Consider the following 56681-nt stretch of genomic DNA (forward strand, 5'->3'; position numbering starts at 1 on the left):
AGTGATTTTGTTCTAAACGAGCCTGCATTGCATCATGCAAAACAGTGATCGAAATAAGTTCGGTAAATTGAGCTGTTAGGCCACTATTAATTAATTGTTCCCATTCATCTTCTATCATTAATAAAAGAGCATCGCGTTGCTCATTATGCTTAAAAAAGTCATTAATTAGTTCAAGGCAATAACCTTGCCATTCAGATAATGGTTTGGCTTCATTTAGTATCATAAACCATTTACGAACAACTTTAATGAACTGAGCCAATTGACCGATAAGCTCAGCATCTAATCCTGTGGCACCATCATAAGGTAAAATTTGTTGCCAACCCCCTTGTTCACTATTCATGGTATAACCAAGCAATAATCGCTCAAGTCCGAATAGCCAACTGTGTGCACTTTCCAGACCAAAACGGATACCAGATTCGATAATCCATGTTCGCAATAAAATTAATTGTGATTCATTAATAGCAAAATTTTCAGCAATGGCGGGAATTTCCAGTAAATTAAATAGCTCTTCTGCAGTGAATCGACTATTGGGAAAGTTTAAAATAGCAAAAAATCCCTGAACGATTGGATCGATATTACGAGCCTTTTGGTCAGAAATCGTAAATGGTAAATAACGATCACCACTGGCATTACCGAATACGGCACGAATATAAGGTACATAGCGATCAATATCTGAAACCATCACAATACAATCGCGAAGTTCAATGTCAGGATTTGCATCAAAAACCGATAACAGATAATCGTATAATATTTCGACTTCACGTTGTTCGCTATGACAAATATGGAACGAAATGGATTTATCGGACATAGCGAGGTGTTTATTATTCGAATTATTATGATAAAGTTCTAAAATATCTTGCTGAATAGCGTGTAACAAGCAAGAGCGTTCTTGATCGACGAAGGCTTCAATATCTTGTTTACTATTAAATTCTTGTAATAAAAATAAATTGTCGCGACCTAATTTTCCCCACGAGGTTAATAATGGATTTGGGATCTTATCCGGTGTATTTAAAATGTCGGATAGCTGTTTTTCGACAATATCGCCCCAGTACCATTTACAAGGATTATTAAACATTAAATGTACATCAATATGTAGCCCTAGTGCTGATAGCAAGGAAAGATAAATAGGTGGTAGCGAGGTGATACCAAAAATAAAAATACGTTCGGGAAGCTGATTTAGTCGAGTGCTATCGAAATTATCATCTAACAAAATTTCTAGCATTTGTTGATAAATATTCGCACGGTGATAGGGCTGGCTAATTGCAATCAGTTGTCGCCATAATTCTGCTTGCCAAATTTCATCGGCATGATGATTGAGTTCGTCAACAGTTTGATTTGCTTCCCATTTTGCTAGCCAATCAGGACGATAAACCAAATATTGGTCAAATAAGCGGGCAATGCGGGTTGCTAACTGATAAAGCTTTCGATCTTGCTTATCAATATTAAGATAATGTTTAAGTGTGTTAAATTCGCCTTGCTCAATAATTTGTGGAAGTAAATAATACAAACGCCAAGTCATTGTCTCAATACTATAACTGTTTTCAACTGGCGCATCAGGCAATAAACTTTGATAAAGTTGCCAAATAAACTGGGTCGGAAAAAGAAAATCAACATTTGCTACTATACCCAGTTCATCTGCTAAAGCAATTTGCAACCATTGTCCCATACCTTGACTTTGCACCATCACAACATCGGGTGTAAAGATATCTTCTAATGGCTGTCTGCGCATCAATTCACTTAACAGTGTCTTGAGTAAATCAACTTGATTGGAATGGTAAATGGTAAACATGATCACATTAATGTTATATAAATTGACTCAAATTATCGCCGATAGCGACTAATAAATCTAGCACAGTAATTTTAAACAATTAGATTATAAATATCACATAGTATGATAGATTTTTGTCAAAACGTTTTAGCAAGAAAATAAAGAAAGATATTAATAATATATAATGAGTTATATTAATCAAACGTTTGTGTATAACATTTCATTTTATATTAAATTATATAAGGGCTTTAACAAAAATGGCAATATTCTCTTAAGCCTCTTAAGCAAATACACTATGGCTCATGCCAATTTATGCTTTTACTAAGTGTTTAAGCTGGTTATCATAGCTTAACATGATATTTTTGGGTGCCAAATCGCACTAAAAGCTTCAACTCTTCTATTAACATATAGACAAATCAAGACTATTGCCGATTCGTTTTGATTGTATTTAGCGAAATAACGATTATTCAAATAAATATAAATGTATCCTTGAAAAATATTTGCAGAATCTGGCATAGACATTTGCTGTAGTGTATTAGACAGGGGGGGATAAGCGAATAAAAGTTTTAATATAATGGGTCTCTTTTGGATCGTTTATCAATCGCATAATAGCGTAGAATCATCCTGAGGTTTGCGGTATATTTGATATTTAATCAATAAATTTATATGGTTATATATGGGTAGTCATGATTTGTTAAAGAGATAAAAATTGGTAATACAAGTAGCGAATGATAATAAACTGATTTTCAGTGATTGTTATTTTGACTGGGTTAATTTTATTGCTTTAAAAAGTGTAATAAAATAGAAGGTTACATCAATAAGATGTAACCTTCTATTTTATGCTAACACAGTAAAAAGCTAATTATTGCCCTATGCGGCGTGTTAATTCGATAACGCGAATTTTTGCCAAAGCTTTTGATAACTCTGCTGATGCTTGAGCAAATGACATATCATCACTTGGATGATTAATATGTTCTTGCGCTTGTCTTACTGCTTCTTGTGCTCTTGCTTCATCTAAGTCTTCACCGCGGATTGCGGTATCAGCTAAGATTGTCACAATATTCGGTTGAACTTCTAATACGCCACCAGAAAGGTAGATAAACTCTTCTTCACCATTTGCTTTGACAATACCTACCATACCCGGTTTAATCATGGTAAGTAGGGGAGTGTGACCAGGGTAGATCCCAAGTTCACCTTCTTGACCTGTGACTCTGATTCGCTGAACATCACCTGAAAATAGGTGAGATTCAGCACTAACAACTTCTAATTGATAGGAAGTTAGTGCCATAATACTATCTCCGTTCAATGAATCTCTTAGAGAGATTTCGCTTTCTCAATTACTTCGTCGATTGAACCAACCATATAGAATGCTTGTTCCGGAATGTGATCATAATCGCCATTCATAATTCCTTTAAAGGCACTGATGGTATCTTTCAATGGTACATATTTACCTGGTGAGCCTGTAAATACTTCCGCCACGAAAAATGGTTGAGATAAGAAGCGTTGAATTTTACGTGCACGAGCAACGGTTAATTTATCGTCTTCTGATAATTCGTCCATACCAAGAATTGCAATGATATCTTTTAATTCTTGGTAGCGTTGTAAAATTGACTGAACGCCACGAGCACAATCATAGTGTTCTTGACCAACAACTAATGGATCTAACTGACGACTGGTTGAATCTAATGGATCCACCGCAGGGTAGATACCTAATGAGGCAATTTGACGACTCAATACGATCGTTGCATCCAAGTGAGCAAAAGTTGTTGCTGGTGATGGGTCAGTCAGGTCATCGGCTGGCACGTATACCGCTTGAATTGAAGTGATTGAACCGGTTTTAGTTGAAGTAATGCGCTCTTGTAGCAAGCCCATCTCTTCTGCTAATGTTGGTTGGTAACCTACCGCTGAAGGCATACGACCTAATAGCGCAGATACTTCAGTACCAGCTAAGGTATAACGGTAAATATTATCGATGAATAGAAGAACATCTTTCCCTTCATCACGGAATTTCTCAGCCATGGTTAAGCCCGTTAACGCTACACGTAAACGGTTTCCAGGTGGCTCATTCATTTGACCATATACTAACGATACTTTATCAAGTACGTTTGATTCTTTCATTTCGTGATAGAAGTCATTACCTTCACGAGTACGTTCACCTACCCCGGTAAATACTGAGTAGCCTGAATGTTCGATAGCGATGTTACGGATTAATTCCATCATGTTAACAGTTTTACCAACACCTGCACCACCGAACAGACCAACTTTACCACCTTTAGCAAATGGACAAATTAAGTCGATAACTTTGATACCCGTTTCCAGTAATTCAGTCGAGTTAGCTAGTTCTTCATAAGTTGGTGCTGCTCGGTGAATTGCCCAACGCTCTTCTTCACCAATTGGACCTGCTTTATCAACAGGATCACCTAGTACGTTCATTATACGACCAAGTGTTTTAGTACCGACGGGTACTTCGATGCCGTGACCTGTATTTACTACTTTAAGTCCACGTCTTAAACCATCAGATGATCCCATTGCGATACAACAAACAACACCACCACCTAATTGTTGTTGAACTTCCAGAACTAATTTTTCAGCGCCGGTTTCTACTTCTAATGCATCATATACCTTTGGTACTGCATCTTCTGGGAATTCGACATCAACCACCGCACCGATGATCTGGACAATCTTTCCAGTAGCCATTTTTAATCCTCTACGTCTTTTTCTTAACTATAAGCCAATATTTAGCACTAACCTGAAACAGCGGCTGCACCGGATACAATATCAATCAATTCATTTGTGATCGCACCTTGACGTGCTTTATTGTACACAATTTGTAATTCATTAATTAAGTTTGCACCGTTATCTGTTGCTGCTTTCATGGCCACCATTCTTGCCGCTTGTTCACTCGCTAGATTGTCAACCACAGCTTGATAGACTTGTGATTCAATATAACGACGTAAAATCACATCTAATAGTGATTTAGCATCAGGCTCATAAATATAATCCCATGATGAAGCTTTGAGCGCTTTATCTTCTGATTGCGGTAATGGTAATAATTGCTGTATTGTTGGTTTTTGTGACATGGTATTAATAAATTTATTCGTAACAATATATAATTTATCAATTTTGCCATTGTCATATGCCTCAAGCATTGTTTTTACCGGTCCAATTAAATCGGATAAAGTTGGTTCGTCACCCAAATTCGTGACTTGCGTTAAGATGTTTGTTTTTACTGATGAAAAAAATGAAACACCTCGAGAACCAATCAAAGCAACATCAGCTTCAACATTTTTTTCCTGCCATGCTGACATATCAGCAATGACAGTTTTGAAAAGATTGATATTTAAACCACCGCATAAACCACGATCAGTTGAAATGATAAGATAGCCAACTCGCTTTACATCTCTTTCTTCTAAATAAGGATGTTTGGCGCCTATCTGAGCTAACGCTAAATGTCCAATTACTTCTCGAATCATCTCAGCATATGGACGACTTGCGGCCATTCTATCTTGTGTTTTACGCATTTTAGAATTGGCAACCATTTCCATTGCTTTAGTAATCTTTTGCGTACTTTGGATACTGGCAATTTTTGTTCTAATTTCTTTTGCATTAGCCATTTTTTACCTCACCCTTACCAAGTTTGAGTTGATTTAAAGCTTTCAAGTATTGCTTTTAATTTACTTTCAATCTCATCATTGTAATTACCCGTTTCGTCGATTTGTGTGACAAAATCCGCATATTGACTGTGGGCATAAGCAAGCAGTGCTGCTTCAAAAGGTAATACTTTAGCAAGTTCTACATCTTCAAGGTAACCACGCTCAGCAGCGTAAAGTACAATTGATTGCTCTGCAACAGTCATAGGCGAATATTGCTTTTGTTTCAATAGTTCAGTTACTTTTTCACCATGACTTAATTGGTTTCTTGTTGCTTCATCTAAGTCAGAAGCAAACTGTGAGAACGCAGCCAGTTCACGATATTGTGCAAGTGCTGTACGAATACCGCCTGATAATTTTTTCATTATCTTAGTTTGTGCAGCACCACCAACACGAGAAACCGAAATACCTGGGTTAACTGCAGGACGAATACCTGAGTTAAATAGGCTGGTTTCAAGGAATATCTGACCATCTGTAATCGAAATTACGTTAGTTGGTACGAATGCAGAAACGTCACCCGCTTGAGTTTCGATAATTGGTAAAGCAGTTAATGAACCGGTTTTACCTTTTACTTCGCCTTTAGTGAACTCTTCAACATAAGCCTCGTTAACACGAGCTGCACGTTCAAGTAAACGTGAATGAAGATAGAACACATCACCAGGATACGCTTCACGTCCAGGTGGGCGACGAAGTAGTAATGAAATTTGACGATAAGCAACGGCTTGTTTAGATAAATCATCATAAACAATTAATGCGTCTTGTCCACGGTCACGGAAGTATTCTCCCATAGCACAACCAGCGTAAGGCGCTAAATATTGTAATGCGGCTGATTCAGACGCTGAAGCGACAACAACGATTGTATTTTTAAGTGCACCATGTTCTTCAAGTTTACGTACTACGTTTGCAATAGTTGACTGTTTTTGACCTATTGCGACATAGATACATTTTACACCTGAATCACGCTGGTTAATAATTGCATCGATTGCTAATGCTGTTTTACCTGTTTGACGGTCACCGATAATAAGTTCACGCTGACCACGACCAATTGGAATCATTGAGTCAACCGCTTTATAACCAGTTTGTAACGCTTGGTCAACAGATTGACGATCGATAACGCCTGGAGCAACAACTTCTACAGGTGAGAAACCGTCATGTTGAATAGAACCTTTTCCATCAATTGGTTCACCAAGTGTATTGATAACACGACCTAATAAGCCATCACCCACTGGTACCTGTAAAATGCGACCAGTACATTGCACTTTCATCCCTTCCGATAAGTCTTCGTATGGTCCCATAACCACCGCACCGACTGAATCTCGTTCTAGGTTTAATGCCATTGCATATCGATTACCAGGTAATGCAATCATTTCGCCTTGCATTACATTGGTTAATCCGTGAATTCGAAGAATACCATCACTAACTGAGATGATCGTTCCTTCATTGTGAGCATCACTCACAATATTGAACTGAGCTATCCGCTCTTTAATTAGTTCACTTATTTCAGTTGAATTTAGCTGCATTATCAGTCCCCTTAAGACTGTAGAGCGTCATTTAAACGATTTAAACGCCCTCTGATACTACTATCAATAACCATATCGCCCGTACGAATAATAAAACCAGAAATGAGCGATTTATCAATATGACATTTTAGTTTTACTTTTCGTGATAAACGTTTTTCGACAGCGATAGAAATTTTATTAAGTTGTTCACTAGTTAATTCACTAGCTGAAATGACATCCACATCTGCTTGAGCTTCTTTATCTAAACAATATTGTTCAAATAAAGTTAACACTTCAGGAAGAAGCGATAATCGTTTGTTTTCAGCCATCACTTTAATAAAATTAGTGCTAAACTCATCCAATACATCTTTACAGATGTTGATGAGTAAATTAGCCACCAAATCAGTTTTCATATCAGATGTTAGAATACTTCTTATTTGTGCATTTTTGCTTACTTGAGAAGTTAATACCAACATTTTATGCCATGATTCGATGCTGTTTTTTTCTACCGCAAAATCAAAAGCGGCTTTAGCATAAGGGCGAGCAATTGTAATTAAGTCAGTCATTGCTCTGTTCTCCTTACAGTTCAGCTACGAGTTTATCAATGATGTCGCTATTTGCGGCTTCATTAACAGAACGTTCAATAATTTTTTCTGCACCGGCAATAGCGAGTGTAGCGACTTGTTGTTTAAGCTCTTCTCTAGCGCGTTTGCGTTCAGCTTCTACTTCGGCAAGTCCTTGAGCAACAATACGTTCTTTCTCGCGAATCGCTTCTTGTTGAGCTTCTTCAAGAATGATAGCTTTACGTTTATTTGCTTGCTCAATAATTGCATTAGCCTCTACCTTAGCCTGTTGCATTATGTCAGATGTATTTGCTTTGGCTAATTCCAAATCTTTTTTTGCTGTTTCTGCTGAAGCAAGACCTTCTGCTATTTCTTTTTGGCGTTTTTCAATCGCATTAATAACAGGTGGCCAAATAAACTTCATGCAGAACCAAACAAACAATACAAATGTAATTGCTTGGCCGAGGAGAGTTGCGTTCATATTCATGAGACGATTCCTCTTAAAAGTTTATTAACCGGCAACAGCAAAAATAACATAAAGTGCAATACCCACACAGATCATTGGGATCGCATCAACTAAGCCCATAACGATAAAGAATTGGGTACGTAACATAGGCATTAATTCAGGTTGACGAGCAGCACCTTCAAGGAATTTACCACCTAGTAATCCAATACCAACTGCACCACCAATTGCAGCTAATCCCATCATTATGCCTGCGGCTACAAATAACATACTATCCATTATATACTCCAGTTTATTATCAAAAAAATAGTGAAATTAGTGATCTTCCGTTGCCGATGCCATTGCTAAATAGACGATCGTCAACACCATAAAAATAAAAGCTTGTAACGTAATAATTAAAATATGGAATATGGCCCAAGGTAATGACAATATCCATTGTGACCACCAAGGTAATAGTGCAGCAATTAAGATAAAAATAAGTTCACCTGCATACATATTACCGAAAAGTCGAAGTCCTAGAGAAACAGGTTTAGCTAATAAGCTAACAAGTTCAAGGATTAAATTGATTGGTGCAAATGCCCAATGATTAAAAGGATGAAGTGTATATTCTTTAATAAATCCAGAAATACCTTTGTATTTAATTGAATAGATTATAATAAGAATAAATACGCCTAATGACATTGACATTGTGATACTAACATCTGCAGAAGGAACGACTCTTAAATGAGAAATACCTAAATATTGCGCTGCGTAAGGTAAAAAATCTACTGGAATGAGATCCATTAAATTCATCAAGAACACCCAAGTAAACACTGTTAGGGCTAACGGTGCAATGAGTTTATTTTGACCAGTGAACATGTCTTTGACAGTGTTATTAACAAATTCGAAGAGTATTTCTACTGCACATTGCAATTTACTCGGTACACCACTGGTCGCTTTTTTAGCTACACAATGGAATATCCATAAAAAGATAATACCTAGTACAATTGAAAAGAACAACGAATCCAGATTAAAGGTCCAAAAACCAGAACCTACTTGCAAGTTCTCAAGATGATGCTTGATATAAGCTTGTGGTGAAGCTGGAGAGGAAACTGACATAAAACCCTCTTACCTTATTTCTAAAATTTAAAAATACTGCCTATATTCTTTTTTGATAAAGGTATAAGCAATCGCTTGTAATAATCCGAAGCTTCTATTTTAAACCTAATTGCCTATAATAAGTCAACCTTTGATTAACAAAATTAAGAATTTAGACACTTTTTACTAAATTTGTGTAAAGAATAGCAACTTCTCGTGTTACTTTATTAGAAATAATCCCCTATTAATTGTCACATTAATGGGGATTAATTAACCTAATTTGATGCTTTAACTGCTTCAGAAATTTGTTCTGCTAGTTTCTGTACTTCCGCAGAATTACTACCTTCTACCATGACGCGAATGAGTGGTTCTGTTCCTGATTTTCGAATCAAAACACGCCCATGAATACCAAGTTGTTTTTCGGCTTGTTTAATGGCTAATTTGACATTAGAATTTGTTAATGGATCGTGTTTGCCAGAAAATCGTACATTAATTAATATTTGTGGCAACATAGTCATACCACTACATAAATCCGCCAATGACATGTCATTACGCACCATAGCAGCTAAAACTTGTAGACCAGCAATGATACCATCACCAGTGGTGGTTTTATCTAACAATAAAACATGACCAGAATTTTCAGCACCTAAACGCCAATTTTTTTCAAGCATTTTTTCAAGTACATAACGGTCACCAACTTTAGCGCGAACAAATTGAATGCCCAAATTTTTAAGCGCGATTTCAAGTCCTATATTACTCATTAATGTGCCAACAACACCTCCTTTTAGTTGACCTTGTCTTAAGGCTTCACGGGCAATAATGTAAATAATTAAATCACCATCAATTTTATTGCCTTTATGATCGACCATAATAATGCGATCACCATCTCCATCAAGAGCAAAGCCTAAGTCAGCTTTTTCTTCAAGAACACTTTTGGTTAATGCCTTTACATCAGTAGCACCACAGTTTTCATTAATATTGACACCATCGGGTTCACAGCCAATCTTTATCACATTTGCACCAAGTTCACGTAAAACTTTAGGGGCGATATGATAAGTGGCACCGTTAGCACAATCGACGACTATTTTTAATCCAGCTAAACTTAAATCATGATCAAAGGTGCTTTTACAAAATTCGATATAACGGCCTGCTGCATCGGTAATGCGGCTTGCACGTCCGAGTTGTTTGGATTCAACGCAGTCGATCTCTTTTTCAAGTTGAGCTTCAATTTCTGATTCGATTGCATCATCAAGTTTCTTCCCCTCGGTTGAAAAAAATTTAATACCATTATCATAAAAGGGGTTATGCGATGCCGAAATCACTACACCAGCATCAGCTCGAAATGTTCGTGTTAAATAGGCAATAGCTGGGGTTGGCATGGGACCAGTAAATGCAGTAGCAACACCAGCCGAAGCAAATCCTGCTTCAAGAGCTGATTCAAGCATGTAACCCGAAATACGCGTATCTTTACCAATTAATACTTTTTTAACCCCATCTTTGGCAAGTATACGACCTGCAGCCCACCCTAGCTTAAGCGCAAAATCCGGTGTGATGGGGTATTCTCCAACTTTTCCTCGAATCCCATCTGTTCCAAAATATTTTCGATTAGACATTTTATTCCCTCACACTAAATTTTATTTTGGTCTGCTTTTAACTATAAGATTATTATTTATAAATCATTTTAACTAGACGCAGTATGTATGAACTTTTTGTAAAAAAGTTTGAGGTTGACTATACGTTTTAGTATAAAATCATTCCCGATTATCATTAGCAAATTTAAGTAAAACCTGACTTTCTTTAATAAAGCGTTGGGCGTAATTACCAAACCACTCAGTGACGTTATTAAAATTCTCAATAAATTTTTCTTTGTTACGTTGCTCAATTAATTCAACCATTTCTCCGAAACATTGGTAATAATGTTTGATCAACTCAATATTTTCGTCAGATGCCATAATAATATCGGCATAAAGTACTGGATCTTGCGCAAACAATCGACCAACCATCATTAATTCTAGGCGATAAATAGGAGAAGATAGAGCAATCAATTGTTCTAAATCGGCTTGTTCCCGCTGCATATTCACGCCATATGAAAAAGAGGTAAAATGGCGTAAAGCTTGAATAAATGACATGCATTTATCATGCTCTTTAGCATCAATTGCACATAAATTGGCTCCCCAAATACGCATTTGTTCAATTAACCATTCATATTTAGCTGGTTCACGCCCTTCACAATAGACAATAATCTGTTTTGCTAAATTCGGCACATCAGGACCAAACATCGGATGCAGCCCAACAACAGGACCGGAATGCTTTTTGAGCATAGCCTCCAGGGGTTTAACTTTTATAGACGTGAAATCGGTTAAAATACAATCCTTAGGCAGTTGCGGTAATTGATCGATGATTTCGCATGTTTTGTTAATTGGTACTGTCACAATCACTGCTGCGGCATCAGCAACCACTTCAGCTGCTTGATGCATGGTTTTAGAACCTAAGGTTTTAACATGGTAACCAGATAAAGTGAATAGACGGGTAAACAATCTACCCATTTGTCCATTACCTCCAACGATAACAATAGAACCTTGACCGGTATAGACCTTTTTAAAACCTTTGTTATTTTCACTGATGTATGATTCACGCATTAAACGGCGTAATATATCTTCAATTAAAGAAGGTGAAACGCCAATATTTTCAGCCTCTTGTCTTCTTTGGGCTAACATTTCTGCTTCACGCTTGGGATCGTAAATCGGAATACCGTGTTTGCTTTTTACATCGCCAACTTTGGCAACTAATGATAATCTTTTATTAATTAGAGATAAAATTGATTGATCGATTTCATCGATTTTATCGCGTAAGGCAAGTAATTCCGTAGACATATTCGGTTATTCCTTTTCTCACAAATGATAACTGTTACTATAATAGCTTAACAGTATAACGTATTTTTGGTAGGATGGGACTATTGCAACCTTAATTCCAATATAATAAATTTATCATGAAAGTTATTTCTTTTAATATTAATAGCCTTCGGGCTCGAATACATCAATTAGCCGCCATTATCGACCAGCATCAACCGGATGTGATAGGTTTGCAAGAAACCAAAGTTCATAATGATCAGTTTCCAGTTGAAGAACTGGAACAGTTTGGTTATTACTTAAATTATCATGGGCAAAAAGGGCATTATGGTGTGGCACTGTTAACTAAGCAAAAGCCCCTTTCGGTTCAATGTGGTTTTTCAACGGATAGCGATGATGCACAATGCCGATTAATTATGGCTCAGTTAGCAACCAGACAAGGTAATTTAACGGTGATTAATGGTTATTTTCCGCAAGGAGAAAGTCTGCATCATGAAATCAAATACCCTGCAAAACGTAAATTTTATCAAGATCTGATTCATCATTTAAAGCAACAGCAATTGAGTGATCAGCTCTGCTTAATTATGGGCGATATGAATATTAGCCCAACCGATTTGGATATCGGCATTTCAGACGATAGCCGTAAACGTTGGTTACGTACTGGTAAATGTTCATTTTTACCTGAAGAGCGGGATTGGATGAACAATTTACTGTCGCTTGGGTTTACAGATACTTATCGTAATGAACATCCAACAAAGCAGGAATATTCGTGGTTTGATTATCGTTCTAAGGGATTTGATACCCATACTGGATTAAGAATTGATTTGATTTTAGCAAGTGAAAAGCTGATGGCATATTGTCAACAAACAGGCATTGATTACAATATTCGCGCCATGGAAAAACCGTCTGATCATGCGCCAATTTGGGCACAATTTGATTTAGCTTAAAATAGGTAACTGTATCATAACAACAGAGGAAGACTATGCAGCACAATAGTTCGATTTTATCGGTTAAAGATCTTAATCAAATGGTGAAAGATCTTCTTTCTGATGCGATTGGTCAAATTTGGCTGATGGGCGAAATTTCTAATTTTTCTCGTCCAGCTTCTGGGCATTGGTATTTCACGTTAAAAGATGATACAGCTCAAGTTCGTTGTGCCATGTTTCGCAATAGCAATTTCCGTGCTGGCTTTACACCACAAAATGGTCAGCAGGTATTGGTTAGAGCTACAGTTACACTCTATGAGGCACGCGGTGAATATCAACTTGTTATTGATAAAATCCAACCCGCTGGCGCAGGATTGTTACAACAAAAGTTTGAACAATTAAAACAAAAATTATTTGAAGAAGGTTTATTTGATTTTATTTATAAACAGTCATTGCCTGAAAATATTCGTACTGTTGGCATTGTTACCTCTTCAACTGGAGCGGCATTACATGATATTTGTCAGATCTTAAAACGTCGTGATCCAAGTTTGCATTTAATTATTTATCCAACGCAAGTACAAGGTACAGAAGCTGCTGCGCAAATCGCTAAAATGATTCAAATTGCCAATGTTCGTCAAGAATGTGATGTGTTAATTGTCGGTCGAGGTGGTGGTTCACTCGAAGATTTATGGTCATTTAATGAAGAAGTGGTCGCAAGAGCAATTTTTGCCAGCCAATTGCCAATTGTCAGTGCCGTTGGACATGAAATTGATTTCACCATTGCCGATTTTGTTGCAGATGTCAGAGCAGCAACTCCCTCAGCTGCAGCTGAATTGGTCAGTCGCGATAATTTGGAGCAAATTAGGCGTATTCAAGTTCAAGAGCAGCATTTATCTATGGCAATGGATTATTATTTAACACGACGCCGTGAAATGCTCAATAAGTGGCGTCACCAATTACATACCCAACATCCACAAGCTAAACTAGCAAAAAAGTTAAATCGATTACTTTCTTACCAGCATGCTTTATATGAAAATATGCAGCAATATTTACTCAAACAGTCAAATTGCCATAATTTTTTAGATAAACAACTATTACGGCTATCACCACAAAATAATATTATCTACTTGAGTCAGCTAATTCGCCAAAAACGTCAGCAAATTGTTAATTTAATTCATCAAAAAATAACTCAGTCACGACATCAATTTATTTTGCAAACTTCACAACTTAATAGTGTCAGTCCACTTGGGACATTAGAAAGAGGATACTCTATAACGACCAATCAACAAAATACCGTTGTGCGTCATGTTGAACAAGTAAACGAAGGTGAGCTTATCACAACCCGATTAGTTAGTGGTCACTTAACTAGTAAAATTGTTGATATACAAAAATAAAGATAATTATTAGTGCAATTTTTAAATGACGATTGATTTAATGGTCATTTATTGAAAATAATAAATACAAATGGAAATGATTATTTTTATTGGTCTCATTTCGAGATATGAATTATATAATAAGTTAAATTAAATTTGAATATTCAAACGTTTGATAGAATTGTACCCCAAGCAGTATTAACTATATAATATTGTTGATATTAACTTTAAAAATATAAAGAGAAAAAACCAATTATGCATCACCCCATAGGAATTGATTTAGGTACTACCAATAGTTTAATTTGTGTCTGGCAAGATGGTAAGCCAATACTTATTCCCAATTCAATAGGAGAAATTATCACTCCATCAGTTGTAAGTATTGATGAAGATGATTCTATTTTAGTTGGGCGTGCAGCTTTATCCCGTTTAACTACTCATCCAAATAGAACGGCAGCAGCATTCAAACGTTTTCTAGGCTCTAATAAAGTATTTGAATTGGATGACAAGAAATTTACACCAACTGAACTTTCTGCCATGGTGCTAAAATCACTTAAAGCCGATGCCGAAGCTTATTTAAACCAAGAAATACACGATGTCGTGATTTCTGTTCCTGCTTATTTTAATGATGAACAACGCAAACAAACACGTTTTGCCGCAGAATTAGCGGGTTTAAATGCAGTACGTTTAATCAATGAGCCAACCGCAGCAGCTATGGCGTATGGGTTACATGAAGAGCAATCAGGTAATACTCTCGTTTTTGACTTAGGTGGTGGTACCTTTGATGTGACTGTACTGGAGTATGCTTTGCCAATTATTGAAGTACATGCATCTGCTGGAGACAACTATTTAGGTGGTGAAGATTTTACTGATGAACTGGTTAAGGCCTGCTTAAATGAGTGGAATCTTAAACAGAAAGATATTCCTGTTGATGACTATGCACGTTTATTGGATTTAGCGGAGCAACTAAAATGTAAATTAAACAGAGATGAATTGCACAAATTAACTTGGTTTTGGCAAGATAAGCAGTGGCAATTTTCCTTAAATGAAAACCGAGCCAAAACGCTATGGTTACCACTTCTTAATCGTTTGCGTGCGCCTATTGAACAAGCTTTAAATGATGCGCGTTTAAAGACTAATCAGCTTGAGCATATTGTGTTGGTAGGTGGCTCATCGCAACTCGGTATAGTGCGTGAATTGGTAACGAAGTTGTTTGGAAAATTACCTTATCGCCATATTAATCCTACCACGATTGTGGCCCAAGGCGCTGCTGTTCAAGCTGCTTGTCGATTACGTAATGCAGATATTGAAGAGGTTATTTTAACGGATGTATGTCCTTATACATTAGGTATTGAAAGTAGTTCAGGTAATGTGGACGGATTATTTGCACCAATTATAGAACGCAATACCATTGTTCCAACCTCGAAAGTAAAAACTTTTTACACGGTGCACCCGCAACAGAAAATTATTGGTATTTCGGTTTATCAAGGCGAAAGCCCACGCGTAGAAAATAATGTATTGATTGATCAGTTTGATGTGTTGGTAACCCCGATGGAGAAAACACAAGGTATTGATGTGCGTTTTAGTTATGATTTGAATGGTTTGTTAGAAGTTGATGTAGTTGAACTTGAAACAGGCATTCAACATGGAAAAGTTATTGATCATAGCCCAATAGGATTAACTGATGAACAAAGACAAGAGAGCCATGAACGACTAAAATCGCTCAAAGTTCATCCCCGTGATGAGATGCCAAATCGGACTTTATTAGCAAGGTTAGAACGAGCATGGGCGCAATCATTAGGTGATGAAAGAGCATTAATTGGGTCGTATATTGAAGCTTTTATTGAGGTGTTAAATCAGCAAAATTCAGAAGAAATTAGTGAAATGCGCTATGAAATTGAAGTAAATCTAAAAGAGCTCAATCGATAACCACTATAGATTTTTATCAGACGATTTTCCCCTTTTTATACGAACTAAAAAAGGGGATTTTATACCGCTTACTTTTCCTTAATGGTTTTTTTTATTGGTGGTCCAAAGCGATTGGTTTTTTTGAATTCTGGAAACCAACATGGTAATAATAATAGTGGTAGCTTAAGTGTTGTTGTAACAAAATATAAAGGTTGTCCTTTATCAGTATCATTGATACGTCGTTTGATAGCAAAAATAGTATTCATTGCTATCAATGTCAAAATGACACAACTTGTTATATTGTCTAAATCATTTTTACTTAAAAACGTAACCATTTTAATAGATAAGATTAATTGCACGATAAAGCCTATTATATTTGTGCGCCCATTCCAACGCCAAAACTGCCACCATCTATTTGAGGGTAGGGATTGTGAATCAAGCCATTTTTTATTTTCAGTATCTTTTGCCAAAAGTAATGCTGCACAGAGTCGTAAAACTAAATCGTTATCGCTATCATTTTTAAATTCATCTAACAATTTTAGTTCATCATCATCACATACGCCGTATTGATTGGATAAGCGTTTAGCAAGTGATGCGAACTCGTTAAATTGCTTGGTATTGTGATATCTGTTTTTATTAATCGTAAAAGGATATCTCCAATTATCTTTTAAAGAGTTAGCTACCTTTTGTAGATCTTTATTGTTACCAACCAGTTTTTGTAACGTGTGATCTAATTTGGTTTTTTGTTCAGGTTTGTTTAATACAATCAGGTATAGCAATATCAAATAAGCTGGATTTTTTTTAGCTAATTTCTGTGCCCATAATTGTTCTATTTTTTGTTCTATATCATTAAAATCGATATAGTCTGGATCATCAATAAACCATTCTATTGAATCTGGATAATTGTTTAAAATACAATTAACTAGATCACTATCATTATCAATTAGGTTGTAAAGTTCAGATTGATTGTGCCAATTGCCATGTTTAAATATCTCTATTAATGGTTTAAGTTTATCATCCTCCTCCATAGTAAAATGATCATTTTTTTGTCGAATATAAATAGCGACATTTGTCGGATCGTTAACAATAGCATAAACTAATAAACAATGATAAAACCATTGCCAATACGCATTTTTGTTATTCATTCTTGTTGATGCATCTGGCGGTTCGGGTAGCAAATAATATTCCATGAATTCTAAAAATATAGCCCAATCAAACATTTCCATATTTGAATAATGAAAGCTATGATATAAATGTAATTTAGCAATATCGGGGATCGCTTGGAATCTATCTAGCCATAAGCGACCATATAAAACCAGCTCACCATTTTCATTTGGATCGAATTTTTTAGGTAACTGGGCATTTTTATCCTTATCAAATAACCATGCTTTAAATTCTTGTATTGGTGAGAGTTGTTTGAGCCATGTTAGATGTTGTCGTGCCTGTCGTTGTAAATGATGCAGAATAAATTGTTCAAAAGGATCATTGCTTTGATCATCTAAAATTTCTTGTAATAATATTTCGTTACCATGGCGCAACATCACAGCATGCCGATATAATCGATATAATCGACTCGAACCGTCATCGCGTAACAATATCGATAGAATTTGTCGATAACTCCAATTTACGCTTAAACTCCAATTAACAAAATCAACAATTTCTTTTGGGTAACTGTCGATATCATCGAGTCCAGCTAATCGTGCTGTTGTGGCAGTAGTTAATTGCGGAATTGTGTGTAAATAAATTTCTGTTTTATCGGTGGCAGCACAATGACTTTTATTTAATGCCATAATTAATAGAGGGAAGTAATCTTTTTTAAAGTAGACGCACCAACCCGCGATCCAACTTTCTGCTTTTTCTCGATAATGCCCAGAATAATACAAGTCTAACCAGAATTGTAAGGCATTGTGTTTGTCTTCAAGCAAAGTATACTGAATAGCGGCTATATATTTCCAATCGATGATGGTTTGTTCATTTTGATCGTTTCCGGCAATACATTTTAAAGCATAATCCAAAATAAATTGATTTTTCATGTTTGCTTCACTATGCCAAAAAGCAAATTCAAGCATTAAATTTTTATCATCAGGAAGATAAATGACAGTATCTTGGGATAAGAACATATAAACATCGTCGGGTCTACGTTCCCAAAAAAACCATTTGATAGAATAAATATAATCAATAGTAGCATTTTGTAATGCTTTATTGGTTGTTGGTAGACAGGTGTAATCAAATAAATCGCCATGATCGATATGATTTAAGTAACTATCATATAGTTGAGATTCATCAGTAAACTGAGTCATTAATTGCTGACGCCAGCGTAAATTATCGGCTAGAATCTTAACACATGACTCTGAAATATTGGTTGTTTCATAGCTTAACGTTAATAATCGCCACTTGACTGAATCAATAACCGACATTGGGTAATCATAAAATGAAGCAATAAATTTTTGCCATTCATCTCTTTTATAACAACGCAGGGGATCTTCTAATAGAGCTTGGTAAGCTTGGTAAATTTCATTTGCTTGAATTTGTTCTTCTGTTAGTTGTAATAAAGACTCTTGTTCGGATTGTTGGGTTGCTGCATCAATAGCTGTTTCAGGTGAATTTGCATAATTTATTGCTGCTTCATAAGCCTCGCGCAATGCTTTAAATCCATTAGGATCCGTTTCTGGATGATATAATGGCAGCTTTGCACGATACGATTGACGAATAATCGCAGTATCCGTAGTGGGTTTGATGCCTAATATTTGCCAAAAATTTGTATTCATGACCAATCATACTCCCTTAAAGATTCTGGTTTTTCGCGTTCTTTAATATCAATGTACCAAGGTAGACGATTGCAAGGCGAATCTTCGTCGCTAATTAATATTTTCATGGTACGCGTTTGCGATGCTCTGGTTAATTCACAACGTAAAGCTTCAAGATTTTCTTTGTTGTTAAATGATTCCCAAAATTGAAAACCAACGGACCAACCAGCAAAGTAGTTACGCCAGGATTTATAAAAATATTGAGAACGAGCAGCAATTTTTGTAAGAATCCATAGCGCTTCTTCTTCGGTAATATATTTGTTGGTCGTGCCATTTCGTAGTATATATGCCATACGTGCATAATCCCAACTACGAATGCCACCAATACCACATACACAAAAAGTTTGTTCAACAAATTCCAGTAAAACTTTTTGATAATCGTCTTGATTTTGACAGTAATTACGCCAATCGGATTCTGAGGATCGACAGTATATTGAATAATAGTGAGATAATAATGGCGAATGTCCATTATCAACCATATCAAAAACACAATTGAGCAGAGTCTGACGAGATGTGATTCCCCAACTTTCGCTCAAATCTACAAAATTACGTTCGGGAATAAAGTATGCTGAAGTATAACTTGCACCATTATCTTTGTTTAAAGCAACCATTGGCGCGGACAAGCCATATAGCCAATCAATACTATCTTTATTCATGTGTTAATTCCAATAATTCCAAATGTTACATCATATTATTGACATTAGATTGTAACAAAAAAAGTAACTGTGATTAGTAATAAAATAGAACAATTTTTAAATCATTTATGTTCTTATATTTTTAATCGTTTTTATCATAACGTAATACACAAAATTGTTTTGCAAATCATTATCAACAAGGCATAATAACAGCGATTTTAGTATTTGATTATTACAATATGATAAATTGTAAGGAGTAATAATGAAGAGAGCTGCCTTAATTGCTGTGTTAATAACCGGTGCATTAATGTTACAAGGCTGTATTACTGCCGCTGTAATTGGCGCTGGCGCTACAGCTACTGCAAAAGTTGCTGCCGATCCTCGTACTACTGGTACACAAGTTGATGATACCACTTTAAATTCACGTATGGGGATAAAACTTAAAAATAATAGTCCTCAATTTATTGGAGCACGAATCGTTACCAGTACTTATGGCGGTGATATCCTTTTAACGGGTCAAGCTAACAGTGGACAAATCGAAAAGGCGGAAAGCTTGGCTTATGAAGTTGAAGGCGTAAAAAAAGTCTACAATCAAATTCGACTAGGTAAGCCTGTAAGTGCAGGGACAATCACCAATGATGCATGGATAACAACGAAAGTTAAATCTCAGCTAATAATGAATGCTAAAACTAAAGCACGCAATATTAAAGTTGTAACTGAAAATAGCGAAGTATTTTTGATTGGTATTGTGACATCAGAAGATGGTAAAGCTGCTGCACAACTTGCTAGTAAAGTCAATGGTGTTAAAAAAGTGATCACACTTTTTACTTATAGCCAAAATTAATGAGCATTTTTATAAATTAGTAACAATTTTTAGCAAAAAGGGGGAAAAGCTAGTTTTCCCCTCCTTTTTTATACAACAGATTGAATACGTTCAATGAGTTTAGTCATACCTTGTAATCGCGATTGACTTAGTTCATCAGTAATTTTCAACTCGCTTAATAAAGATTGAAAATCAATTTTGGCAATTTTTTCTGCCGTTTTGTGGTTAGCAATAATAATTAGAATGGTCAGTAAACCTTTAACAATACGCCCTTCACTGTCACCTTGAAATATAAAGGTATTATCCTTTTGCTTTTGATAAGTTAGCCAAACTCGATTTTCACAACCATTGACTTGGTTTTTATCAGTTTTTAAATTTTCAGGCATTGTTGGTAATTGTTTCGCTAATACAATTAATTGTCGATATCGGTCTTGCCAATTGTGTTGCTGTAAAAATAATTTGGTTAAGTCTTGCTGTGATAGCATAATATTGACCTATAAATGATTGACTGTTTGTAAAAAAGTTTCAGGTTAACTATACGTTTCAGTATAAAATTAGGCTAAGATTTCAATTGCATTTTGTAATGCTTGGATAAAAGTATCCACATCTTGCTGATTATTATATGGCATTAATGATAGACGAATAACCCCATGACAACCCAATTTCTTCATTAAGGGCTGAGCACATAGCTCGCCAGTACGAATCGCAATGTTCTGCTCGCTCAGTAAAATTGCTACATCATTAGGATGAATATCGTTAATATTAAATGTGATAATTGGGCTATTTTCAACATTGTAAAATTGTAAATTGGGCAGTTTGCTTAGCTGTGATTTAGCATAATGAGCTAATTGTTCCGTGTAATTTTCTGCTTTTTTAAGATCCCAATGGTTTAACCAATCAAGTGTTGCACTAAAGCCTACAATGCCTGCTATATTGGGTGTGCCTGCTTCAAATTTATAAGGAATCTCTTCTTGTATAAAGTCATCAAATGAGGCACTTTTTAGCATTTTACCTCCGCCATGCCAAACAGACATTTGCTCTAGTAAGGTTTGTTTACCATATAAAACCCCAAGCCCTGTTGGACCATACAATTTATGAGCCGAAAAAGCATAAAAATCAATATTAAGGGTTGTTACATCAATATCATGATGGACAATTCCTTGGGCACCATCTACTACTAAGATAGCATTATGTTGATGAACGATATGGCTAATTGTCGCTAAATTTGGGCAAAATCCAGTGACATTTGACATATGAGTTATTGCTACAATTTTAGTTCTTGATGATATTATAGATGATAATTCATCCACATCGGCGGACCATTCAATGACTTTTGCTCCAGTTTGTTGAGCGACCATTAACCAAGGTATTAAATTACTGTGATGCTCTAATTGACTGACAATAATTTCGTCCTCAGGTTGTAATACACAGCGAGCATAACTTTGGGCAATTAAATTAATTGATTCAGTAGCGCCGCGAGTCCAGATAATTTCAGTATTTTTGTTAGCATGAAGCAAATTAGCAACATTCTGACGTGCTTTATCAATAGCAAGGGTTACTTGCAACGCATCATGATGTAAACTTCGTTTGGCTGTTGCGGTGTTATGTGCATAATAGGTTACGGTGGCATCCACCATTACCTGAGGTTTAAGGGCCGTCGCGGCGGAATCAAGATACACACTATTACCGTTTAGTGCTGGAAAATCAGCCCTAAATTGCTTTGGTGTAAAATGTTTATTGACTAAGTTCGAGTCCAGCAATACCATTCCAGTAACCATTACAGTCTCGTTTATGTTCAATGTGCAGCGGATTAGAGCCATCTTCATTAGCTTTAAATTGTTTTACAATATCAAGTGTTTCGATTCCTAATGGCGATATTCGTACAATATCGACTAATCCTTTCATCTCTTTTAAATTATTACCTAAGTTATAACAATAACCGCTTTGTGTTTGGATGCCGTTTAGTACAAAAACTTTTTGTTGTTCTTGCGAAAATACTTCACGACCAACCGGATAGTTAATGCAGCAAGTTTCACATTTATCTTTTGGTCTATCCTCTGAACGAGCGGTAAAACAACGTGCGGAATAAGCTAAAGGTAAGTAACCATAACTAAAGACTTCCACTTCGAAGTTTTTTTCAATATTTAGACTTTCAAACTGTGTAAGAACATTACTGAGCCAATCGCGTGAAAGTTCAACAGGCATACACCAACGTACCATACCTCGGTTTTGTAATAATTTTAAAGTCAAGGCGTTATAACAGTTGATAGCGGGACCTGCAACGAAAGGTAATTTATTTTCTTGAGCAATATTGATGGCAGCTAAATCATTGGCCTCCACCAAAAAGTCTCCATTATTGACTAGCTGTCGTAAATCATTTAATTCGGAGGGAGCTTCAAGCAAAGCCAATGTTGAAAGTACTACTTGCTTGCCTGATTTGGCGATTTCCTTAGCTAATTCTAGCCAATTGGGGACTTTCATTTCTCGACGTTTGGTACAAACTGTTTCGCCCATATAAATAATATCAGCTTCACTCTCTTTTGCAGCGTGATAAAAGGCTTCGGTTTCAGTTTTAGGCCAATAATAAAGCACTGGTCCTAATGCATATTTCATGGTTTTGCTCACTATAATTTATTTATCTTAAATCTGGTTTCAATTAATAAAATGACATAACGTAAGTTGTTAAGTACATAAAAAATCAAGAACTGATAAGTTTGATAATCAATATTTCTTGATAATTAATAAAGCAGTATACTCACTATGGTGCTATTGCCATTTCCGGTGGTAAGCACCTAATGTAGTTTGGGTTCCTTCAGATACAGAACCTAGTGTATCCATCCAGCTTTTTTCTGCCTGGAATGATTGTGGATTTGCTTTATAGCGATCAATTGCTTGACGCCATACTTTAGTTACTTGTTCAACGTAGGCAGGGCTACGTTGACGACCTTCAATTTTGACTGACGCAATATTGGCTGCAAACAGCTCAGGTAATAGTTCAATTGTGTTTAAACTGGTTGGTTCCTCAATAGGATGATAAAGTTCATCTCCTACAAAATAACGACCTTTACATAAGGTTGGATAACCAGCATTTTCACCTTTTTTATGGCAATCAATTAATACATTATTTAAGCGCGACTCAAGACCCTTTTCGGTTTCTTCCCAGCGAACAAATTTTGCTGGTGAACAAGCACCGACAGTGTTGGGGGATTCGCCTGTAAGATAAGAAGATAAATAACAACGTCCTTCTGCCATAATACATAAACTACCAAAGGCAAATACTTCAAGTGGAACTGGCGAAACTTGTGAAAGTTGCTTTACTTGATGCATAGAAAGTACACGCGGTAACACAATACGATGTACGTGAAAATTGTTATAGTAGAACTTAATTGATTCTTCATTGGTTGATGATGCTTGTACTGAGACATGACGCTCAAGGTTTGGATATTTTTCAGCAGCATAATCTAGCATTGCTAAATCCGCAATAATAAGTGCATCGGCACCAATATTGGCGGCTGTATCAACTGCATATTGCCAACGCTGGAAATTTTCAGGATGCGCAAAGGTGTTAATTGCAATATGGAGTTTTTTACCATGTCTATGCACATAGTCAGAGGCTTCAATTAAGCGCTTCTCATTAAAATTCAAACCAGCAAAATGACGGGCATTAGTATCATCTTTTAAACCAATATAAACCGCATCAGCACCATTATCAATGGCTACTTTAAGTGATGGTAAAGATCCTGCTGGACAAAGAAGTTCCATAATTATTCCTAACTTAAGTTCGCTTTTTTATACGCTAAGTATTATGCAATAATTCTTAATTTATTGCGAATAGAAAGCCAATTATGCGGTGAAAAAAGTTACGATAGAATGATTTAACCATTTTTATTAACTCTAATTAATCTTGGTGAGCTAACTTAATAGTTATCAATAAAGTTCTTACTGATTAGCTAGATATAAATAAAGCAAATTAAGTAACAAGGTGATAGAGGATCAGCGTTACGAGAATAAGGCTATTTTAGCCATCAATCCTAACATAATCTGGCAATGAAGCGGTAAAACCTTTATACTATACTGTAAATTTTAGTATGACTATGTGAGTTTTACTAAAACCATCCGTTCTTTAACATCATCAATTGGAAGAAATTTATGCATCCGATGCTTAATATTGCTATTCGCGCTGCTCGTAAAGCAGGTAATGTGGCCATAAAGGCTTATGAAAACCCTAGTTCAATCGAAATTGATACTAAAGGCGCTAACGATTTTGCTACTAATGCTGATCGCGCTGCTGAAGCTTTGATTATTGAAACAATCAAAAAAGCGTATCCTGATCATACTATAATCGCCGAAGAAAGTGGTTTGGCTAAAGGTAATGATGCTGAAACTCAGTGGATAATTGATCCAATTGATGGTACGACCAATTTTATTAAGAATATTCCGCATTTTGCTGTTTCTATTGCCGCTCGTGTTAAGGGCAAAACCGAAGTTGCTGTGGTTTATAATCCAATGAGTAATGAATTGTTTACTGCTGCGCGTGGTAAAGGTGCTCAGCTTAATGGTTACCGTATTCGTGTCAGTAACGCTAAAGATTTAGATGGTAGTGTGCTAGCAACGGCATTTCCATTCAAGGCTAAACAATATAGCGATAGCTATTTTACGGTTCTACAAAAGTTATTTACTCGATGTGGCGATTTTCGTCGTAGCGGTTCGGCAGCTTTAGATTTGGCTTATGTTGCAACAGGTCGTCTAGACGGCTTTTTTGAAATTGGTTTAAAACCATGGGATATCGCTGGCGGTGAATTGATTTTGCGTGAAGCTGGCGGTGTGATGACCGATTTTGCTGGTGGTAATAATTATATGGTTTCTGGTAATGTTGTCGCTGGAAATCCTAGAATTGTTAAAGATCTATTGGTTTCCACTCAAAACGATTGGCCAGAAAAATTACGTAATTAATTTTTTAGATTAAAATACAGGGTTATCAAGATCCTGTATTTTTCGTATACAGATTTTTAATCTTATCTAACTGATTAAATTAAATTATTATAGTTAGTCTGCTAGTTTAACAATTGAACAATTAACTTCTGATCCTAGGCTATTTAAGCAAGGGTATCCCCATTTATACATTGCTTTTAATATGAGTTTAACCGTTTTACCAAAATAAGTTTATGAATATTCGACTTTCGGTGGAATAACTGGGAATACTTTACAATTAATAAGCCATTTGTTTCAAGATCACCTAGTTGTTGAGTGAGCATTTTAGGTGTGCATATGGGCTTTCTTTACGTAACTAAGAATATCTTAATGTTTTTTCTTCCATTAATTTTAATAAAATTAGATAGTTGTATTCTTATCCAATGATATTTGTTGTTGTCTCAACTGGCAGCAAATAGTAGGTTGATAATCTTCATTAGGATCGGATTTATACGTCATGTTAATGACCCAATAGTTTCTTTTGGGGAAGTATAGATCAAAAAAGTTCATTCTTGCTATAAGAATAATAAACATTAGAATGGTTATTAAATAGGTTATTAATAGAATCGTTACTAAAACATTTTTGATGTTGTTATAGTATTATAATCATTGAGATTATTGCTATCTTGATTGAGTATTAAAAAAGACTTGTTTTATAGGTGGCTATCAGTTATTTGATGTCATTTAATAGGACAGGCTCATTTTAATCAAGATAAGAAATAGTCTTTCTCTATCTGTTAAAACAATAATAGATTTAGTTGGAAAATAGTTTGTTAACATTCAGCCAATACTGAACCCAAACAACATCAACACTTAAGGGATGCAGCAAATGAAAACAGTTGAATACAATTTTTTTGTTGAAGATATGAGCTGCGCATCATGTGTTAGCCGTGTAGAAAAAGCATTAAGAAAGATTGATGGTGTGATTGATGTTAGTGTAAACCTTGCAACTGAAAAGGCCACCGTTAAGGCTAATGCTGATGTTAAATTAGAAACTTTAATGGCAGCAGTTGATAAAGCTGGTTACCATGCAGTGAAGATTTCCGAGCCGGAAATTCACGCTAAAGACGTGAGTAAGCAAGCATCAGTTTGGCCGATTATTATTTCGGTTATATTAGCACTTCCTTTTGTTTTGCCGATGTTATTTGAATTATTTGGAATTCATTGGATGATGCCCGCTTGGCTGCAATTAGTGATTGCTTCGATTGTACAATTTGGACTTGGCGCTAAATTTTATCGTAGTGGTTTTAATGCAGCTAAAGCATTGTCTGGGAATATGGATTTACTTGTTGCTATTGGTACCAGCGCTGCTTATGGACTTTCTCTTTATCAGCTTATTATTGGTCATGCCGATCACCTCTATTTTGAGTCATCAGTGGTTATTATTACCTTGATCTTGATTGGTAAATGGTTAGAGTCAAGGGCCAAACATCAAACGACCCAAGCGATTGAGGCACTTTCTGCGCTTCGCCCTGAAGTAGCATTAGTTCGACAAGGGGAGCAAGAGGTGAGTTTGCCAATAAGTCAGGTTAAGGTTAATGATGTGGTGGTTATTAAACCCGGTGAGCGAATACCCGTTGATGGTATTGTTCTTGAAGGCGCATCAAGTTGTGATGAGTCTATGTTGACTGGGGAAAGTTTTCCGGTTACTAAAACACTCAATAGTACCGTAACCGGTGGAACTATAAATGGTGAAGGACTATTAATTGTAAAAACAACCGCTATTCAAGCTGATTCTATGTTGTCTAAGATTATTGCTATGGTTGAGTCAGCCCAAGCGAAAAAAGCACCAATTCAGCGTATTGTGGATCGGATTAGTGCTATTTTTGTACCCGTCATTTTATTGATTGCTTTAATTACATTGCTTGCTTGGGGCTTTATTTCTCATGATTGGCAGCAAGCTTTACTTCATGCGGTTGCCGTGTTAGTGATTGCTTGCCCATGTGCGCTAGGGTTAGCAACGCCAACAGCTATAATGGTTGGTACGGGGGTTGCTGCTCGTCATGGTATTTTGATTAAAGATGCCGAAGCACTTGAGACCTTACACAATATTAATACTGTAGCATTTGATAAAACTGGCACATTAACAATCGGTAAACCAGAGTTAGTTGAACTAGATGTGCTGGGCATGGAAACAGCCGATCAAATTCTTTCTGTTGCAGCATCTATGCAAGCAGGTAGTGAACACCCACTAGCTAAAGCAATATTAGCTAAGGCTAAATCCTACAGTTATGCACAAAATATTACATCAATCGCGGGTTCAGGAGTGATGGCAACGATTGATAGCCATGAATATTATTTAGGCAGTTTGCGTTGGATGAAAACGTTAAATGCCTATTTTGTAGATATGCAGGATAAAGTTAATGAGCTTACGCAAAAAGGTTACACAATCTCATTTTTAGCCAAACAGCAATCAGAAAATAGTATTGTGATATTAGCCATATTCGGTTTTTCTGATGTTATTAAGCCTGAAGCGAAAAGTGCTATTGATGCATTACATCAATTAAAGGTAAATACGGTTATGTTAACCGGTGACAATCAACAAGCTGCTAATTATGTAGGACAGCAATTAAATTTGGATAAAGTTATTGCTGAAGTTTTGCCTCAAGATAAAGCGAACTATATTTATCAATTACAAAAAGATAGCCAAAGTAATAATAAAGTTGCCATGGTTGGTGATGGTATCAATGACGCACCGGCTTTAGCTGCCGCTGATATTGGTATTGCAATGGGGACGGGAACTGATGTCGCAATGCATACAGCCAGTATTACTTTAATGCGTGGCAATCTATTTTTAATTGCCGATGCTATCGATATTTCTCGAAGAACTTATAATAAAATTAAACAAAACCTATTTTGGGCGTTTATCTACAATTTAATTGGCATACCTCTCGCTGCTTTAGGTTTTTTAAATCCAATGATAGCTGGTGCAGCAATGGCACTGAGCAGTGTGAGTGTGTTGACAAATGCGTTGTTGTTGAAACGATGGAAAGCTCGTTCTGAAACAAAATAATTTGATATTTTGTAAATTGAGGAGACGGATTGTCTCCTTATTGTTTATTTATAAGGTTAAACCCAACTTGTGATCCTTTACCTTGCTCAGTAACAAATACCCCAACTGCGGTAATGAGTTGTTCATTATAATAAATTAAGGGAATACGGGTGCGCATCCACGGTGGAATATGATGCTCTTGCCACAATTTTTTTATCGATCGCGATCCCTGGCGTTGAACAATTTGAAATTGCCCTTGAGCATGAAATCGGACTGATACGGTTTCATCATTTTGTGGTAAACGACAAGTTAAATTGGTTTGGTAATTGGGCTGCAATATACCTAAATTATCCGGCAAAGTTAGCGAAGCGGTTAAATCCCAAGGTAAAATTTGTTGCTCAATATCTTGATACAAAGGCAACAAATAGAGCTGGTTTTGATATCGGCGAATTTGCCAATTATGCAATATGAATTTCGGATTAGCATCTTCTTGTGCCAAAGCCACTGTTTGCCATATCAACGATAACTGTTTTTGGCTTGGCATATTGATTTGTTGAGATCGAAACCACATTCGTAGTATGGCATTACGTTTATAGTCCGAATAGCCATGTAACGCTGTTAAACATAACTGCCCTTTTGATGTTGTAACTTGTTTAAAATCAGCTAACAGTAGTTCGTTAAGTAGCGCTTCTTGTTGTTGGCATAATTTTGCACTGCGAGCAACCATTTGTGAAAAATGAGGCCAACGATGATTAAGTGTTGGTAGAACATTTAAACGTAAAAAGTTGCGATCGTAATGGTCATCTTGATTACTTTCATCTTCTATCCAACTTAATTGGTGTAGATTGGCATACTGTTCAATCTCTTGACGAGATATCGTTAATAATGGTCGAAGATGTTGTCCATTTTCAATCGGCATAGCGGATAAGCCAGTTGGTCCACTTCCACGCTTTAACGCTAAAAAGAAAGTTTCACATTGATCGTCAAGGTGCTGGGCAGTACATAAAAACTCATTATTTTCTAAATGTCGATAAATTGCTTGATAACGGGCTTCTCTGGCTTGTTCTTCAATATTGCCAGCTGTTCTATCAAGTTTTACTTTTTCAATAATCAAAGGGACTTGCCAAACTAGGCATTGTTGTTTGCAATGTTCAGCCCAATTATCGGCATTTTGACTCAAACCATGATGGATATAAATTGCTCTGAGTTGCAAATTTTGTAACTGTCGCTTTAAATTGACTAATGCTTGCATTAATACGGTTGAATCAACTCCACCACTGAAGGCAACAAGTAGCGATTGCCGACCGTTTAGGTGTTGTAAAATAGTTTGTTCAATCACATTGTCGCTCTTTGTTTGATGACCCATCTGCTATCCATTTATACTAAACTTTGTAATGCATTAACCTTGTTTGTATGTAGTTTGATTCTATCCAAACCAGCAGCCAAATCGGCAATTAAATCATCAGGATCTTCAAGACCGATATGTAATCGGATTAATGTACCAGTGAAATCAATGCCGGATATTGGTCGTATTTTTGCTAGATCTTCGGGTTGGTTGGCCAATATTAGTGATTCGAATCCACCCCATGAATATGCCATTGAGAAGTGAGTCATATTATCTAAGAAATCAGATAATTGCACTTCGCTTAAATGATCGTTAAGTACAAATGAAAATAGACCACTAGCGCCACTAAAATCACGTTTAAAAAACTCATGTCCTTTACAACTTTCGAGTGCTGGATGATTAACGGTTGCCACTTTAGGGTGATTAGCTAACCAATTTGCCACTTTTATACTGCTTTCATGATGTTGTTTTAATCTAACGGCTAAAGTTCGCAATCCTCGTGCTGCCATATAAGCGGTATCTGCGTCACACATTTGCCCCATTAAATAAGAACGTTCACGTAATTTATCCCAACAGCGTTGATTGGCAACAGCCGTTCCTAACATGGCATCTGAGTGACCAATTAAATACTTAGTACCGGCTTGAATTGAGATATCAACATCGTGCTCTAATGCTTTAAATAAAACACCTGCTCCCCATGTATTATCCATCATAATCACAATTTCTGGATTCACGCTACGGATTGCTTTAACAATTGCAGGCACATCATGCAGTTCCATGGTAATTGAGCTTGGTGATTCAAGAAATACCACTTTAGTATTCGGTTTTATATATTTAGTAATATATCGACTAATGAGTGGCGGGAAATAATCGGTTTCCACTCCAAAATCTTTAAGTATATGCTCACAAAATTCTTGGGTAGGTTCGTAACTGGCTTCCGATACCAGAATATGATCTCCTGCTTTTACAAAAGCTAAAATGGCATTTGCAATTGCTGCTGCTCCACAAGGATATAGGTAACAGCCTGCTCCTCCCTCTATTTCTATCATGGCATCTTGCAAAGCAAAATGAGTTAAAGTGCCACGACGACCGTAAAATAGAGCCCCTTTAGTACGATTTTCCATTGCTTCTTTTTTTGCTTTGATTGAATCAAAAACTAGCGATGAAGCTCGCTGAATAACGGAATTGACTGCACCTTGGGTATAGCGTTTTTTTCGACCCGCATGAACTAATTTTGTTTGTAATGACATGATGCATCCTTAGTGATCTGATAAATTTTGGTAACAGTTAGCATAGCATGCTGTTAAAATAGTAAAAAATAAATTTTGTTTAAAATGGCTATACAAAATGTTAATTGTCCAACTTGCCCATTTAGACACGGCAGAAGTGAACTATTCGCTATTATCAACACAAATCATTAACGATGCTGAATTATTCAATGGAAGACGAAAAAAACAGTTTTTAGTCTGTCGTTCAATCTTAGCGAGTTTACTTAATCAGTATTGTCAAATTGATATTTTACCAACTATGGTCATAGGTGATAATCACCGACCTTGTTTTTTAAATACTAATCTTCCTGATTTTAATATCAGTCATAGTCAAGATTGGGTAGCTGTTGCAATATCGTTAAATGGTAGCATCGGTCTTGATATTGAAGTCGATCGCCCCCGAAAAAATTATTTGGATGTTGCCAAAAACTTTTTTTCCGATGCGGAGTGTCAATGGATGATGAAGCAAGCGGATACTTTAAAAGCCTTTTGGCAGCTTTGGACATTAAAAGAATCAGCACTTAAATTATATGCTAAAGGCGTTTGGCAAATAAAATCAGTAAAAGTCGATATTGATAAAAAGTTGATTAGTGCACCATTTGGACAGCATTTTTATTATCAATATCAGCAAGTAGCATCGGTTCATCTTGCTGTTAACCATAATAAACCTATTACAGAATTGATACTACAATCTTAATGAATAAATATGCTGTTACATATTTAACCTGTAATAGGATCTGTGGAATGAGTTTATTGTGTACTTATTATAAATAATTTTGATTCGCTTCTAATAAAGATAAAATGATTGTTAATAAGGGGATAGTGAATCCCCCCTTATTTTAGTTAAATAAGGTAAATATCTTGAAGAATTTTTCTGTTTTTATAATCTAATTGATATTCTTTAGTTAACCAATTGTCGATTGTGTTATATCGTTTTTTGATTTCATCAATAGCTGCACTTAAAAACTCTTCTTTCGCTGCAAAAATGGTTTTTTGTTTTTCAAATTCTTTTGGTGATAATTTACTTTTATTTTGACTCAATATGGCTTCGCGATATTCATTTAAATAACGTTCGGTAAGTAAGTAATCTTGCATAACAACATCTTCACTCACACCCAATGCAAATAGGGTTAAGGCGACACCGACACCTGTTCTATCTTTTCCTACAGCGCAGTGTTGTACTAATGGTTTTCCGTTGGCATTGAATAGCAGCGATATTAGCTTTTTATATGCTGGATTATTGAATGGTAATAATTGATAAAGTTGAACCATAAAATCAAACGGTGAGTATTTTTTCATAATGAAAATATCATTACTGGTTAGGCTTGCTGTAATTTCATCATCTAATGGGTTTGCTGGCACATTAATATATTGGCTATTATTCCAAAGATTATCGGGACTACGATTGATTTCATGTTGATCTCGATAATCTAATACATAATGCAAATTAAGCTCATCAGATAAAAAGTTTTTTTCACCCTCATTAATACGTGAAAATTCACCTGAACGATACAACATTCCTGAACGAATCTGACGTCCATCATTGGTTTTAATGCCACCTAAATCACGAAAATTGATTCCATTTTTGATTGGTACAACTGATGTCATTATAGGTCCTTATTTTGGTTAACTTTGCTTGCTATATTAACATGTTTCTGATTAGAATTGATTCATCGTTTTTGCATTAATATTGCTTGAGGAAATTATTATGTCGACGTTATCTATTTTACTTTCGGAAAAACCCGCACCATCAAAGTGGGGTAAAGATGGATTGCTCAGTTTTTCAGAAGATGCTGTGACCATTCATTATCAATTCGAGCATCGATATGATGCCATTCAGCGAGCTGCACGAAAGTTAGATAATCAAGGTATTAAGTCAGTTAAACTTAGTGGTGACAATTGGGATTTAGAGTCATGTTGGCATTTTTGGATGGGTTATCGTAATGCTAAGAATCATAATAAAGTCAGTTGGGCAAAGTTAAATAATAAAGATAAGCAAGAATTAAAAAATCGCTTAGCCATTATTGATTGGTGTCGTGACATTGTTAATCAACAAGCAGAAACATTAAGCCCTTTAGAACTGGCAACACAAAGTGCAAAATTAATTAGTCATTATTCCTCTGATATTACCTATAACATTATTTCAGGTAACGCATTAAAAGAACAAGATTATATGGGAATCTACACGGTTGGCAAAGGTTCTGATAGGCCGGCAGCCTTGCTTGAGCTTGATTATAATCCTACTAAAAATCCAAAAGCGCCTATCGTTGCTTGCTTAGTTGGGAAAGGTATTACTTTTGATTCAGGAGGATATAGCCTAAAACCAAGCAATTTTATGGAATCAATGCGATCGGATATGGGGGGAGCTGCATTGGTAACAGGTGCTCTGACCCTTGCTATTGCTCGAGGAGTTAATCATCGTATCAAACTTTATTTATGCTGTGCAGATAATTTGGTAAGTGGTAATGCTTTCAAATTGGGTGATATTATTCGTTATCGTAATGGTAAAACAGTGGAAGTTGATAATACCGATGCTGAGGGTCGCTTGGTTTTAGCTGACGGATTAATTAGTGCTGATAATGATAACCCAGATTATATCATTGATTGTGCAACCCTTACTGGTGCAGCAAAAATTGCTGTAGGTAATGATTATCAATCATTGCTCTCATTTGATGATAAATTTGCTCATCAGTTATTAGCAAGTAGTCAAGCTGAACATGAGAATTTCTGGCGACTACCATTAGCTGATTTTCATCGCTCTCAATTTCCATCTTCTTTTGCTGATATGGCAAATTCCGGATTACCGAATACCGCTGGCGCAAGTACGGCAGCTGCTTTTTTATCCTATTTTATTAAGAATTATAAACAAAATTGGCTACACATTGATTGTTCAGCAACCTTTCGTAAAAGTGCAACCGCATTATGGGCAACAGGTGCTACAGGTGTTGGTATAAGAACGCTTGCTAATTTATTAAGTAACCTAAAATAAAATATCTGTATTGGCAATAAAAGAAGAAAGCCATCTTAAATTATTAAGATGGTTTTTTTAGGAGCGCATCGTTTTAAAAAATTATTCCATCTATTCAATAATGGTTACCTTTTTAATATAGACCGGATCAACTGGCACATTTTGGTGAGGTCCAACACGGTGAGTTGCTACATTCACAATTTTATCAACAGTATCCATCCCTTTAATCACTTTACCAAAAACAGCATAACCGTAATTTTCAGGTGATTGGTAATTGAGAAATTCGTTGTTAACAGTATTAATAAAGAATTGGCTAGTTGCACTATCCACATTACTTGTTCTTGCCATGGCTATCGTACCACGATTGTTTTTCAAACCATTGTTTGCTTCATTTTTTATCGGTGCATTTCCCTCTTTAAATTTCAATTGATCGTCGGCTCCACCACCTTGAATCATAAAGCCAGGCATGACGCGGTGAAAGGTTAAATTTTCATAAAATCCACTCTTAACATAATCAATAAAGTTTTTAGTAGTTATTGGCGCATGTTCGCTATCTAATTCAATTTCAATATCACCCAGACTCGTTTGCAATAACACTTGAGTATCAGCGCCAGCAACACTAGTAAAAAGAGTGAACAACAATGATATAAATAACAATTTGATTTTTTTCATATATTATTTCCTTAATCCGATATAGTTGGCTGATTATACCGAATATTTGATTATTTTAAATAATTATTATGCAACATCAGATGAAATTATGTGTCATAGATCGCAATTTTATTCTTTATTAAGAACACGTTTTTTAAACATTTATTATAAATGAATTTACTGGGTTTCTATTTTGAAGTGGATCCAAATGATAAGTAGATTTTATACTGAAACATTATGTTAACCTCAAACTTTTTTACAAAAAACAAACTTTATGCGCTGTATTTTATGTAATATGTCTTTATCTTTATCTCATCATGGTATTTGCAGCCAATGTGTTAAAAATTTACCTAAATTCAATAAGATTTGTCCCCAATGTTGTTTACCCCATTCGTTATCAACAAATGTATGCTATCGATGTCGAGAGCATAAACCCTATTGGGACGAACTTATTGCTGCTAGTGAATATATTCACCCATTAAAGAATTTAATTCATCACTTAAAATTTTATAAAAAAATTGAATTAAATTTGGCATTAGCCAGATTAATGTTTTTAGCCTGGTATCAACGGCGGGAAATGGAAGGCTTAGCTAAACCAGATTTGGTAACTTGTGTTCCTTTACATCATTTTCGATATTGGTCCCGAGGCTACAATCAAGCTGAATTGTTAGCAAAACCGATTGCTAAATGGTTAAATCGCGATTTTTATCCTCATCTGTTATCAAGAAGGAAAAATGCGACAGATCAAAAGAAGTTATCACTTAAACAACGGATGAGCAATGTTGAAACACTTTTTGTTTGTAACCAAAATGTTGCTAATAAATCGGTAATGCTTATTGATGATATTGTTACTACTGGTAATACTATAAATGTTATTAGTCAACAGTTAAAACAACGCGGGGCTACTCGTGTTGAGATAATTTGTTTATGCCGTACGGTATTGTAAAATCCTAAACAGCCCCTATAATAACCAAGAAAGTTAGTCAACTATTATAAATGATGCTGGGTATTATTTATACCAAATAGTGTTAAAGTGAGGAGTTATGTCTATTATTACTATTTCTGAATCAGCTCAACAGCACTTTAAAAAATTGCTTGCTAATCAACCAGAAGGCACACAAATTAGAGTATTTGTTATGGATCCAGGTACGCCTAGTGCAGAATGTGGCGTTTCATATTGTCCGGCTGATACAGTTGAAGATAATGATATAGAAGAAAAGTATGCCGATTTTTCTGTTTATATCGATGAATTGAGTGCCCCATTTTTGGAAGAAACTGTGATTGATTATGTGACGGATGAATTTGGAGCACAGTTAACTTTAAAAGCACCAAATTCCAAAATGAGAAAAGTTGCGGATGATGCCCCGTTAATTGAACGAGTCAACTATGTTATCCAAGCACAGATTAACCCTCAGTTGGCAAGTCATGGTGGACGTGTAAATCTAGTTGAGTTAACCGACGATAATTATGTCATATTACAATTTGGTGGTGGATGTAATGGTTGCTCAATGGTTGATTATACGTTAAAAGAAGGTATTGAAAAACAATTAATGGTTGAATTTCCTGAACTTGCAGGAGTGAAAGATATTACCGAACATCAAGCGGGCGCACATTCATTTTATTAAAATGCATTGAAAATAATTTTGATTTAGAACTTGCTTATTGCTGGGATTAAGTCATAATCAGGGGCTATGTGTCTGTTCATTTTATGATGGCGTTTTATGAATCAAGTTAGTATTATTTCAGATCTTATTATTTGGATTGAAAAAAATTTGGAACAGCCATTGTCTATTGATAATGTATCGCAAAAGTCTGGTTATTCAAAGTGGCATTTACAACGAATGTTTAAAGAAGTAACGGGTCAAGTTCTTGGTACGTATATTCGCCATCGTCGCTTAACTTATGCGGCGCTCGCTTTGCGTATGACAAGCAAGCCGATTTTAGACATTGCTATGCAATATCGTTTTGATTCGCAACAAACATTTACTCGATCTTTTAAAAAACAGTTTAATGAAACTCCAGCAAGTTATCGTCGAGGTGAATTTTGGGATCCTGTAGGATTAACACCAGCAATTGATCTTAATAAAAATCAGCTTTCACTACCTGATCCCAAATTTGTTGATATGCCGAAACAGACTTTTTGGGGGATTTCATTTAAGAATAATTGTAATTTAGGGCAATTATTAGACGAAGAAAATAGACTTCGGACGCAGTTTTTTCATAATTATTTATCTCGTTGTACAAATAATAATGAAGATTTGCCTGATAAAATTTATGCGTTTAGTCGTATATTAAAAAGTAAAGATAACACCAATGAGCAAGAATTACTTTATACCATTGCGTTAGATCATAATAATAATCTTGAACATATTGAAGAAGTTGTCAGTGAAGGTGGATTATATTTGTGCTTTAAATATATTGGTTCGCCAGATAATTTTAGTGATTTTATCTCTCAAGTACATTTAGCTGCAATGCCAACCCTAAAAGTACGGTTGCGTAGTTCCAGTTGTTTAATCGAAATTCATCATAATCATCAAAATGATACAGTCTGCTCTGTGAAAGATATTAAAACTATGGAGTGTGATTACTGCGTGCCAGTTGTTACAGAAACTGAAGTTAATATCCAACAAAATTTATAACGATACTTTTTACAAGTATCGCTCATTGTTATTAGCCATGTTTTAGTTATCTGAGCTTAATAGAGTGTTTTCTAACCATTTTTTAAACTCAGGTGTTGCCTCTTTAAGACTATTAGAACCTCGAGTTACTGTTGCAATGCCTATTTTTAGTTGATCTTTTAACTGCCGTTGGTTGATAGAACCGTCAAGCAATGAATGTACAATTTTCATTCTGGTTATCAGGGCATCTCGCTCATCGGCTGTCATTAATAATTTTAATATATCAAGTGAATAACCGTCATTAAAAGCTTGGTGTAATAGCTTAACGGTTTGTTGCCATTCGTTATTTTTCATTATAATCACCATTAATATTGTTTATTAAATTCATGCTGAGTTAAAATTTGTGGATTTTTTTTACCTAAGATCATTTGATAGATATAGTCATAAACTAATACATTTTTCACGTAATTACGCGTTTCAGTAAATGGAATGCTATCAATAAAAGCAACAGCATCAAGTTTTCCACCACTCTCTTTTAACCAGCCTTTGACACGATTAGGTCCTGCATTATAAGCTGCTGAAGATAATATCCGGTTATTATCATTTTGTAGATAAACTGAATTTAAATAGTAGCTACCCAATTGTATGTTGATTTTAGGATCGAACAGCTGTGTTGATGAAACATAAGTAATAGAGCCCATTTTTTTAGCCGTTTCTTTTGCGGTGGCTGGCATCAATTGCATTAATCCTCTGGCTCCAGCTGAAGACTGTACTGTAGTATCAAGCGCACTTTCTTGACGAGAGATAGCTAAAGCATAAGAAAATGGGATAGCTTTATCTTTTAAGGCATTATGATATAAGTCACGGTACATGATAGGTAGGCGTTCGGTCCAATTATTCCATAGTTTGCCTGCAATGGTTGCTTGAATACTTAGATCTCCCCAACCTTTATGTAAAGCATATTGAGCTAATTTCGGGTATTCATTATTATCCATTTGACTATTGAGCATATATCGCCATTCTCGGCTTGATTCTGATAACATACCTAAACTACGTAATTCATTAATTCTTTTGATAAAAGGTTTATTATCAAACTTAGATTTTAATGTTGAAATTTCGGTATGGGTAATTTTTTGTGATTGATTATTAAGAGAGTAATATTGATTCAGTGCTTGTGCACTAATCATACCATAAAAGCCACGTTTCGTTGTGAGTGTTTGTAAAATCCCATGCGCTTCTTTTTTTTGATTATTTTTTAATAACACACGTGCTTTCCAATATTGCCAATCCTCTTTTAATTGATCTTCTGGTGTTAGTTGTGCTAGCCAATAATCAATATCTTTGTAATTATTTTCATCAATAGCTATACGGATACGTTTTTCAACCAACGATGAATCATGACTTTTGGCAATATAATTGTCTCTCCATTTAATTTGTTCATCAGTAGCAGAATCATTAAAATAAACACTAGCTAAACTTTTTTGCAATAAACTTTGTTCGTTTTCATTTAATTTTTGCTGATTAATTAATTGCGGTAATAAAGTCTCAGCTAATTTCATATCGACTTTGGTTAAACGAGAGAATGATGCTAAAATAATTTTTTTAGTAAAAGAGCTTGCTTTAATATTTTTTGAGAAATCTTCCAATTTTCTTGGATTATCAAATAAGTCTAGTAAATGGCTTTTAGTCGTTGTATAACGTTCATCTAATAAGTTTGCAAGATGTCGAGCTAATTTTAAATTATTTGCTTCGACTGCCAATTCAATACGTAATAATATTAAATTATTTGTTCGTTTACCGATTTTAGTCCAGGCATCAAGTAATGGATCACATGCAGAAGAAAGCTCTTTACCTGTAAGCCAAAGTGATTTCACATCATTGAAAATGAATTTATCATCGTTTTTCTTGAGTAAAGCATATTGGTAGAGACAATTAGAAGGTATCGAATTATCTTTAGGAAATGAAATTATAGAATCCCAATCTTGGCGATTGGTTAATTCTCTTAAATAAGATTGTGTTAGAGAGTTTGTTAAAGGAAAATCCTGATATTTTTTGACAAATTCTCTGACCATATTTGGGGGAACAACTTTTATATTTTTTTGAAAAAATTGCACGGCAGCATAAGGATATAATGGATAATTTTTTAGGGTTGCAAGTAATGTTTTTTGTTCTTGAAAATTTAACGATTGATAGGAGTTAATCCATTTTTGATAATTTTCTCGTAACATTTTTTGAGAATTATTTGCGAAAGTGTTACTCGTAAATACTAAACTTATTATCAATAAGTAACGTAATACCAATTTCATCCTTTAGCTCCCATATGAATTTACCCAACTAGATTAGCATATTTCATTGTGTTTCGTCGATGATGAACTGAGAGGAGACAATTCCCACTAAAATGGTCAACTAAATACTTGACTAAAATAAAAGGATATATACAATAAATATTATAACACATAGGGGGATGATTAATGAAATTGACATCAAAAGGAAGATACGCGGTAACTGCAATGTTGGATGTAGCATTACATTCTGGTTCAGGGCCTGTATCACTTGCCGATATTTCAGAACGTCAAGAAATCTCACTTTCTTATCTTGAACAATTATTTGCGCGGTTACGAAAAAATGGCTTAGTAACCAGTGTTAGAGGCCCAGGTGGGGGGTATGTGTTGGGTCGAGCAATGGATCAAATTGCGATTAGCTCAATTGTAAAAGCCGTTGATGAAACGGTACATGCAACCAAGTGTCACGGTCAAGATGGCTGTCAAGGTGGTGTTAGATGCTTAACCCATACACTATGGAATGATTTAAGCGAGCGAATAGAGGACTTCTTAACCAGCATTACACTTAGCGAGTTAGTCAATAATAATGAAGTAAAAGCCGTAGCTAATCGACAAAGCAATATACAGCACATCAGCATTAATTAAAAAATAAAATACAGAATTTGTAATTGGGAGTAATTAATGAAATTACCTATTTATATGGATTATGCAGCTACAACGCCGGTTGATCCTAGAGTTGCTGAAAAAATGATACAATATTTAACACCAAATGGTATTTTTGGTAATCCAGCATCCCGTTCTCATAAATTTGGTTGGCAAGCCGAAGAAGCGGTGGATATTGCTCGAAATCAAATTGCCGATCTTATTGGTGCTGATTCCCGAGAAATTGTGTTCACTTCAGGAGCAACGGAGGCTGATAACTTAGCGATTAAAGGGGCAGCTCATTTCAATAAAGCTAAAGGTAAACATATTATTACTTGTAAAACCGAACACAAAGCGGTACTTGATACCTGTCGTCAACTTGAACGTGAAGGCTATGAAGTAACTTATTTGGCCCCTGAATCTAATGGAATATTGGATTTAGATAAACTAGCAGCTGCAATGCGCAGTGATACAACCGTTGTATCAATTATGCATGTCAATAATGAAACTGGCGTCATCCAAGATATCGAAAAAATTGGTGAAATGTGTCGTGAAAGAGGTATTGTTTTTCACGTTGATGCAACCCAAAGTGTCGGTAAATTGCCAATTGACCTTACAAAATTGAAAGTTGATTTAATGTCATTTTCAGGTCACAAAATTTACGGTCCTAAAGGTATCGGTGGGCTTTATGTAAGGCGTAAACCTAGAGTACGTATTGAAGCACAAATGCATGGTGGTGGTCATGAGAGGGGTATGCGCTCTGGAACTTTACCTGTGCATCAAATTGTTGGTATGGGAGAAGCATATCGTATTGCTAAAGAAGAAATGGCAACTGAAATGCCGCGTTTATTAGCTTTAAAAAATCGCTTGTGGAATGGCTTGAAAGATATAGAAGAAGTTTATCTTAATGGTTCTTTAGAACACAGCGTTGCTAATATTTTAAACGTAAGCTTTGCTTACATTGAGGGTGAATCATTGATGATGGCTTTAAAAGATTTGGCTGTATCATCAGGTTCAGCTTGTACTTCTGCTAGTTTAGAACCATCTTATGTGTTACGGGCTCTTGGCCTTAATGATGAACTTGCCCATAGTTCGATACGTTTTTCATTTGGTCGATTTAGTACTGAAGAAGAAGTGGATTATGTGATTAAACTAATCAAAGACTCTATTGGTAAATTAAGAGAATTATCTCCGCTTTGGGAAATGTTTAAAGATGGTGTTGATCTAAGTAAAATCAAATGGTCAGCCCATTAAAAAATAGGAGTAAATTATGGCATACAGCGAAAAAGTAGTTGATCATTATGAAAATCCTCGTAATGTTGGTTCTTTTGATCAAAATGATCCCAACGTTGGCAGTGGCATGGTTGGGGCACCTGCATGTGGTGATGTTATGCGCCTACAAATCAAAGTAAACGATGACGGTATCATTGAAGATGCTAAATTTAAAACTTATGGTTGTGGTAGTGCAATTGCATCAAGTTCTTTAGTTACTGAGTGGATTAAAGGTAAATCTTTGGATGAAGCGCAAGCAATTAAGAATACGGATATTGCTAAAGAGCTTGAGTTACCACCCGTTAAAATTCACTGTTCGCTTTTAGCGGAAGATGCAATTAAAGCGGCAATTGATGACTATAAAACTAAAAAAGGTCAAAGTTAATGGCAATTACACTAACAACGAGTGCGGCTAATCGTGTTCAAGCTTTTCTTGCTAATCGAGGAAAAGGAGTTGGACTGCGATTGGGCGTTAAAACATCAGGTTGTTCCGGTATGGCATACGTTTTAGAATTTGCTGATATTATTAACGATGATGATAGTGTATTTGAAGATAAAAATGTTAAAGTCATTGTTGATAAAAAAAGTTTGGTTTATATTGATGGTACTGAATTGGATTTTGTTAAAGAGGGATTAAACGAAGGTTTTAAATTTAATAATCCCAATTCGCAGAACGAGTGTGGCTGCGGCGAAAGCTTTAATGTGTAATTGAGACAATGAATATGGCTAATTATTTCAAGCTATTTGATTTACCCATTCAGCTACCTGTAGATATGTCGTTATTAACTGCGCATTATCAACAATTACAAAAACAATATCATCCCGATAATTTTGCCATTGCTAGCGATAGCGATAAAATAATGATGGTACAAAAATCAGCAATGATTAATGACGGTTATTATGCATTAAAAAATCCGATTAAAGCTGCTGAACATTTCTTGTCTTTACAAGGTTTTGATGTGGTAACAGAGCAAAATATTATCCATGATGCTGATTTTTTAATGGAACAATTTGCTTTGCGTGAAAAATTAGAAGACATAGAAAGTCAGAATGATTTTGTTATATTAGAAGATTTTCATTCGGAAGTCTTTGCTCGTCAACGTGATGTTTATAAAGAATTATTAGAATATGTGAATAAACAAGATTGGGCAGCTGCTCTTAATCAAATCTTTAAAATCCGCTATTTAACTAGATTGATTGAACAAATCGAAAAGTTACAAGAAAAACAATATGCTTTATAATCTTACTTAAGCATAGATCAATTAGAGACAATTCAAATGGTATTATTACAAATTAGTGAACCGGGACAAACTCCTGAACCTCATCAGCGTCGTTTAGCTGTGGGTATTGATTTAGGTACAACCAATTCACTAGTTGCTACTGTGCGTAGCGGACAAGCCGAAGTGCTGCCAGATTTGGATAATGATTTTTTATTACCGTCAGTAGTTCACTACGGTTTAGGTGTTGATGATAATCTTATTATTACCATTGGTAAGTATGCAAAATCTAATGCTGTGAATGATCCTCAAAATACGGTGAGTTCTGTTAAACGGTTAATGGGTAGAAAGTTATCTGATATTGATACTGCTTATTTTCCTTATAGTTTTTCACAAACTGATAATGGTGTTCCGTTATTGAATTTGCCTAATAATCAAGTTAACCCAATACAAGTATCCGCCGAAATTTTGAATGCCTTAGCTCAACGTGCAAAACAGAGTTTAGGAGGCGAGATGGATGGTGTTGTAATTACAGTGCCAGCCTATTTTGATGACGCGCAACGGCAAGCGACTAAAGATGCTGCTAAATTAGCTGGACTGCATGTTTTAAGATTATTGAATGAACCAACCGCTGCTGCTATCGCTTATGGTTTAGATTCTGGCAAAGAAGGCGTTATTGCAGTTTATGATTTAGGTGGTGGTACGTTTGATATTTCTATTTTGCGTCTACATAAAGGTGTGTTTGAGGTTTTAGCAACGGGGGGGGATTCAGCGCTTGGTGGTGATGATTTTGACCGATTGCTTGCTGATTATTTGAAAAATAAATTAGGTTTAGCAAATAATACTGATCCTTATATAAACCAAAAAATTATTGATGAAACAGTTAAAATAAAAATAGAATTAAGTCAGCAAAACTCCGCTTTAGCCAATATAGAAGGTCGAACCTTAACTATAACGCGTGAACAATTTCAAAACTTAATTGAACCTTTAATTAAACGAACTTTAGTGGTTTGTCGTCGTGCATTAAGAGATGCTGAAATCAATATTGATGAAGTGGTTGAAGTTGTCATGGTTGGTGGATCAACTCGCGTCCCTTTAGTCCGACAATTAGTAGGTGATTTTTTTAGAAACGAGCCTTTAACTTCAATTGATCCTGATAAAGTTGTTGCCATTGGTGCGGCAATACAGGCTGATATTCTGATTGGTAATAAGCCCGATTCAGATATGTTATTGCTCGATGTTATTCCTTTGTCTTTAGGAATAGAAACGATGGGGGAATTAGTGGAAAAAATCATCCCACGTAATAGCACAATACCATGTGCCAGAGCTCAAGAATTTACCACATTCAAAGATGGTCAAACAGCCATGATGATTCATGTGTTACAAGGTGAGCGTGAAAGTGTTGCAGATTGCCGATCGTTGGCTCGATTTACGCTAAGAGGTATTCCCCCAATGCCTGCTGGCGGAGCACATATTCGTGTCACTTTCCAAGTGGATGCGGATGGTTTATTAAATGTTACAGCAATGGAAAAATCAACAGGTGTTGAAGCCGCAATTCAAGTTAAGCCCTCTTATGGTCTAACTGATAATGAAATTGCTAATATGATCCAAGATTCAATCAATCATGCGCAGCAAGATAAACAAGTAAGAATACTTGTCGAACAAAAGGTTGAAGCAGCACGAGTACTTGAAAGTTTACAAAGCGCCTTAGATAAAGATGCGGATCTATTAAATGAGCAACAGCTTAATCAGATTTTAATCGCTAAACATCAATTACAAGCAGTAAGTGAATTAGATGATAGTGATGCTATCAAAAAGCATATTAAAATTGTTGATAATGTGACTCAAGAGTTTGCTGCTAAACGTATGAATAGATCAATTCGTCAAGCCTTAACTGGCCATAAAGTTGATGATATTTAACAAACGAGATTATTATGCCCAAAATTACATTTTTACCTAATGCTGATCTTTGTCCTGAAGGCAAAACAGTTGAAGCTGAAGAAGGTGAATCTATTTTAGAAGTTGCACTTCGTAATGATATTGAAATTGAACATGCATGTGAAATGTCTTGTGCTTGTTCAACATGCCATTGTATTGTCCGCAAAGGTTTTGATTCACTCGAAGAAAGTGATGAGCAAGAGGATGACATGCTTGATAAAGCTTGGGGAGTAGAGCCTCATAGTCGATTAAGTTGTCAAGCGCGAGTTGCTGATGAAGATCTTGAAGTTGAAATTCCAAGATACAGTTTAAATCACGCTAAAGAAGATCATTAAAGAGACCGCCATGATGGCGGTTTTATTTACCATAATTTGTTTTAATTGCTGTAAAGCGTTTTTCTTCCTTATTATCATAATTATTGTCACATTTTTATTGATACCTTATTCGCTTTCGAATCTCATAAAATTAAAGATTGATTATCACAAATTCACATTTTAAAACCTAATCGTTTAGAAACTGAAATTTTAATTGGTATGAAAATTTATTCCAATCAAAATATTTTTAAATTTGTTGACAAGTTTCATCAGTAGGGCGTGAAACGTATCTCTATTACTGTTAGTACTGATGGAGTTTACTATATTGAAATAAATGGCGGGAAGGTTGGTCTGTATTTATGAATAATTTATTTTTAAAAATGATGTGTTGTGATTAAATTCATTTTCAAGCGTCAAAAACCTATAATTATACTTGTTATTTAAAAATGTTGTTCGTTAAATAATTATCTGTATGCTTTATTAATTACTCCTTGCATTCGTTTATAATTTACGTATAATTGACGCACTTTGTTTGTTGATTTTCCAACAGCAAATGCGTATAAAAATATAATTAATATGTAATATATTGAATTATATTAACAATACTCCCGATTTGGGGGTTACGAAAAGAACGGATTACACTCTCCTGTCAATCGAAACAGGGTGAGAGGAGTAATCTTTTGTTATAACTTTTAAATAATGGAGCTCTGGTCTCATGTCGAACCAAAGAATCCGTATCCGGTTAAAAGCGTTTGATCATCGTTTGATTGATCAATCAACTGCTGAAATTGTAGAAACTGCGAAGCGCACTGGTGCGCAAGTTCGTGGTCCTATTCCATTACCGACACGCAAAGAGCGTTTCACTGTATTGATTTCTCCGCACGTAAATAAAGATGCGCGTGATCAATATGAGATTCGTACTCATAAACGTCTAGTTGATATTGTTGAGCCAACTGAAAAAACAGTTGATGCTTTAATGCGTCTAGATCTTGCTGCCGGTGTTGATGTGCAGATCAGTTTAGGTTAATCCTAAGCTGAATGATTGAGAGGTCGAAACAATGATTGGTTTAATCGGTCGTAAAGTAGGAATGACACGAATCTTCACTGAAGAAGGTGTTTCTATTCCTGTCACCGTAGTAGAAGTTCAAAGCAACCGCGTTACTCAAGTTAAAACGCTTGAGAATGATGGTTATCAAGCTATTCAGGTTACTACTGGCAGCAAAAAAGCAAGCCGCGTAAATAAACCTGAAGCAGGTCATTTCGCTAAGGCTGGCGTTGAAGCTGGTCGTGGTCTATGGGAGTTCCGTTTTGAAGAAGGCGAATTTACTGTAGGTCAAAATATTAACGTTGATATTTTCACTGACGTTAAAAAAGTTGATGTTACTGGAACATCTAAAGGTAAAGGTTATGCAGGTGTAACTAAACGCTGGAATTTCCGTACTCAAGATGCAACTCATGGTAACTCTTTGGCACACCGTGGTCATGGCTCTATCGGTCAAAACCAAACTCCAGGTAAAGTGTTCAAAGGTCGTAAAATGGCAGGTCACTTAGGTAATGAGCGTGTAACTGTTCAAAACTTAGATATCGTGCGCGTTGATGCAGAACGTAACCTTTTATTAATAAAAGGTGCTGTTCCAGGCGCAATTAATAGTGACGTAATTGTTAAACCGGCAATCAAGGCTTAACGTCGAGGAGATAGAGATGGAATTAGTAGTAAAAGACGCGCAAGCGCTTTCTGTTTCCGAAACTACCTTCGGACGTGAGTTTAATGAAGCGTTAGTTCATCAAGTAGTTGTTGCTTATGCATCTGCTGCTCGTCAAGGCTCACGCGCACAAAAAACTCGTGCAGAAATCGCTGGTTCAGGTAAAAAACCATGGCGTCAAAAAGGCACAGGTCGTGCTCGTTCAGGTTCTATTAAGAGCCCTATTTGGCGTAGCGGTGGTGTGACATTTGCAGCAAAACCACAAGATCATAGCCAAAAAGTTAACCGTAAAATGTATCGTGGTGCATTAAAGAGTATTTTCTCTGAATTAGTGCGTCAAGAACGTTTAGTTGTGGTTGAAACATTCACTGTTGAAGCACCTAAGACTAAATTATTAACTCAGAAATTAAATGATATGAACCTTAATGATGTTCTTATTATTACTTCTGATGTTGATGAAAATCTTTTCTTAGCAGCACGTAACTTACATAAAGTTGATGTGCGTGATGTGGCAGGTATTGATCCAGTTAGTTTGATTGCATTTGACAAAGTGGTTATCACTGTTGATGCTGTTAAACAAGTAGAGGAGATGTTAGCATGATTCGTGAAGAGCGTCTGCTTAAAGTCCTGCGAGCACCACATATTTCTGAAAAAGCATCTATTTCAATGGAAAAAACGAATACATTAGTATTGAAAGTTACTAAAGATGCTACTAAGAGAGAGATTAAAGCCGCAGTTGAACAACTATTTGAAGTTAAAGTAGATGGCGTTAATACACTTGTTGTTAAAGGCAAAGTTAAACGTCGTGGTCAACAAATCGGTCGCCGTAGCGACTGGAAAAAAGCTTACGTTACTTTAGCAGAAGGTCAAAATTTAGACCTTGCTGGCGTCGCTGAGTAATTCGGAGGAGTAAGAACAATGGCAGTTGTTAAGTGTAAACCTACATCTCCGGGTCGTCGCCACGTTGTTAAAGTGGTTAACCCAGAGTTGCATAAAGGTAAGCCTTATGCACCGTTGCTTGATTCAAAAAGCAAAACTGGTGGTCGCAATAATAATGGTCGTATCACTACCCGTCATATCGGCGGTGGTCATAAACAACATTATCGTATTGTTGACTTTAAGCGTAATAAAGATGGTATTCCAGCAGTTGTTGAACGTTTGGAATATGATCCAAATCGCAGTGCAAATATTGCATTGGTTTTATATAAAGACGGTGAACGTCGTTATATTTTAGCGCCTAAAGGCTTAAAAGCAGGTGATCAGATCCAATCTGGTGTTGATGCATCAATTAAAACAGGTAACTGTTTACCGATGCGTAATATTCCAGTCGGTTCTACCGTGCATAATATTGAAATGAAACCAGGTAAAGGCGGACAACTTGCTCGCTCAGCTGGTAGTTATGTTCAAATCGTTGCTCGTGATGGTGCTTATGTAACATTACGTCTACGTTCAGGTGAAATGCGTAAAGTGTTATCTGATTGCCGCGCCACTATTGGTGAAGTGGGTAATTCAGAACATATGCTTCGTGTATTAGGTAAAGCAGGTGCTTCGCGTTGGCGTGGTATTCGTCCTACTGTTCGTGGTACAGCAATGAACCCGGTAGACCATCCACATGGTGGTGGTGAAGGTCGTAACTTTGGTAAACATCCTGTGTCTCCATGGGGTCAAAAAGCCAAAGGATTGAAAACGCGTAGCAACAAACGTACTGATAAGTATATTGTTCGCCGTCGCAATAAGAAATAATTAATATAGAGGATTAGCTATGCCACGTTCTCTCAAGAAGGGTCCTTTTATTGACCTACACTTGCTGAAGAAGGTAGAGAAAGCGGTGGAAAGCGGGGACAAGAAACCAATTCGTACTTGGTCCCGTCGTTCAACGATCTTTCCTAATATGATCGGTTTGACCATCGCTGTCCATAATGGTCGTCAGCACGTTCCTGTTTATGTTTCCGACGAAATGGTTGGTCATAAATTGGGTGAATTCGCGCCGACTCGTACTTATCGCGGCCACGCGGCTGATAAGAAAGCTAAGAAGAAATAAGTAGGAGAAAGAGATGGAAACAATTGCAAAGTATCGCCACGCTCGTTCTTCTGCGCAAAAAGTTCGCTTAGTTGCAGATCTTATTCGCGGTAAGAATGTGTCTCAGGCACTTGATATTTTAACGTACACCAATAAAAAAGCGGCTGTACTGGTTAAAAAAGTATTAGAGTCTGCTATTGCTAATGCAGAGCATAACGATGGTGCTGATATTGATGATCTAAAAGTTGCGAAAATTTTCGTAGATGAAGGCCCAACCATGAAGCGTATTATGCCTCGTGCGAAAGGTCGTGCAGATCGAATTTTGAAGCGTACGAGTCACATCACCGTGATCGTCTCAGATCGCTAGGCTGGAGAATAGCAATGGGTCAAAAAGTAAATCCAAATGGTATCCGACTAGGCATCGTCAAGCCTTGGACATCTACATGGTATTCGGGTACAAAGACATTCGCTGATAATTTAGAAAGTGATTTTAGAGTGCGTGAATTCTTGAACAAAGAATTAGCACAAGCATCAATCTCTAAGATTGTAATCGATCGTTCAGCAGAAACCAACGTTCGCATTACTATTCACACTGCTCGTCCAGGTATTGTGATTGGTAAAAAAGGTGAGGATGTTGAAAAATTACGTAATGCCGTAGCTTCTATTGTCAATAAATATAAAGACAAAAGAGAAAAACGTGATGTTGCAGTACAAATTAATATTGCCGAAGTTCGTAAACCTGAACTTGATGCTAAATTAGTTGCTGACAGCATTACTTCTCAGTTAGAACGCCGTGTTATGTTCCGTCGTGCTATGAAACGTGCGGTTCAAAACGCAATGAAAGCGGGTGCTAAAGGTATCAAAGTTGAAGTAAGTGGTCGTTTAGGCGGCGCTGAAATCGCTCGTAGTGAATGGTATCGTGAAGGTCGTGTTCCTTTACATACATTACGTGCTGACATCGACTATGGTTTGTCTGAAGCATTAACAACCTATGGTATTATTGGTGTTAAAGTGTGGATCTTCAAAGGTGAGATCCTTGGTGGTATGGCTGCCGTTGAACAAGCAGAAAAACAACCTGCTGCTCAACCGAAAAAGCAGCGCAAAGGCCGAAAACAATAAGGAGCGTCGCTGATGTTACAACCAAAGCGTACAAAATTCCGTAAAGTGCACAAGGGCCGCAATCGTGGTCTTGCTGTAAGTACTGACGTTAGTTTCGGTACATTCGGTCTTAAGGCTGTGGGTCGTGGTCGTTTGACTGCGCGCCAGATCGAAGCGGCACGTCGTGCAATGACTCGTGCAGTTAAGCGTCAAGGTAAAATCTGGATTCGAGTTTTCCCTGATAAACCAATTACTGAAAAACCACTTGAAGTGCGTATGGGTAAAGGTAAGGGTAACGTTGAATACTGGGTTGCTCAGATTCAACCAGGTAAAGTCCTTTATGAAATGGACGGAGTACCGGAAGAAGTTGCTCGTGAAGCATTTGCGTTGGCAGCTGCAAAACTGCCAATTAAAACCACCTTTGTGATTAAGACGGTGATGTAAATGAAAGCAAAAGAGCTACGCGAAAAAAGCGTTGAAGAGTTAAATACTGAACTTCTTAATTTATTACGTGAGCAATTTAACTTACGTATGCAATTAGCTGGGGGTCAGTTAACACAAACTCATATGTTAAAACAAGTGCGTCGTAATATTGCACGAGTTAAAACGTTATTAACTGAGAAGGCGGGTGCGTAATATGACTACTGAAGTAAAAATTCGTACTCAGCAAGGTCGTGTTATTAGCGACAAAATGGATAAATCTATTACTGTAGCTATTGAACGTAAAGTGAAGCATCCGTTATATGGTAAGTTCATTAAACGTACGACTAAATTGCATGTACATGATGAAAACAACGAGTGTGGTATTGGTGATACTGTAGAAATTAAAGAGTGTCGTCCATTATCAAAAACCAAATCATGGACTCTTGTTCGAATCGTTGAAAAAGCGGTTAGTTAATCTTTTTGATTAAAAACTGTACATAATATAATAAACGGCTCGACGGCCGTTTATTTTATGCTATCCATTTTATTTGAGTGGTGTTATACTATGCGCCCTCACGTAAGTGGGTTTTTGGTTGTCTATTCTTATCCATGGAAGTTGAGGTGGATGAAGGTAGATTAGACAATAATTAATTTATACGGAGCATTAAAATGATCCAAGAACAGACTAGGCTAGATGTTGCCGATAACTCTGGCGCACGTAGTGTAATGTGTATCAAGGTTCTCGGTGGATCGCACCGTCGTTATGCAGCGGTAGGTGATATCATCAAAGTTACTATCAAAGAAGCAATTCCACGTGGTAAAGTTAAGAAAGGTGATGTACTTAAAGCTGTGGTTGTGCGCACTAGAAAAGGTGTTCGTCGTCCTGATGGATCTGTCATTCGTTTCGATCGCAATGCGTGTGTTATTTTAAATAATAACAGTGAGCAACCGATTGGTACGCGTATTTTTGGACCGGTCACTCGTGAACTTCGTTCTGAGAAGTTTATGAAGATCATTTCATTAGCACCAGAAGTACTGTAAGGAGCGGGTAATGGCAGCGAAAATCCGTCGAGAAGATGAAGTTATCGTGTTAACTGGTAAAGATAAAGGTAAACGCGGTAAAGTAAAAAGCGTTTTGTCTACTGGCAAAGTGATTGTTGAAGGTATTAATTTGGTGAAAAAACACCAAAAACCTGTACCTGCACTAAATCAAGAAGGTGGAATTGTTGAAAAAGAAGCAGCTATTAATGTTTCTAATGTAGCAATTTTTAACCCAGCTACAGGCAAAGCAGATCGCGTAGGCTTTCGTATTGAAGACGGTAAAAAAGTCCGTTTTTATAAGTCTACTAATGAATTAATTAAATAAGTAATTTGGAGTGTACGATGGCGAAACTGCATGATTACTACAAAGCACAGGTAGTAAATAAACTGCAAGAACAGTTTGGCTACAAATCTGTCATGCAAGTCCCTCGGATCGAAAAGATCACCTTGAATATGGGTGTGGGTGAAGCAATTACTGATAAAAAATTATTAGATAATGCGGTTGCAGACTTAGCTGCAATCAGTGGTCAAAAACCACTAGTCACTAAAGCACGCAAATCAGTTGCTGGTTTTAAAATCCGTCAAGGGTATCCTATTGGTTGTAAAGTCACTTTACGTGGCGAACGCATGTGGGAATTTTTTGAACGTCTAGTTTATATTGCTCTTCCTCGTACTCGAGATTTTCGTGGTTTAAGCGCAAAATCTTTCGATGGTCGTGGTAACTATAGCATGGGTGTTCGTGAACAAATCGTTTTCCCTGAAATCGATTATGATAAAGTTGATCGTGTTCGTGGTTTAGATATTACTATCACAACTTCTGCACAATCAGATGAAGAAGGCCGAGCTTTATTATCTGCCTTTAACTTCCCATTTCGTAAGTAAGGTAGGGCATAATGGCTAAACAATCAATGATTGAACGCGACAAGAAACGCGTAAAGCTAGCAGAAAAATATTTTGCAAAGCGTCAAGAATTAAAAGCGATTATCTCTGATCTTAATGCATCAGATGAAGATCGTTGGAATGCAGTGCTTAAATTGCAAACGCTTCCTCGTGATTCTAGTCCATCACGTCAACGTCGTCGTTGTCGTCAAACTGGTCGTCCTCATGGCGTCCTTCGTAAGTTTGGTTTAAGCCGTATTAAGGTTCGTGAATCAGCCATGCGTGGTGAGATTCCTGGTCTTAAAAAGGCAAGTTGGTAATCAGGGGAGTGTTATAGATGAGCATGCAAGATCCTATAGCAGATATGTTGACCCGTATTCGTAACGGTCAAGCTGCGAATAAAGTTGCAGTCACCATGCCTTCCTCTAAGCTAAAAGTGGCAATTGCCAATGTGCTAAAAGAAGAAGGTTATATCGGGGACTTTAAAATTGTTGGTGACACTAAGCCAGAATTGGAAATTACTTTAAAATATTTCCAAGGTAAAGCTGTTGTAGAAAGTATTAAACGTGTTAGCCGTCCAGGTTTACGTATTTATAAACGTAAAGATGAATTGCCAAAAGTTATGGCAGGACTAGGTATTGCAGTCGTTTCTACTTCTAAAGGTGTTATGACTGATCGTGCAGCACGCCAAGCAGGTCTTGGTGGTGAAATTATCTGCTACGTAGCGTAAGGGAGAAAAAAATGTCTCGTGTTGCAAAAGCACCTGTCGTTGTTCCTGCTGGCGTAGAGGTAAAACTCAATGGTCAGGTAATTACGATTAAAGGTAAAAATGGCGAGTTATCTCGCACAATTAATAAAGCTGTTGTAATTAATCAAGAAGAAGATCAAATTAAATTTGGTCCTCGCGATGGCTTTGCAGATGCTTGGGCTCAAGCAGGTACTGCACGTGCATTGGTTAATGCAATGGTTATTGGTGTTACTGAAGGTTTTACTAAAAAACTTCAGTTAGTTGGTGTCGGCTATCGTGCACAAGTTAAAGGTAATGCAATTGGTTTATCTCTTGGATATTCTCATCCAATTGAACATCAATTACCAGATGGTGTAAAAGCTGAATGTCCATCACAAACTGAAATCGTACTAACAAGTGCTGATAAACAGTTAATTGGACAAGTTGCAGCAGATATCCGTGCTTATCGTCGTCCTGAACCTTATAAAGGTAAAGGTGTTCGTTACGCAGATGAAGTTGTGCGTACTAAAGAAGCTAAGAAAAAGTAAGGTAACACTATGGATAAGAAATCAGCTCGTATCCGTCGTGCAACTAAAGCGCGTCGCAAGATGCATGAACTACTTGCAACTCGCTTGGTGGTTCACCGCACTCCGCGTCATATTTATGCGCAGATTATCGCACCAAACGGATCAGAAGTACTGGCAGCCGCTTCTACATTAGAAAAAGCTATCAGTGAAAGTTTAAAATACACTGGAAACAAAGATGCAGCAGCAGCAGTTGGTAAAGCAATCGCAGAGCGCGCATTAGCGAAAGATATCAAAGAAGTTTCATTTGATCGTTCAGGTTTCCAATATCATGGTCGAGTTCAGGCGCTAGCAGATGCTGCTCGCGAAGCTGGCCTACAGTTCTAAGGTAGGAGTTAAAGATGTCAAACATCGAAAAACAAGCTGGTGAACTGCAGGAAAAATTAATCGCAGTTAACCGAGTTTCTAAAACCGTAAAAGGTGGTCGTATTTTTAGTTTTTCTGCACTAACAGTAGTTGGTGACGGTAATGGCCGCGTAGGTTTTGGATATGGTAAAGCACGTGAAGTGCCAGCAGCAATCCAAAAAGCAATGGAAAAAGCACGTCGTAATATGATTAATATTGCGTTAAATAACGATACTTTACAGCATCCAGTTAAAGGTGCTCACACAGGTTCTCGTGTTTATATGCAACCTGCATCAGAAGGTACTGGTATCATCGCCGGTGGTGCAATGCGTGCTGTTTTAGAAGTTGCAGGAGTTCGTAACGTTCTAGCTAAAGCATATGGTTCTACAAACCCAATTAACGTGGTTCGTGCAACAATTGATGGCTTAGAAAATATGAAATCACCAGAAATGGTTGCTGCTAAACGTGGTAAAACCGTCGAAGAAATTTTGGGGTAATTAGCCATGGCAAAAACAATTAAAATTACACAAACTCGTAGTTCTATTGGTCGTCTACCGAAGCATAAAGCAACGTTAGTTGGTCTAGGATTACGTCGTATTGGTCATACTGTTGAACGCGAGGATACTCCTGCGATTCGCGGTATGGTAAACCAAGTTTATTACATGGTTAAAGTTGAGGAGTAATAGTAATGCGTTTAAATACTTTATCTCCTGCTGAAGGTTCAAAGCATGCACCTAAACGTGTAGGTCGAGGCATTGGTTCTGGATTAGGTAAAACTGGTACTCGTGGTGTTAAAGGTCAAAAATCTCGTTCAGGTGGTGGCGTACGTCGCGGCTTCGAAGGTGGTCAAATGCCTTTATATCGTCGTTTACCAAAATTTGGTTTTACCTCACGTAAAGCTCAAGTTACAGCTCAAGTTCGTCTTTCAGATTTAATGAAAGTTGAAGGTGATATTGTTGACCTAAATAGCTTAAAAGTTGCTAATGTGATTAATTCACAAATCGAGTATGCGAAAATTATGTTATCTGGTGAAGTAACTAAACCTGTAACTGTTCGCGGTATTCGAGTGACTAAGGGTGCTAAAGCTGCAATTGAAGCTGCTGGCGGAAAAATTGAGGAATAATTAGAAAGATGGCAAAGCAACCAGGATTAGATTTTCAAAGTACACGAGGCGGTAGCGGTGAGCTTAAAAGACGTTTATTATTTGTGTTTTTAGCGCTTATTGTTTTCCGTCTTGGTTCTTACGTTCCGGTTCCTGGTATTGATACTAAAGCGTTATCGGACTTACTAGAACAAGCATCATCTAATGGTATTGTTGGTATGTTCAATATGTTCTCTGGTGGTGCTTTAAGCCGTGCTTCAATTTTTGCTTTAGGGATAATGCCTTATATTTCTGCATCCATTATTGTGCAATTATTAACGGCCATTAGCCCTAAACTCGCAGAATTGAAGAAAGAAGGTGAATCAGGACGTAAGAAAATCAGTCAGTACACCCGTTACGGCACATTGGCTTTAGCGATGGTACAAGCAGTTGGTATTGCGACTGGTTTACCAAATATTCCTGGTTATGGTCAAGTTGTGATTGATCCAGGATTTTCTTTCTATTTTATTGCATCGGTTAGCTTAGTTACTGGCACTATGTTTCTTATGTGGTTGGGTGAACAGATCACGGAACGCGGTGTAGGTAATGGTATCTCAATCATTATCTTTGCTGGTATCGTTGCAGGTCTTCCTCATGCAATATATGAAACAATTGAACAAGCTCGTTCTGGTTCATTGCATCCGATTTTATTATTAGTCGTCGCAGCATTAGTGGTTGGAGTGACTTATTTTGTTGTATTTGTTGAACGTGGTCAACGTCGTATAGTTGTCAACTATGCACAGCGTCAACAAGGTCGTAGAGTTTATGCAGCACAAAGTACACATTTACCATTAAAAATAAATATGGCAGGCGTTATTCCTGCAATATTTGCTTCAACAATTGTTATGTTACCATCAATGATGGCTTCTTGGTTTCAAGGAGATGGTGAAGGATGGAGATATATTATTGTTCTTATAGGTCAATATTTTTCTCATGATCAACCATTATATATAATCTTTTTTGCAGCAGCGATTATCTTCTTTTGTTTCTTTTATACGGCGTTGGTTTTCAACCCAAGAGAGACGGCAGATCAGCTAAAAAAATCTGGTGCATTTATTCCAGGTATCCGTCCAGGTGAACAAACATCTAAATATATCGACAAAGTAATGACTCGTTTAACGCTGGTTGGCGCAATCTACATTACTTTTGTATGTTTGGTACCAATGTTTATGACAAGTGCAATGAAAGTTCCGGTTCAATTCGGTGGAACTTCATTATTAATTGTGGTTGTTGTAATCATGGATTTTATGGCACAAGTACAGACTTTAATGATGCCAAATCGTTATGAGTCAGTGTTAAAGAAAGCGAACCTTAAAGGCTACGGCCGATAAGTTAGCCAGAAGTTACGGAGAAAAACATGAAAGTTCGTGCTTCAGTCAAGAAATTATGCAGAAATTGTAAAATCATTAAACGTAATGGCATTGTTCGTGTCATTTGCGTTGAAGGTAAACATAAACAACGTCAAGGCTAATTATTTAGTTGCGAAGTTGTAACTTTTGCATATTTTACTTGCCAAAGTATAGTAAAGCTGGCTAGAATAGCCAGCCTAAATTTATTTGTAAAATCGCTGTTTGAGTATCCTGAAAACGGGCTTTTCAGTATAGTGATTTTACTAAACATTAACAATAAAGGAGTGCATAGTGGCCCGTATAGCAGGCATTAACATTCCTGATCAACAACATGCTGTAATTGCTTTACAAGCAATTTATGGTATCGGAAGTACCCGCGCTAAGACAATTTGTGCTGAAGCTGGTATTCCAGAACATGTTAAGATCAGAGAACTATCTGAAGATCAGATTGAAACGTTACGTGAACAAGTCGCTAAATTCACAGTTGAAGGTGATTTGCGTCGTGAAGTAACTATGAGTATCAAGCGTTTATTAGACCTTGGTTGTTATCGTGGC

The 56681-nt window shown here is 36.5% G+C and carries 65 protein-coding genes (2 of these 65 cut by a window edge); 42 read left to right on the forward strand and 23 right to left on the reverse strand.

Going from position 1 to position 56681, the window contains the following annotated elements; genetic code table 11:
• The 11 genes from recC to tyrA all read right to left on the reverse strand — a co-directional run.
• A protein-coding gene (gene recC / locus J3U13_RS03600; RefSeq protein ID WP_267340221.1) for an exodeoxyribonuclease V subunit gamma crosses the window boundary here: on the reverse strand, window positions 1-1789 show its 5' portion. 1412 nt of this gene lie to the left of the window's left edge; only the first 1789 of its 3201 coding nucleotides appear in the window; the start codon lies at window positions 1787-1789; its stop codon lies off the left edge, out of view.
• A gap of 841 nt (window positions 1790-2630) precedes the next feature.
• Window positions 2631-3056, reverse strand: coding sequence for a F0F1 ATP synthase subunit epsilon (locus J3U13_RS03605; RefSeq protein WP_267340223.1), 426 nt, complete (start codon window positions 3054-3056; stop codon window positions 2631-2633).
• Between the two features lie 26 nt (window positions 3057-3082).
• Window positions 3083-4465 carry a F0F1 ATP synthase subunit beta gene (gene atpD, locus J3U13_RS03610; RefSeq protein WP_267340224.1) on the reverse strand — a complete coding sequence of 461 codons (1383 nt, stop codon included), beginning with the start codon at window positions 4463-4465 and terminating at the stop codon, window positions 3083-3085.
• Between the two features lie 47 nt (window positions 4466-4512).
• Window positions 4513-5382 carry a F0F1 ATP synthase subunit gamma gene (gene atpG, locus J3U13_RS03615; RefSeq protein ID WP_267340225.1) on the reverse strand — a complete coding sequence of 290 codons (870 nt, stop codon included), beginning with the start codon at window positions 5380-5382 and terminating at the stop codon, window positions 4513-4515.
• A 14-nt stretch (window positions 5383-5396) separates the two neighbouring features.
• Complete coding sequence (atpA, locus tag J3U13_RS03620; protein WP_416380633.1) at window positions 5397-6938, reverse strand: F0F1 ATP synthase subunit alpha; 1542 nt, start codon at window positions 6936-6938, stop codon at window positions 5397-5399.
• 11 nt (window positions 6939-6949) lie between these two features.
• On the reverse strand, window positions 6950-7483 hold the full coding sequence (atpH, locus tag J3U13_RS03625) for a F0F1 ATP synthase subunit delta (RefSeq protein WP_267340226.1): 534 nt from the start codon (window positions 7481-7483) through the stop codon (window positions 6950-6952).
• 13 nt (window positions 7484-7496) lie between these two features.
• Window positions 7497-7967 (reverse strand): F0F1 ATP synthase subunit B, encoded by a 471-nt coding sequence (gene atpF, locus J3U13_RS03630; RefSeq protein ID WP_267340228.1) that lies wholly within the window; start codon window positions 7965-7967, stop codon window positions 7497-7499.
• A 24-nt stretch (window positions 7968-7991) separates the two neighbouring features.
• On the reverse strand, window positions 7992-8222 hold the full coding sequence (gene atpE, locus J3U13_RS03635; RefSeq protein ID WP_034901511.1) for a F0F1 ATP synthase subunit C: 231 nt from the start codon (window positions 8220-8222) through the stop codon (window positions 7992-7994).
• A 36-nt stretch (window positions 8223-8258) separates the two neighbouring features.
• On the reverse strand, window positions 8259-9041 hold the full coding sequence (gene atpB, locus J3U13_RS03640) for a F0F1 ATP synthase subunit A (protein ID WP_267340230.1): 783 nt from the start codon (window positions 9039-9041) through the stop codon (window positions 8259-8261).
• 254 nt (window positions 9042-9295) lie between these two features.
• On the reverse strand, window positions 9296-10633 hold the full coding sequence (gene glmM / locus J3U13_RS03645; protein ID WP_267340231.1) for a phosphoglucosamine mutase: 1338 nt from the start codon (window positions 10631-10633) through the stop codon (window positions 9296-9298).
• Between the two features lie 138 nt (window positions 10634-10771).
• Window positions 10772-11893 carry a bifunctional chorismate mutase/prephenate dehydrogenase gene (gene tyrA, locus J3U13_RS03650; protein WP_267340232.1) on the reverse strand — a complete coding sequence of 374 codons (1122 nt, stop codon included), beginning with the start codon at window positions 11891-11893 and terminating at the stop codon, window positions 10772-10774.
• 116 nt (window positions 11894-12009) lie between these two features.
• Here tyrA and xthA point away from each other — a divergent pair, with 116 nt between their 5' ends.
• The 3 genes from xthA to J3U13_RS03665 all read left to right on the forward strand — a co-directional run bounded on the left by xthA (window position 12010) and on the right by J3U13_RS03665 (window position 16094).
• Entirely contained in the window at window positions 12010-12816 is an 807-nt protein-coding gene (gene xthA, locus J3U13_RS03655; RefSeq protein WP_267340234.1) for an exodeoxyribonuclease III, read from the forward strand.
• A 35-nt stretch (window positions 12817-12851) separates the two neighbouring features.
• Window positions 12852-14189 carry an exodeoxyribonuclease VII large subunit gene (gene xseA / locus J3U13_RS03660; RefSeq protein ID WP_267340235.1) on the forward strand — a complete coding sequence of 446 codons (1338 nt, stop codon included), beginning with the start codon at window positions 12852-12854 and terminating at the stop codon, window positions 14187-14189.
• A gap of 234 nt (window positions 14190-14423) precedes the next feature.
• A complete protein-coding gene (locus J3U13_RS03665; protein WP_324169958.1) occupies window positions 14424-16094 on the forward strand; it encodes a molecular chaperone HscC in 1671 nt (556 codons plus the stop codon).
• Between the two features lie 68 nt (window positions 16095-16162).
• Here J3U13_RS03665 and J3U13_RS03670 read toward each other — a convergent pair whose 3' ends face one another.
• Together J3U13_RS03670 and J3U13_RS03675 are read right to left on the reverse strand one after the other, a co-directional pair.
• Window positions 16163-18841 (reverse strand): J domain-containing protein, encoded by a 2679-nt coding sequence (locus J3U13_RS03670; protein ID WP_267340236.1) that lies wholly within the window; start codon window positions 18839-18841, stop codon window positions 16163-16165.
• The gene (locus J3U13_RS03675) at window positions 18838-19536 is read right to left on the reverse strand and encodes a DUF1266 domain-containing protein (protein ID WP_267340237.1); all 699 of its coding nucleotides are present in this window, start codon (window positions 19534-19536) and stop codon (window positions 18838-18840) included. Before J3U13_RS03675 ends, J3U13_RS03670 begins: the two co-directional genes overlap by 4 nt.
• Before the next feature lie 241 nt (window positions 19537-19777).
• On the opposite strand from J3U13_RS03675, the gene dolP reads away from it, so the two are divergent.
• The gene (gene dolP / locus J3U13_RS03680; RefSeq protein WP_267340239.1) at window positions 19778-20359 is read left to right on the forward strand and encodes a division/outer membrane stress-associated lipid-binding lipoprotein; all 582 of its coding nucleotides are present in this window, start codon (window positions 19778-19780) and stop codon (window positions 20357-20359) included.
• 68 nt (window positions 20360-20427) lie between these two features.
• Here the strand turns inward: dolP and csdE are convergent, their stop codons facing one another.
• The 4 genes from csdE to ubiU form a co-directional block, all read right to left on the reverse strand.
• A complete protein-coding gene (gene csdE, locus J3U13_RS03685) occupies window positions 20428-20823 on the reverse strand; it encodes a cysteine desulfurase sulfur acceptor subunit CsdE (RefSeq protein ID WP_267340241.1) in 396 nt (131 codons plus the stop codon).
• A gap of 69 nt (window positions 20824-20892) precedes the next feature.
• Complete coding sequence (gene csdA / locus J3U13_RS03690; RefSeq protein ID WP_267340242.1) at window positions 20893-22116, reverse strand: cysteine desulfurase CsdA; 1224 nt, start codon at window positions 22114-22116, stop codon at window positions 20893-20895.
• Window positions 22073-22951 carry a U32 family peptidase gene (locus J3U13_RS03695; RefSeq protein ID WP_267340244.1) on the reverse strand — a complete coding sequence of 293 codons (879 nt, stop codon included), beginning with the start codon at window positions 22949-22951 and terminating at the stop codon, window positions 22073-22075. Before J3U13_RS03695 ends, csdA begins: the two co-directional genes overlap by 44 nt.
• A gap of 153 nt (window positions 22952-23104) precedes the next feature.
• Complete coding sequence (gene ubiU, locus J3U13_RS03700; RefSeq protein ID WP_267340245.1) at window positions 23105-24100, reverse strand: ubiquinone anaerobic biosynthesis protein UbiU; 996 nt, start codon at window positions 24098-24100, stop codon at window positions 23105-23107.
• Window positions 24101-24487: 387 nt separating this feature from the next.
• On the opposite strand from ubiU, the gene suhB reads away from it, so the two are divergent.
• Both suhB and J3U13_RS03710 read left to right on the forward strand, forming a co-directional pair.
• Window positions 24488-25291 carry an inositol-1-monophosphatase gene (gene suhB / locus J3U13_RS03705; protein ID WP_267340246.1) on the forward strand — a complete coding sequence of 268 codons (804 nt, stop codon included), beginning with the start codon at window positions 24488-24490 and terminating at the stop codon, window positions 25289-25291.
• An 847-nt stretch (window positions 25292-26138) separates the two neighbouring features.
• Window positions 26139-28322 carry a heavy metal translocating P-type ATPase gene (locus tag J3U13_RS03710; RefSeq protein WP_267340247.1) on the forward strand — a complete coding sequence of 728 codons (2184 nt, stop codon included), beginning with the start codon at window positions 26139-26141 and terminating at the stop codon, window positions 28320-28322.
• A gap of 37 nt (window positions 28323-28359) precedes the next feature.
• Here J3U13_RS03710 and tilS read toward each other — a convergent pair whose 3' ends face one another.
• Together tilS and metC are read right to left on the reverse strand one after the other, a co-directional pair.
• Window positions 28360-29667 carry a tRNA lysidine(34) synthetase TilS gene (gene tilS, locus J3U13_RS03715; RefSeq protein ID WP_267340249.1) on the reverse strand — a complete coding sequence of 436 codons (1308 nt, stop codon included), beginning with the start codon at window positions 29665-29667 and terminating at the stop codon, window positions 28360-28362.
• Between the two features lie 11 nt (window positions 29668-29678).
• Window positions 29679-30896 carry a cystathionine beta-lyase gene (gene metC / locus J3U13_RS03720; RefSeq protein WP_267340251.1) on the reverse strand — a complete coding sequence of 406 codons (1218 nt, stop codon included), beginning with the start codon at window positions 30894-30896 and terminating at the stop codon, window positions 29679-29681.
• Window positions 30897-30993: 97 nt separating this feature from the next.
• On the opposite strand from metC, the gene J3U13_RS03725 reads away from it, so the two are divergent.
• Entirely contained in the window at window positions 30994-31611 is a 618-nt protein-coding gene (locus J3U13_RS03725) for a 4'-phosphopantetheinyl transferase family protein (protein WP_267340253.1), read from the forward strand.
• A 146-nt stretch (window positions 31612-31757) separates the two neighbouring features.
• On the opposite strand, the gene J3U13_RS03730 is transcribed toward J3U13_RS03725, so the two are convergent.
• Window positions 31758-32522: a tyrosine-protein phosphatase gene (locus J3U13_RS03730; RefSeq protein WP_267340254.1), complete on the reverse strand. Its 765-nt coding sequence runs from the start codon at window positions 32520-32522 to the stop codon at window positions 31758-31760.
• Window positions 32523-32622: 100 nt separating this feature from the next.
• On the opposite strand from J3U13_RS03730, the gene pepB reads away from it, so the two are divergent.
• Window positions 32623-33903 carry an aminopeptidase PepB gene (gene pepB / locus J3U13_RS03735; protein WP_267340255.1) on the forward strand — a complete coding sequence of 427 codons (1281 nt, stop codon included), beginning with the start codon at window positions 32623-32625 and terminating at the stop codon, window positions 33901-33903.
• 90 nt (window positions 33904-33993) lie between these two features.
• Here pepB and J3U13_RS03740 read toward each other — a convergent pair whose 3' ends face one another.
• Window positions 33994-34554, reverse strand: a complete 561-nt coding sequence (locus J3U13_RS03740) for a peptidylprolyl isomerase (protein WP_267340257.1) — start codon at window positions 34552-34554, stop codon at window positions 33994-33996.
• Between the two features lie 253 nt (window positions 34555-34807).
• Between J3U13_RS03740 and J3U13_RS03745 the strand changes: the two genes are divergently transcribed.
• The 3 genes from J3U13_RS03745 (at window position 34808) to robA (ending at window position 37172) form a co-directional block, all read left to right on the forward strand.
• Window positions 34808-35479 (forward strand): phosphoribosyltransferase family protein, encoded by a 672-nt coding sequence (locus J3U13_RS03745; protein WP_267340259.1) that lies wholly within the window; start codon window positions 34808-34810, stop codon window positions 35477-35479.
• Between the two features lie 97 nt (window positions 35480-35576).
• Window positions 35577-36158, forward strand: a complete 582-nt coding sequence (nfuA, locus tag J3U13_RS03750) for a Fe-S biogenesis protein NfuA (RefSeq protein WP_267340260.1) — start codon at window positions 35577-35579, stop codon at window positions 36156-36158.
• Window positions 36159-36254: 96 nt separating this feature from the next.
• Window positions 36255-37172 (forward strand): MDR efflux pump AcrAB transcriptional activator RobA, encoded by a 918-nt coding sequence (gene robA, locus J3U13_RS03755; protein WP_267340261.1) that lies wholly within the window; start codon window positions 36255-36257, stop codon window positions 37170-37172.
• A 42-nt stretch (window positions 37173-37214) separates the two neighbouring features.
• Here robA and trpR read toward each other — a convergent pair whose 3' ends face one another.
• Together trpR and sltY are read right to left on the reverse strand one after the other, a co-directional pair.
• Complete coding sequence (gene trpR / locus J3U13_RS03760) at window positions 37215-37505, reverse strand: trp operon repressor (RefSeq protein WP_267340262.1); 291 nt, start codon at window positions 37503-37505, stop codon at window positions 37215-37217.
• An 11-nt stretch (window positions 37506-37516) separates the two neighbouring features.
• Entirely contained in the window at window positions 37517-39457 is a 1941-nt protein-coding gene (gene sltY / locus J3U13_RS03765; RefSeq protein ID WP_267340264.1) for a murein transglycosylase, read from the reverse strand.
• 165 nt (window positions 39458-39622) lie between these two features.
• On the opposite strand from sltY, the gene iscR reads away from it, so the two are divergent.
• From iscR to rpsM, 31 genes are all read left to right on the forward strand, one after another.
• Window positions 39623-40078 (forward strand): Fe-S cluster assembly transcriptional regulator IscR, encoded by a 456-nt coding sequence (iscR, locus tag J3U13_RS03770; protein ID WP_267340266.1) that lies wholly within the window; start codon window positions 39623-39625, stop codon window positions 40076-40078.
• Window positions 40079-40114: 36 nt separating this feature from the next.
• Entirely contained in the window at window positions 40115-41329 is a 1215-nt protein-coding gene (locus tag J3U13_RS03775) for an IscS subfamily cysteine desulfurase (protein ID WP_267340267.1), read from the forward strand.
• A 16-nt stretch (window positions 41330-41345) separates the two neighbouring features.
• Window positions 41346-41732, forward strand: coding sequence for a Fe-S cluster assembly scaffold IscU (iscU, locus tag J3U13_RS03780; protein WP_025314376.1), 387 nt, complete (start codon window positions 41346-41348; stop codon window positions 41730-41732).
• The gene (gene iscA, locus J3U13_RS03785; protein WP_267340268.1) at window positions 41732-42055 is read left to right on the forward strand and encodes an iron-sulfur cluster assembly protein IscA; all 324 of its coding nucleotides are present in this window, start codon (window positions 41732-41734) and stop codon (window positions 42053-42055) included. The genes iscU and iscA overlap by 1 nt, the downstream gene beginning before the upstream one ends.
• A gap of 14 nt (window positions 42056-42069) precedes the next feature.
• Window positions 42070-42588, forward strand: a complete 519-nt coding sequence (hscB, locus tag J3U13_RS03790; RefSeq protein ID WP_267340269.1) for a Fe-S protein assembly co-chaperone HscB — start codon at window positions 42070-42072, stop codon at window positions 42586-42588.
• Between the two features lie 36 nt (window positions 42589-42624).
• On the forward strand, window positions 42625-44484 hold the full coding sequence (hscA, locus tag J3U13_RS03795; RefSeq protein ID WP_267340270.1) for a Fe-S protein assembly chaperone HscA: 1860 nt from the start codon (window positions 42625-42627) through the stop codon (window positions 44482-44484).
• A 14-nt stretch (window positions 44485-44498) separates the two neighbouring features.
• Complete coding sequence (gene fdx, locus J3U13_RS03800) at window positions 44499-44837, forward strand: ISC system 2Fe-2S type ferredoxin (RefSeq protein ID WP_034884110.1); 339 nt, start codon at window positions 44499-44501, stop codon at window positions 44835-44837.
• Window positions 44838-45531: 694 nt separating this feature from the next.
• Window positions 45532-45843 carry a 30S ribosomal protein S10 gene (rpsJ, locus tag J3U13_RS03805; protein ID WP_006120582.1) on the forward strand — a complete coding sequence of 104 codons (312 nt, stop codon included), beginning with the start codon at window positions 45532-45534 and terminating at the stop codon, window positions 45841-45843.
• Window positions 45844-45874: 31 nt separating this feature from the next.
• A complete protein-coding gene (gene rplC, locus J3U13_RS03810) occupies window positions 45875-46501 on the forward strand; it encodes a 50S ribosomal protein L3 (protein WP_267340271.1) in 627 nt (208 codons plus the stop codon).
• A 16-nt stretch (window positions 46502-46517) separates the two neighbouring features.
• The gene (rplD, locus tag J3U13_RS03815; RefSeq protein WP_025314384.1) at window positions 46518-47120 is read left to right on the forward strand and encodes a 50S ribosomal protein L4; all 603 of its coding nucleotides are present in this window, start codon (window positions 46518-46520) and stop codon (window positions 47118-47120) included.
• Complete coding sequence (gene rplW / locus J3U13_RS03820) at window positions 47117-47419, forward strand: 50S ribosomal protein L23 (protein WP_267340272.1); 303 nt, start codon at window positions 47117-47119, stop codon at window positions 47417-47419. Before rplD ends, rplW begins: the two co-directional genes overlap by 4 nt.
• A gap of 18 nt (window positions 47420-47437) precedes the next feature.
• Window positions 47438-48262 (forward strand): 50S ribosomal protein L2, encoded by an 825-nt coding sequence (rplB, locus tag J3U13_RS03825; RefSeq protein ID WP_160401459.1) that lies wholly within the window; start codon window positions 47438-47440, stop codon window positions 48260-48262.
• A 19-nt stretch (window positions 48263-48281) separates the two neighbouring features.
• Window positions 48282-48560, forward strand: coding sequence for a 30S ribosomal protein S19 (rpsS, locus tag J3U13_RS03830; protein WP_024496505.1), 279 nt, complete (start codon window positions 48282-48284; stop codon window positions 48558-48560).
• Between the two features lie 13 nt (window positions 48561-48573).
• The gene (rplV, locus tag J3U13_RS03835) at window positions 48574-48906 is read left to right on the forward strand and encodes a 50S ribosomal protein L22 (protein WP_025314387.1); all 333 of its coding nucleotides are present in this window, start codon (window positions 48574-48576) and stop codon (window positions 48904-48906) included.
• 14 nt (window positions 48907-48920) lie between these two features.
• A complete protein-coding gene (gene rpsC, locus J3U13_RS03840; protein WP_025314388.1) occupies window positions 48921-49658 on the forward strand; it encodes a 30S ribosomal protein S3 in 738 nt (245 codons plus the stop codon).
• 12 nt (window positions 49659-49670) lie between these two features.
• Window positions 49671-50081 carry a 50S ribosomal protein L16 gene (rplP, locus tag J3U13_RS03845; RefSeq protein WP_025314389.1) on the forward strand — a complete coding sequence of 137 codons (411 nt, stop codon included), beginning with the start codon at window positions 49671-49673 and terminating at the stop codon, window positions 50079-50081.
• Window positions 50082-50273: a 50S ribosomal protein L29 gene (gene rpmC, locus J3U13_RS03850; RefSeq protein ID WP_034902373.1), complete on the forward strand. Its 192-nt coding sequence runs from the start codon at window positions 50082-50084 to the stop codon at window positions 50271-50273.
• A gap of 1 nt (window position 50274) precedes the next feature.
• Window positions 50275-50535, forward strand: coding sequence for a 30S ribosomal protein S17 (gene rpsQ / locus J3U13_RS03855; RefSeq protein ID WP_025314391.1), 261 nt, complete (start codon window positions 50275-50277; stop codon window positions 50533-50535).
• A gap of 194 nt (window positions 50536-50729) precedes the next feature.
• Entirely contained in the window at window positions 50730-51101 is a 372-nt protein-coding gene (rplN, locus tag J3U13_RS03860) for a 50S ribosomal protein L14 (protein ID WP_025314392.1), read from the forward strand.
• 10 nt (window positions 51102-51111) lie between these two features.
• On the forward strand, window positions 51112-51426 hold the full coding sequence (gene rplX, locus J3U13_RS03865) for a 50S ribosomal protein L24 (RefSeq protein WP_267340275.1): 315 nt from the start codon (window positions 51112-51114) through the stop codon (window positions 51424-51426).
• Between the two features lie 17 nt (window positions 51427-51443).
• Complete coding sequence (rplE, locus tag J3U13_RS03870) at window positions 51444-51983, forward strand: 50S ribosomal protein L5 (protein ID WP_065558584.1); 540 nt, start codon at window positions 51444-51446, stop codon at window positions 51981-51983.
• 11 nt (window positions 51984-51994) lie between these two features.
• Entirely contained in the window at window positions 51995-52300 is a 306-nt protein-coding gene (gene rpsN / locus J3U13_RS03875) for a 30S ribosomal protein S14 (protein WP_025314395.1), read from the forward strand.
• Between the two features lie 17 nt (window positions 52301-52317).
• Complete coding sequence (gene rpsH / locus J3U13_RS03880; RefSeq protein ID WP_039129274.1) at window positions 52318-52710, forward strand: 30S ribosomal protein S8; 393 nt, start codon at window positions 52318-52320, stop codon at window positions 52708-52710.
• Window positions 52711-52721: 11 nt separating this feature from the next.
• Window positions 52722-53255: a 50S ribosomal protein L6 gene (rplF, locus tag J3U13_RS03885; RefSeq protein WP_267340278.1), complete on the forward strand. Its 534-nt coding sequence runs from the start codon at window positions 52722-52724 to the stop codon at window positions 53253-53255.
• A gap of 9 nt (window positions 53256-53264) precedes the next feature.
• Window positions 53265-53618: a 50S ribosomal protein L18 gene (gene rplR / locus J3U13_RS03890; RefSeq protein ID WP_025314398.1), complete on the forward strand. Its 354-nt coding sequence runs from the start codon at window positions 53265-53267 to the stop codon at window positions 53616-53618.
• Between the two features lie 14 nt (window positions 53619-53632).
• Window positions 53633-54133 (forward strand): 30S ribosomal protein S5, encoded by a 501-nt coding sequence (rpsE, locus tag J3U13_RS03895; protein ID WP_065569211.1) that lies wholly within the window; start codon window positions 53633-53635, stop codon window positions 54131-54133.
• A gap of 6 nt (window positions 54134-54139) precedes the next feature.
• Complete coding sequence (gene rpmD, locus J3U13_RS03900) at window positions 54140-54319, forward strand: 50S ribosomal protein L30 (protein WP_025314400.1); 180 nt, start codon at window positions 54140-54142, stop codon at window positions 54317-54319.
• Window positions 54320-54324: 5 nt separating this feature from the next.
• Window positions 54325-54759, forward strand: coding sequence for a 50S ribosomal protein L15 (gene rplO / locus J3U13_RS03905; RefSeq protein WP_025314401.1), 435 nt, complete (start codon window positions 54325-54327; stop codon window positions 54757-54759).
• A gap of 8 nt (window positions 54760-54767) precedes the next feature.
• Complete coding sequence (gene secY / locus J3U13_RS03910; RefSeq protein ID WP_267340279.1) at window positions 54768-56108, forward strand: preprotein translocase subunit SecY; 1341 nt, start codon at window positions 54768-54770, stop codon at window positions 56106-56108.
• Between the two features lie 26 nt (window positions 56109-56134).
• A complete protein-coding gene (gene rpmJ / locus J3U13_RS03915) occupies window positions 56135-56248 on the forward strand; it encodes a 50S ribosomal protein L36 (RefSeq protein WP_025314403.1) in 114 nt (37 codons plus the stop codon).
• A gap of 169 nt (window positions 56249-56417) precedes the next feature.
• A protein-coding gene (rpsM, locus tag J3U13_RS03920) for a 30S ribosomal protein S13 (protein ID WP_267340280.1) crosses the window boundary here: on the forward strand, window positions 56418-56681 show its 5' portion. It continues 93 nt past the right edge of the window; the window shows 264 of its 357 coding nt (coding positions 1-264); its start codon is at window positions 56418-56420; its stop codon lies beyond the right edge, outside the window.

Origin of the sequence: Gilliamella sp. B2887 (assembly GCF_026537015.1) — a bacterium.
Lineage (GTDB): Bacteria > Pseudomonadota > Gammaproteobacteria > Enterobacterales > Orbaceae > Gilliamella.

Excerpts from the sequence above, each read along its gene's own strand:
- J3U13_RS03605 (WP_267340223.1), bottom strand. The coding sequence starts at position 3,056 with ATGGCACTAACTTCCTATCAATTAGAAGTTGTTAGTGCTGAATCTCAC.
- atpD (WP_267340224.1), bottom strand. The coding sequence starts at position 4,465 with ATGGCTACTGGAAAGATTGTCCAGATCATCGGTGCGGTGGTTGATGTC.
- atpG (WP_267340225.1), bottom strand. The coding sequence starts at position 5,382 with ATGGCTAATGCAAAAGAAATTAGAACAAAAATTGCCAGTATCCAAAGT.
- atpA (WP_416380633.1), bottom strand. The coding sequence starts at position 6,938 with ATGCAGCTAAATTCAACTGAAATAAGTGAACTAATTAAAGAGCGGATA.
- atpH (WP_267340226.1), bottom strand. The coding sequence starts at position 7,483 with ATGACTGACTTAATTACAATTGCTCGCCCTTATGCTAAAGCCGCTTTT.
- atpF (WP_267340228.1), bottom strand. The coding sequence starts at position 7,967 with ATGAATATGAACGCAACTCTCCTCGGCCAAGCAATTACATTTGTATTG.
- atpE (WP_034901511.1), bottom strand. The coding sequence starts at position 8,222 with ATGGATAGTATGTTATTTGTAGCCGCAGGCATAATGATGGGATTAGCT.
- atpB (WP_267340230.1), bottom strand. The coding sequence starts at position 9,041 with ATGTCAGTTTCCTCTCCAGCTTCACCACAAGCTTATATCAAGCATCAT.
- glmM (WP_267340231.1), bottom strand. The coding sequence starts at position 10,633 with ATGTCTAATCGAAAATATTTTGGAACAGATGGGATTCGAGGAAAAGTT.
- tyrA (WP_267340232.1), bottom strand. The coding sequence starts at position 11,893 with ATGTCTACGGAATTACTTGCCTTACGCGATAAAATCGATGAAATCGAT.
- xthA (WP_267340234.1), top strand. The coding sequence starts at position 12,010 with ATGAAAGTTATTTCTTTTAATATTAATAGCCTTCGGGCTCGAATACAT.
- xseA (WP_267340235.1), top strand. The coding sequence starts at position 12,852 with ATGCAGCACAATAGTTCGATTTTATCGGTTAAAGATCTTAATCAAATG.
- J3U13_RS03665 (WP_324169958.1), top strand. The coding sequence starts at position 14,424 with ATGCATCACCCCATAGGAATTGATTTAGGTACTACCAATAGTTTAATT.
- J3U13_RS03670 (WP_267340236.1), bottom strand. The coding sequence starts at position 18,841 with ATGAATACAAATTTTTGGCAAATATTAGGCATCAAACCCACTACGGAT.
- J3U13_RS03675 (WP_267340237.1), bottom strand. The coding sequence starts at position 19,536 with ATGAATAAAGATAGTATTGATTGGCTATATGGCTTGTCCGCGCCAATG.
- dolP (WP_267340239.1), top strand. The coding sequence starts at position 19,778 with ATGAAGAGAGCTGCCTTAATTGCTGTGTTAATAACCGGTGCATTAATG.
- csdE (WP_267340241.1), bottom strand. The coding sequence starts at position 20,823 with ATGCTATCACAGCAAGACTTAACCAAATTATTTTTACAGCAACACAAT.
- csdA (WP_267340242.1), bottom strand. The coding sequence starts at position 22,116 with ATGGTTACTGGAATGGTATTGCTGGACTCGAACTTAGTCAATAAACAT.
- J3U13_RS03695 (WP_267340244.1), bottom strand. The coding sequence starts at position 22,951 with ATGAAATATGCATTAGGACCAGTGCTTTATTATTGGCCTAAAACTGAA.
- ubiU (WP_267340245.1), bottom strand. The coding sequence starts at position 24,100 with ATGGAACTTCTTTGTCCAGCAGGATCTTTACCATCACTTAAAGTAGCC.
- suhB (WP_267340246.1), top strand. The coding sequence starts at position 24,488 with ATGCATCCGATGCTTAATATTGCTATTCGCGCTGCTCGTAAAGCAGGT.
- J3U13_RS03710 (WP_267340247.1), top strand. The coding sequence starts at position 26,139 with ATGAAAACAGTTGAATACAATTTTTTTGTTGAAGATATGAGCTGCGCA.
- tilS (WP_267340249.1), bottom strand. The coding sequence starts at position 29,667 with ATGGGTCATCAAACAAAGAGCGACAATGTGATTGAACAAACTATTTTA.
- metC (WP_267340251.1), bottom strand. The coding sequence starts at position 30,896 with ATGTCATTACAAACAAAATTAGTTCATGCGGGTCGAAAAAAACGCTAT.
- J3U13_RS03725 (WP_267340253.1), top strand. The coding sequence starts at position 30,994 with ATGTTAATTGTCCAACTTGCCCATTTAGACACGGCAGAAGTGAACTAT.
- J3U13_RS03730 (WP_267340254.1), bottom strand. The coding sequence starts at position 32,522 with ATGACATCAGTTGTACCAATCAAAAATGGAATCAATTTTCGTGATTTA.
- pepB (WP_267340255.1), top strand. The coding sequence starts at position 32,623 with ATGTCGACGTTATCTATTTTACTTTCGGAAAAACCCGCACCATCAAAG.
- J3U13_RS03740 (WP_267340257.1), bottom strand. The coding sequence starts at position 34,554 with ATGAAAAAAATCAAATTGTTATTTATATCATTGTTGTTCACTCTTTTT.
- J3U13_RS03745 (WP_267340259.1), top strand. The coding sequence starts at position 34,808 with ATGCGCTGTATTTTATGTAATATGTCTTTATCTTTATCTCATCATGGT.
- nfuA (WP_267340260.1), top strand. The coding sequence starts at position 35,577 with ATGTCTATTATTACTATTTCTGAATCAGCTCAACAGCACTTTAAAAAA.
- robA (WP_267340261.1), top strand. The coding sequence starts at position 36,255 with ATGAATCAAGTTAGTATTATTTCAGATCTTATTATTTGGATTGAAAAA.
- trpR (WP_267340262.1), bottom strand. The coding sequence starts at position 37,505 with ATGAAAAATAACGAATGGCAACAAACCGTTAAGCTATTACACCAAGCT.
- sltY (WP_267340264.1), bottom strand. The coding sequence starts at position 39,457 with ATGAAATTGGTATTACGTTACTTATTGATAATAAGTTTAGTATTTACG.
- iscR (WP_267340266.1), top strand. The coding sequence starts at position 39,623 with ATGAAATTGACATCAAAAGGAAGATACGCGGTAACTGCAATGTTGGAT.
- J3U13_RS03775 (WP_267340267.1), top strand. The coding sequence starts at position 40,115 with ATGAAATTACCTATTTATATGGATTATGCAGCTACAACGCCGGTTGAT.
- iscU (WP_025314376.1), top strand. The coding sequence starts at position 41,346 with ATGGCATACAGCGAAAAAGTAGTTGATCATTATGAAAATCCTCGTAAT.
- iscA (WP_267340268.1), top strand. The coding sequence starts at position 41,732 with ATGGCAATTACACTAACAACGAGTGCGGCTAATCGTGTTCAAGCTTTT.
- hscB (WP_267340269.1), top strand. The coding sequence starts at position 42,070 with ATGGCTAATTATTTCAAGCTATTTGATTTACCCATTCAGCTACCTGTA.
- hscA (WP_267340270.1), top strand. The coding sequence starts at position 42,625 with ATGGTATTATTACAAATTAGTGAACCGGGACAAACTCCTGAACCTCAT.
- fdx (WP_034884110.1), top strand. The coding sequence starts at position 44,499 with ATGCCCAAAATTACATTTTTACCTAATGCTGATCTTTGTCCTGAAGGC.
- rpsJ (WP_006120582.1), top strand. The coding sequence starts at position 45,532 with ATGTCGAACCAAAGAATCCGTATCCGGTTAAAAGCGTTTGATCATCGT.
- rplC (WP_267340271.1), top strand. The coding sequence starts at position 45,875 with ATGATTGGTTTAATCGGTCGTAAAGTAGGAATGACACGAATCTTCACT.
- rplD (WP_025314384.1), top strand. The coding sequence starts at position 46,518 with ATGGAATTAGTAGTAAAAGACGCGCAAGCGCTTTCTGTTTCCGAAACT.
- rplW (WP_267340272.1), top strand. The coding sequence starts at position 47,117 with ATGATTCGTGAAGAGCGTCTGCTTAAAGTCCTGCGAGCACCACATATT.
- rplB (WP_160401459.1), top strand. The coding sequence starts at position 47,438 with ATGGCAGTTGTTAAGTGTAAACCTACATCTCCGGGTCGTCGCCACGTT.
- rpsS (WP_024496505.1), top strand. The coding sequence starts at position 48,282 with ATGCCACGTTCTCTCAAGAAGGGTCCTTTTATTGACCTACACTTGCTG.
- rplV (WP_025314387.1), top strand. The coding sequence starts at position 48,574 with ATGGAAACAATTGCAAAGTATCGCCACGCTCGTTCTTCTGCGCAAAAA.
- rpsC (WP_025314388.1), top strand. The coding sequence starts at position 48,921 with ATGGGTCAAAAAGTAAATCCAAATGGTATCCGACTAGGCATCGTCAAG.
- rplP (WP_025314389.1), top strand. The coding sequence starts at position 49,671 with ATGTTACAACCAAAGCGTACAAAATTCCGTAAAGTGCACAAGGGCCGC.
- rpmC (WP_034902373.1), top strand. The coding sequence starts at position 50,082 with ATGAAAGCAAAAGAGCTACGCGAAAAAAGCGTTGAAGAGTTAAATACT.
- rpsQ (WP_025314391.1), top strand. The coding sequence starts at position 50,275 with ATGACTACTGAAGTAAAAATTCGTACTCAGCAAGGTCGTGTTATTAGC.
- rplN (WP_025314392.1), top strand. The coding sequence starts at position 50,730 with ATGATCCAAGAACAGACTAGGCTAGATGTTGCCGATAACTCTGGCGCA.
- rplX (WP_267340275.1), top strand. The coding sequence starts at position 51,112 with ATGGCAGCGAAAATCCGTCGAGAAGATGAAGTTATCGTGTTAACTGGT.
- rplE (WP_065558584.1), top strand. The coding sequence starts at position 51,444 with ATGGCGAAACTGCATGATTACTACAAAGCACAGGTAGTAAATAAACTG.
- rpsN (WP_025314395.1), top strand. The coding sequence starts at position 51,995 with ATGGCTAAACAATCAATGATTGAACGCGACAAGAAACGCGTAAAGCTA.
- rpsH (WP_039129274.1), top strand. The coding sequence starts at position 52,318 with ATGAGCATGCAAGATCCTATAGCAGATATGTTGACCCGTATTCGTAAC.
- rplF (WP_267340278.1), top strand. The coding sequence starts at position 52,722 with ATGTCTCGTGTTGCAAAAGCACCTGTCGTTGTTCCTGCTGGCGTAGAG.
- rplR (WP_025314398.1), top strand. The coding sequence starts at position 53,265 with ATGGATAAGAAATCAGCTCGTATCCGTCGTGCAACTAAAGCGCGTCGC.
- rpsE (WP_065569211.1), top strand. The coding sequence starts at position 53,633 with ATGTCAAACATCGAAAAACAAGCTGGTGAACTGCAGGAAAAATTAATC.
- rpmD (WP_025314400.1), top strand. The coding sequence starts at position 54,140 with ATGGCAAAAACAATTAAAATTACACAAACTCGTAGTTCTATTGGTCGT.
- rplO (WP_025314401.1), top strand. The coding sequence starts at position 54,325 with ATGCGTTTAAATACTTTATCTCCTGCTGAAGGTTCAAAGCATGCACCT.
- secY (WP_267340279.1), top strand. The coding sequence starts at position 54,768 with ATGGCAAAGCAACCAGGATTAGATTTTCAAAGTACACGAGGCGGTAGC.
- rpmJ (WP_025314403.1), top strand. The coding sequence starts at position 56,135 with ATGAAAGTTCGTGCTTCAGTCAAGAAATTATGCAGAAATTGTAAAATC.